Source organism: Microbacterium sp. TPD7012 (assembly GCF_003075395.1).
Taxonomy (GTDB): Bacteria; Actinomycetota; Actinomycetes; order Actinomycetales; family Microbacteriaceae; genus Microbacterium.
In genome coordinates this window covers 228,816-286,486 of sequence record NZ_QDFV01000002.1, presented here as the reverse complement: position 1 = coordinate 286,486, position 57,671 = coordinate 228,816, and the positions used below count along the sequence as shown (strand labels likewise).

At 69.5% G+C, this 57,671-nt stretch carries 46 protein-coding genes and 1 tRNA gene (2 of these 47 cut by a window edge); 17 read left to right on the top strand and 30 right to left on the bottom strand.

The genetic code is table 11. The features are described 5' to 3' along the window. A protein-coding gene (locus tag DC434_RS05375; RefSeq protein WP_116634259.1) for a TIM barrel protein crosses the window boundary here: on the top strand, nt 1-672 show its 3' portion. Its footprint begins 123 nt before the window's first position; the window shows 672 of its 795 coding nt (coding positions 124-795); its start codon lies off the left edge, out of view; it ends in the stop codon at nt 670-672. Further along, complete coding sequence (locus DC434_RS05370) at nt 669-1,541, top strand: phosphogluconate dehydrogenase C-terminal domain-containing protein (RefSeq protein ID WP_116634258.1); 873 nt, start codon at nt 669-671, stop codon at nt 1,539-1,541. The genes DC434_RS05375 and DC434_RS05370 overlap by 4 nt, the downstream gene beginning before the upstream one ends. A gap of 118 nt (nt 1,542-1,659) precedes the next feature. Here DC434_RS05370 and DC434_RS05365 read toward each other — a convergent pair whose 3' ends face one another. The 6 genes from DC434_RS05365 to DC434_RS05340 form a co-directional block, all read right to left on the bottom strand. Further along, nucleotides 1,660-2,739 (bottom strand): Gfo/Idh/MocA family oxidoreductase, encoded by a 1,080-nt coding sequence (locus tag DC434_RS05365; RefSeq protein ID WP_116634257.1) that lies wholly within the window; start codon nt 2,737-2,739, stop codon nt 1,660-1,662. Next, a complete protein-coding gene (locus tag DC434_RS05360) occupies nt 2,736-3,524 on the bottom strand; it encodes a ThuA domain-containing protein (RefSeq protein WP_116634256.1) in 789 nt (262 codons plus the stop codon). The genes DC434_RS05365 and DC434_RS05360 overlap by 4 nt, the downstream gene beginning before the upstream one ends. A gap of 70 nt (nt 3,525-3,594) precedes the next feature. Further along, nucleotides 3,595-4,455, bottom strand: a complete 861-nt coding sequence (locus tag DC434_RS05355) for a carbohydrate ABC transporter permease (protein WP_116634255.1) — start codon at nt 4,453-4,455, stop codon at nt 3,595-3,597. Nucleotides 4,456-4,467: 12 nt separating this feature from the next. Beyond that, entirely contained in the window at nt 4,468-5,421 is a 954-nt protein-coding gene (locus tag DC434_RS05350) for a sugar ABC transporter permease (RefSeq protein ID WP_116634254.1), read from the bottom strand. Between the two features lie 59 nt (nt 5,422-5,480). Then, a complete protein-coding gene (locus DC434_RS05345; protein ID WP_116634253.1) occupies nt 5,481-6,698 on the bottom strand; it encodes an ABC transporter substrate-binding protein in 1,218 nt (405 codons plus the stop codon). Nucleotides 6,699-6,732: 34 nt separating this feature from the next. Then, entirely contained in the window at nt 6,733-7,917 is a 1,185-nt protein-coding gene (locus DC434_RS05340) for a Gfo/Idh/MocA family oxidoreductase (RefSeq protein WP_165808029.1), read from the bottom strand. Nucleotides 7,918-8,084: 167 nt separating this feature from the next. Between DC434_RS05340 and DC434_RS05335 the strand changes: the two genes are divergently transcribed. Then, on the top strand, nt 8,085-9,116 hold the full coding sequence (locus tag DC434_RS05335) for a LacI family DNA-binding transcriptional regulator (RefSeq protein ID WP_165808002.1): 1,032 nt from the start codon (nt 8,085-8,087) through the stop codon (nt 9,114-9,116). Between the two features lie 91 nt (nt 9,117-9,207). Here DC434_RS05335 and DC434_RS05330 read toward each other — a convergent pair whose 3' ends face one another. Continuing rightward, nucleotides 9,208-11,301, bottom strand: a complete 2,094-nt coding sequence (locus DC434_RS05330) for a beta-galactosidase (RefSeq protein ID WP_243408821.1) — start codon at nt 11,299-11,301, stop codon at nt 9,208-9,210. Nucleotides 11,302-11,304: 3 nt separating this feature from the next. Then, complete coding sequence (locus DC434_RS05325; RefSeq protein ID WP_116634250.1) at nt 11,305-12,807, bottom strand: DUF4038 domain-containing protein; 1,503 nt, start codon at nt 12,805-12,807, stop codon at nt 11,305-11,307. A 155-nt stretch (nt 12,808-12,962) separates the two neighbouring features. Here DC434_RS05325 and DC434_RS05320 point away from each other — a divergent pair, with 155 nt between their 5' ends. Next, nucleotides 12,963-13,943: a sugar-binding domain-containing protein gene (locus tag DC434_RS05320; RefSeq protein WP_116634249.1), complete on the top strand. Its 981-nt coding sequence runs from the start codon at nt 12,963-12,965 to the stop codon at nt 13,941-13,943. Between the two features lie 22 nt (nt 13,944-13,965). On the opposite strand, the gene DC434_RS05315 is transcribed toward DC434_RS05320, so the two are convergent. From DC434_RS05315 to DC434_RS05300, 4 genes are all read right to left on the bottom strand, one after another. Then, complete coding sequence (locus DC434_RS05315; RefSeq protein ID WP_116634248.1) at nt 13,966-14,628, bottom strand: aspartate/glutamate racemase family protein; 663 nt, start codon at nt 14,626-14,628, stop codon at nt 13,966-13,968. Nucleotides 14,629-14,632: 4 nt separating this feature from the next. Beyond that, nucleotides 14,633-15,547, bottom strand: coding sequence for a carbohydrate ABC transporter permease (locus DC434_RS05310; RefSeq protein WP_116634247.1), 915 nt, complete (start codon nt 15,545-15,547; stop codon nt 14,633-14,635). Nucleotides 15,548-15,549: 2 nt separating this feature from the next. Beyond that, nucleotides 15,550-16,431: a sugar ABC transporter permease gene (locus DC434_RS05305; RefSeq protein WP_116634246.1), complete on the bottom strand. Its 882-nt coding sequence runs from the start codon at nt 16,429-16,431 to the stop codon at nt 15,550-15,552. 63 nt (nt 16,432-16,494) lie between these two features. Next, entirely contained in the window at nt 16,495-17,832 is a 1,338-nt protein-coding gene (locus DC434_RS05300) for an extracellular solute-binding protein (RefSeq protein ID WP_116634245.1), read from the bottom strand. A 209-nt stretch (nt 17,833-18,041) separates the two neighbouring features. On the opposite strand from DC434_RS05300, the gene DC434_RS05295 reads away from it, so the two are divergent. Genes DC434_RS05295 through DC434_RS05285 form a run of 3 tightly spaced genes read left to right on the top strand, consistent with a single transcriptional unit; the run spans nt 18,042 to nt 22,563 of the window. Further along, a complete protein-coding gene (locus DC434_RS05295) occupies nt 18,042-20,033 on the top strand; it encodes a beta-L-arabinofuranosidase domain-containing protein (protein WP_116634244.1) in 1,992 nt (663 codons plus the stop codon). A gap of 5 nt (nt 20,034-20,038) precedes the next feature. Beyond that, nucleotides 20,039-21,295, top strand: coding sequence for a RuBisCO large subunit C-terminal-like domain-containing protein (locus tag DC434_RS05290; RefSeq protein ID WP_116634755.1), 1,257 nt, complete (start codon nt 20,039-20,041; stop codon nt 21,293-21,295). 8 nt (nt 21,296-21,303) lie between these two features. Continuing rightward, on the top strand, nt 21,304-22,563 hold the full coding sequence (locus DC434_RS05285; protein WP_116634243.1) for a four-carbon acid sugar kinase family protein: 1,260 nt from the start codon (nt 21,304-21,306) through the stop codon (nt 22,561-22,563). Between the two features lie 22 nt (nt 22,564-22,585). Here DC434_RS05285 and DC434_RS05280 read toward each other — a convergent pair whose 3' ends face one another. The 5 genes from DC434_RS05280 to DC434_RS05260 form a co-directional block, all read right to left on the bottom strand. Then, the gene (locus DC434_RS05280) at nt 22,586-22,867 is read right to left on the bottom strand and encodes a helix-turn-helix domain-containing protein (protein WP_116634242.1); all 282 of its coding nucleotides are present in this window, start codon (nt 22,865-22,867) and stop codon (nt 22,586-22,588) included. Then, nucleotides 22,864-23,268 (bottom strand): VOC family protein, encoded by a 405-nt coding sequence (locus tag DC434_RS05275; protein WP_116634241.1) that lies wholly within the window; start codon nt 23,266-23,268, stop codon nt 22,864-22,866. The genes DC434_RS05280 and DC434_RS05275 overlap by 4 nt, the downstream gene beginning before the upstream one ends. 62 nt (nt 23,269-23,330) lie before the next feature. Beyond that, the gene (locus tag DC434_RS05270) at nt 23,331-24,572 is read right to left on the bottom strand and encodes a Fic family protein (protein WP_243408820.1); all 1,242 of its coding nucleotides are present in this window, start codon (nt 24,570-24,572) and stop codon (nt 23,331-23,333) included. A gap of 77 nt (nt 24,573-24,649) precedes the next feature. Beyond that, entirely contained in the window at nt 24,650-27,643 is a 2,994-nt protein-coding gene (locus tag DC434_RS05265) for a glycoside hydrolase family 2 TIM barrel-domain containing protein (protein ID WP_116634239.1), read from the bottom strand. Next, on the bottom strand, nt 27,640-28,563 hold the full coding sequence (locus DC434_RS05260) for an aldo/keto reductase (RefSeq protein ID WP_116634238.1): 924 nt from the start codon (nt 28,561-28,563) through the stop codon (nt 27,640-27,642). The genes DC434_RS05265 and DC434_RS05260 overlap by 4 nt, the downstream gene beginning before the upstream one ends. 77 nt (nt 28,564-28,640) lie before the next feature. On the opposite strand from DC434_RS05260, the gene DC434_RS05255 reads away from it, so the two are divergent. Both DC434_RS05255 and DC434_RS05250 read left to right on the top strand, forming a co-directional pair. Beyond that, nucleotides 28,641-29,525: an SMP-30/gluconolactonase/LRE family protein gene (locus tag DC434_RS05255; RefSeq protein WP_116634237.1), complete on the top strand. Its 885-nt coding sequence runs from the start codon at nt 28,641-28,643 to the stop codon at nt 29,523-29,525. Between the two features lie 3 nt (nt 29,526-29,528). Beyond that, nucleotides 29,529-30,488 (top strand): DUF4862 family protein, encoded by a 960-nt coding sequence (locus tag DC434_RS05250; protein WP_116634236.1) that lies wholly within the window; start codon nt 29,529-29,531, stop codon nt 30,486-30,488. A 38-nt stretch (nt 30,489-30,526) separates the two neighbouring features. Here DC434_RS05250 and DC434_RS05245 read toward each other — a convergent pair whose 3' ends face one another. After that, nucleotides 30,527-31,390, bottom strand: a complete 864-nt coding sequence (locus DC434_RS05245) for an NAD(P)-dependent oxidoreductase (RefSeq protein ID WP_116634235.1) — start codon at nt 31,388-31,390, stop codon at nt 30,527-30,529. A gap of 93 nt (nt 31,391-31,483) precedes the next feature. Here DC434_RS05245 and DC434_RS05240 point away from each other — a divergent pair, with 93 nt between their 5' ends. Further along, a complete protein-coding gene (locus DC434_RS05240) occupies nt 31,484-34,120 on the top strand; it encodes a glycoside hydrolase family 78 protein (RefSeq protein WP_116634234.1) in 2,637 nt (878 codons plus the stop codon). A gap of 33 nt (nt 34,121-34,153) precedes the next feature. On the opposite strand, the gene DC434_RS05235 is transcribed toward DC434_RS05240, so the two are convergent. Then, nucleotides 34,154-35,161 carry a LacI family DNA-binding transcriptional regulator gene (locus DC434_RS05235; protein ID WP_207769909.1) on the bottom strand — a complete coding sequence of 336 codons (1,008 nt, stop codon included), beginning with the start codon at nt 35,159-35,161 and terminating at the stop codon, nt 34,154-34,156. A 57-nt stretch (nt 35,162-35,218) separates the two neighbouring features. Continuing rightward, a complete protein-coding gene (locus DC434_RS05230) occupies nt 35,219-37,756 on the bottom strand; it encodes an alpha-L-rhamnosidase (RefSeq protein WP_116634233.1) in 2,538 nt (845 codons plus the stop codon). 289 nt (nt 37,757-38,045) lie between these two features. Between DC434_RS05230 and DC434_RS05225 the strand changes: the two genes are divergently transcribed. From DC434_RS05225 to DC434_RS05215, 3 genes are all read left to right on the top strand, one after another. Next, on the top strand, nt 38,046-39,362 hold the full coding sequence (locus DC434_RS05225) for an ABC transporter substrate-binding protein (protein ID WP_116634232.1): 1,317 nt from the start codon (nt 38,046-38,048) through the stop codon (nt 39,360-39,362). Nucleotides 39,363-39,434: 72 nt separating this feature from the next. Further along, on the top strand, nt 39,435-40,346 hold the full coding sequence (locus DC434_RS05220) for a sugar ABC transporter permease (protein WP_116634231.1): 912 nt from the start codon (nt 39,435-39,437) through the stop codon (nt 40,344-40,346). Nucleotides 40,347-40,414: 68 nt separating this feature from the next. Continuing rightward, nucleotides 40,415-41,254, top strand: a complete 840-nt coding sequence (locus DC434_RS05215) for a carbohydrate ABC transporter permease (RefSeq protein ID WP_165808027.1) — start codon at nt 40,415-40,417, stop codon at nt 41,252-41,254. A gap of 6 nt (nt 41,255-41,260) precedes the next feature. Here the strand turns inward: DC434_RS05215 and DC434_RS05210 are convergent, their stop codons facing one another. Continuing rightward, complete coding sequence (locus DC434_RS05210; protein ID WP_165808001.1) at nt 41,261-42,043, bottom strand: nucleotidyltransferase domain-containing protein; 783 nt, start codon at nt 42,041-42,043, stop codon at nt 41,261-41,263. 107 nt (nt 42,044-42,150) lie between these two features. Here DC434_RS05210 and rhaI point away from each other — a divergent pair, with 107 nt between their 5' ends. Genes rhaI through DC434_RS05195 form a run of 3 tightly spaced genes read left to right on the top strand, consistent with a single transcriptional unit; the run spans nt 42,151 to nt 46,817 of the window. Continuing rightward, nucleotides 42,151-43,317 (top strand): L-rhamnose isomerase, encoded by a 1,167-nt coding sequence (gene rhaI, locus DC434_RS05205; RefSeq protein ID WP_116634228.1) that lies wholly within the window; start codon nt 42,151-42,153, stop codon nt 43,315-43,317. A 40-nt stretch (nt 43,318-43,357) separates the two neighbouring features. Next, a complete protein-coding gene (locus tag DC434_RS05200; RefSeq protein ID WP_116634227.1) occupies nt 43,358-45,394 on the top strand; it encodes a bifunctional aldolase/short-chain dehydrogenase in 2,037 nt (678 codons plus the stop codon). 22 nt (nt 45,395-45,416) lie between these two features. Continuing rightward, nucleotides 45,417-46,817, top strand: a complete 1,401-nt coding sequence (locus DC434_RS05195; RefSeq protein ID WP_116634226.1) for a rhamnulokinase family protein — start codon at nt 45,417-45,419, stop codon at nt 46,815-46,817. Nucleotides 46,818-46,830: 13 nt separating this feature from the next. Here DC434_RS05195 and DC434_RS05190 read toward each other — a convergent pair whose 3' ends face one another. Beyond that, nucleotides 46,831-49,155, bottom strand: a complete 2,325-nt coding sequence (locus DC434_RS05190) for a glycoside hydrolase family 3 C-terminal domain-containing protein (RefSeq protein ID WP_116634225.1) — start codon at nt 49,153-49,155, stop codon at nt 46,831-46,833. A 93-nt stretch (nt 49,156-49,248) separates the two neighbouring features. Here DC434_RS05190 and DC434_RS05185 point away from each other — a divergent pair, with 93 nt between their 5' ends. Beyond that, nucleotides 49,249-49,830: a TetR/AcrR family transcriptional regulator gene (locus DC434_RS05185; protein WP_116634224.1), complete on the top strand. Its 582-nt coding sequence runs from the start codon at nt 49,249-49,251 to the stop codon at nt 49,828-49,830. Here the strand turns inward: DC434_RS05185 and DC434_RS05180 are convergent. From DC434_RS05180 to DC434_RS05145, 8 genes are all read right to left on the bottom strand, one after another. After that, the gene (locus DC434_RS05180; protein ID WP_116634223.1) at nt 49,827-50,774 is read right to left on the bottom strand and encodes a carbohydrate ABC transporter permease; all 948 of its coding nucleotides are present in this window, start codon (nt 50,772-50,774) and stop codon (nt 49,827-49,829) included. The genes DC434_RS05185 and DC434_RS05180 overlap by 4 nt on opposite strands. Beyond that, nucleotides 50,771-51,736, bottom strand: a complete 966-nt coding sequence (locus DC434_RS05175; protein WP_207769908.1) for a sugar ABC transporter permease — start codon at nt 51,734-51,736, stop codon at nt 50,771-50,773. Before DC434_RS05175 ends, DC434_RS05180 begins: the two co-directional genes overlap by 4 nt. A gap of 3 nt (nt 51,737-51,739) precedes the next feature. Further along, nucleotides 51,740-53,110 (bottom strand): extracellular solute-binding protein, encoded by a 1,371-nt coding sequence (locus tag DC434_RS05170; RefSeq protein ID WP_116634222.1) that lies wholly within the window; start codon nt 53,108-53,110, stop codon nt 51,740-51,742. Between the two features lie 42 nt (nt 53,111-53,152). Then, complete coding sequence (locus tag DC434_RS05165) at nt 53,153-54,817, bottom strand: glycoside hydrolase family 13 protein (protein WP_243408863.1); 1,665 nt, start codon at nt 54,815-54,817, stop codon at nt 53,153-53,155. A 173-nt stretch (nt 54,818-54,990) separates the two neighbouring features. After that, a complete protein-coding gene (locus tag DC434_RS05160; RefSeq protein ID WP_116634220.1) occupies nt 54,991-55,995 on the bottom strand; it encodes a LacI family DNA-binding transcriptional regulator in 1,005 nt (334 codons plus the stop codon). Between the two features lie 60 nt (nt 55,996-56,055). Beyond that, nucleotides 56,056-57,279, bottom strand: coding sequence for an LCP family protein (locus tag DC434_RS05155; protein WP_116634219.1), 1,224 nt, complete (start codon nt 57,277-57,279; stop codon nt 56,056-56,058). A gap of 25 nt (nt 57,280-57,304) precedes the next feature. Then, a tRNA-Ser gene (locus DC434_RS05150) sits at nt 57,305-57,389 on the bottom strand. 42 nt (nt 57,390-57,431) lie between these two features. Beyond that, nucleotides 57,432-57,671 carry the 3' portion of an HAD family hydrolase gene (locus DC434_RS05145; protein WP_116634218.1) on the bottom strand. 582 nt of this gene lie beyond the right edge of the window, so the window shows 240 of its 822 coding nt (coding positions 583-822); its start codon lies off the right edge, out of view — the gene reads right to left on this strand; its stop codon occupies nt 57,432-57,434.

Genomic DNA, 57,671 nt, shown 5'->3' with positions numbered 1-57,671 from the left:
GACTACGCCCCGCTCGAGCAGATGAGCGACGACGAGGTGCGAGACGCCGCCGCGGCCGCCCGTGACCTCGGCCTCACGATCGAGCTCGGCACGAAGGGCATCGTCCCCGCGCACCTCGAGCGCTTCCTCGAGCTCGCCGCGATCTTCGACGCTCGGCTCGTACGCAGCATGCTCTACGGACCGGATTCGCGCCCCTCGGACGACGAGGCGGAGTCCTGGCTTCGCGACAGCATCCGCTCCTACGAGGCCGCCGGAGTGACCCTCGCCCTCGAGACGTACGAACAGGTGCCCACCGCCGACCTCCTCGGGATCATCGAGCGCGTCGGCAGCCCGAACCTCGGCGTCTGCCTCGACCCGGCCAATGTCGTCGCCCAGCTGGAGAGCCCGCGGACCTGCGTCGAGCAGACCGCGGCCCTCACCAGGAACATCCACGTGAAGGACTTCGCCTTCGCCCGCCAGCCGGGCTGGGTCGGCTTCACATACTCCGGCTGCGCGATGGGAACCGGTCTGCACGACTACGCCCATCTGCTCGCCACGGTCCGGCCGCGCGAGCGCGGCATCAACGAGATCGTCGAGCACTGGCTGCCCTGGCAGGACGACGCCGAGACCACCATCCGAACCGAGCGGGAATGGACCCGCCTCACCCTGGAAGAACTGAGGAGCACATCATGACCGACACGTCGACGAGCACCGCCACCTACAAGATCGCCGTCATCGGCGCCGGCGGCAAGATGGGCATGCGCGTGTCCAACAACCTCGTGAAGACCGACCACACCGTCTGGTACGTGGAGAACTCCCCCGCCGGCCAGCAGCGCACGGTCGACGCCGGGCGCGAGCTCACCGATGCCTCCACGGCCGTCGCCGACGCCGACATCGTGGTGCTCGCCGTTCCCGACCTGGCCCTCGGCCCGGTCACCGCGGATCTCGTCCCCCAGTTGCGCTCCGGTGCGATCCTGCTGACGCTCGACCCCGCCGCCGCGTACGCGGGTCTGCTCACCACGCGCGACGACGTGATCCAGGCCGTGGCGCACCCGTGCCACCCGTCGATCTTCCTGCAGCGCGAGACCCCGGAGCAGTGGGCCGACACGTTCGGCGGCATCGCCGCCCCGCAGGACGCGATCGCCGCGATCGAAAGCGACGACGAGGCGAAGAAGGCGATCGTCGAGGCGACCGTCCGCGCGATCTACGCGCCCGTCATCGACGTGCACTGGGTCACGATCAAGCAGCTCGCCCAGCTCGAGCCCACCCTCGTCGAGACCGTCGCCTGCATGATCGGAGACCTGCTCAACGAGGCCCTGCAGGAGACCGTCAACACCATGGGCGTTCCGGAGGCCGCTGCCCGCAGCATCCTCTACGGCCACACGCAGGTGGCTCTCGCCAACGGTCTGCGCGGCGACAACCCGTTCTCCGACGCGTGCCTGATCGCGATGGACTACGGCCGCGAGAGCATCATCAAGGACGACTGGAAGAAGATCTTCCGCGACGACGAGCTCGACAAGAACCTCGCGCGGATGCTCCACCTCGACAAGATCGAGCGCTGACGCCGGAAGGGGGATCGCTGTCCCGGCGGTCCCCCTTCCCCGTCTCGGGCTGGATCGAGAACGCATCTGCGACGGGGCCGCTTGCGGCACTTCTGATCCACGCTGCGCCTCGCCCTCCTCAGGGCGCGACCGGCACCCCCCGGAGCCACTCCCGCACGTCCTCTCGGCGAGTCTGCGCGATCGCGGTCTCCCGCGCCCGCTCCAGGACGTCGTCGATCCGCACCCTGGCGCCGGTCTCCGCCGACGCGACGGCCGCCTCGACCATCGCCAGGCTCCGGAGGTTCTCTCGGATGCCGTTCTCCGGCTCGGCTCCGGTGCGGAGCGCGTGCACGAAAGCCTCGAGCGACCCGGAGATCTCCTCACGGATCGGAGCCGCCGCGACCGCGACCGGCTCGCCCGCATCCGGTCGCTGCACGAGCGGATGCCCCGCACCGTCCCAGGTCGCCGTGCCCTCCGCGGCGCTGACCCGCCACGAGCCGTTCCACGACGTCTCCTGCCCGGGTGAGCACCAGCTGCCGTTGTACACGTACCGCGTGCCGCCCTCGAACTCGAACACCGCGGCGGCGTTCGCCGCACCGGCGTACCAGCTCCACGTCGGGTTGTACTCCTCGCAGTACACCGAGACGGGTTCTGCGCCGATGACGAAGCGCGCGGCGTCGAAGGCGTGGATCGCCATGTCCACCAGCAGCACGTGCGGCATCTCCTCGCGGAAGCCGCCGAAGTGCGGGGCCTTGAAGAACTCCGTGGTGACCGTGCCGATCGCGCCGAGCCCCTCGACCTGCCGGCGCAGCTCCCTGAGGGCTGCGAAGTACCGCCGCGACTGGCTGATCATGAGCAGGCGACCGGAGAGCTCGGCCATCCCCGCCTGGACCATCGCCGCCGCGACGGTCGGTGCCGCCGGCTTCTCGCAGAGCACGGGGTAGCCCGCACCGAGGGCCTCCTCGTTCACGATGAGGTGCGCCTCGGGCACCGTGACGTTCACGACGGCATCTGCCCCGACCGCATCCGCGACCTCCGCCGTGCTCCTGCCCACCTCGACACCGTGCAGTCCGGCATCCGCCAACGCGGCGCGGGCGACGTCGAGGTCGAGGTCGACGAGACCCGCCAACTCGACCTCCGGACTCTCGGCGATCGTGCGCAGCCACGCGCGCCCCATTCCGCCGGCGCCGACCTGCACCAGGCGCAGCGGGCCCGTCATCGCTCCATCGCCCCCTCGTACCCGCGCCCGTTGTAGAAGTCCTCGGTCTCGTAGCGCAGAAGCACGGGGATCTCGCGGTTCGGACGCAGCGTCTTGGCCCACTCCACACCGTTCGCGATCACCTTCCGCACCTCGGCCTGGTGATAGACCGGGTAGTCCTGATCGCCGGGGCTGAAGTAGAAGATCTTCCCGAAGCCGCGCCGATAGGTCATGCCGCTGCGGAACACCTCTCCGCCCGAGAACGTCGAGAGGAAGACGAGCTCATCCGGTGCCGGCACATCGAAGAACTCCCCGTACATCTCCTGCGCCGGGATGAGGAACGGATGCGGGATGCCGCGCGCGATCGGATGCGTCGGGTCGACCGTCCACACGATCTCGCGGTCGTCCTTGGACCGCCAGCGGAGGGTGCAGGTCGTGCCCATGAGTCGCCCGAAGATGCGCGACCAGTGCCCGGAGTGCAGGACGAGGAGCCCCATCCCCTCGAGCACGTGACGCTGCACGCGGTCGACGACCTCATCCGAGACCTCCCCGTGCGCCGCGTGCCCCCACCAGACGAGCACGTCCGTGGCCGCGAGGACCTCTTCGGTCAGACCGTGCTCCGGATCGTCGAGAGTGACCGTCGTGACGACGGCGCGCTCACCGAGGTTCTCCTCGATGCCCTCCTTGATGGTCGTGTGCATGCCGGACGGGTAGATGTCGCGCACCTTCTGTTCGACCTGTTCGTGCCGGTTCTCCCCCCAGACGACGACGCGGATGGGGTACTCGGGCGTGGTGGTGCCGCTCATTTCGTTCCTGCTTTCTGCTCTGGGGATGCGGGGATGCGGGGATCGCCTGGGTTCTCGGACATCGGGGGGGCTACTTCACGGCTCCTCCGGTGGCACCGGCCGCGATGTACCGCTGCGCGATGACGAGCAGCACGATCGCCGGGATCGAGGAGAGCACCGCGGTCGCCATGACCGCGCTCCAGTTCGCGACCTGCGTGCCGAGGTACTGGTAGATGCCGAGCGTGACCGGGGTGATGTCGTCGGTGGTCGTGAGGGTCAGCGCGAAGAGGAAGTCGCTCCACGAGAACAGGAAGGCGAAGAGGCCTGCGGTGATGAGCGAGTTCTTCGCGACGGGGAGGACGATCGACCAGAACGCCCGCAGGTGTCCGGCGCCGTCGACGCGGGCCGCTTCGATGATCGAGGGCGGCACGCTCATCATGAACGCCCGCAGGATCATGATCGAGAACGGGATCGCATGGGTCGCGTCGGCGAGGATGAGGCCCGGGATCGAGTTGAGCATGCCGATGTCGTTGTACGCGGCGTAGAGGGCGTTCGCGATCACCACCCCGGGGATCATCTGGGCGATCAGCACGGCGAGCAGGGCGACGTTGATCCAGCGATAGCGGAACTGCGCGAGCGCGTAGGCGGCGGGCGCCGCGATCGCCAGGCTGAACACGACCGTCCCCACCGAGATGATGAGGCTCGTCACGAGATTCGGCCCCTGGTCGGCGAACGCCTTCTCGTACCCCGCGAAGCTGGGGTTCAGGGGCAGGAGCGAGGCGGTGAGGGTGTTGCCCGAGGGCTGCAGCGAGGCGTTGAACATCCAGTAGACGGGGAACAGCATGATCGCGAGGAACGCGACGCCGAGCGCGGTGAACAGGATGTCGCGCCCGGAGCGCCGGGTCGCCCGCCGGTTCGCAGCACCGTCGGTGACGATGGCCATGGTGGTCATTGCTCTGCCTTCCTACTCGTCCACCTGCTTGCGGTTCCCGCGAAGGTAGAAGATCGCGAACACCAGCGAGATGAGGATGAGGATGTTGCTGAACGCCGCGCCCACGCCGAATTCGAAGTCGACGAACGACGACTGATACGAGCGGATGGCGATGGTCTGCGTCGCGTTGGCGGGCCCGCCGTTCGTCAGCCCGAGGATGATGTCGATCACCTTGAGCGTGTAGACCACGCCGAGCACGAGCACCACGTTGATCACGGGGCGGAGGTTCGGCAGCGTGATGTGCCAGAACGACTTCCAGCCGGTCGCGCCGTCGAGGGATGCCGCCTCGTAGAGCTCCTCCGGGATGTCCTGGAGACCGCCGTAGAGGATCGTCACGTTGAACGGGATGCCGATCCAGATGTTCACGAGGATGACCGCGATCAGCGCCACATCCGGGCTGTTCAGCCACGGCACGGCGCTGAGCCCCACCGAGGTGAGGAACTCGTTGAGGATGCCGCTGTCCTGATCGAGGATGGACCGCCAGGTCGCGCTCGCGACGATGAGCGGGAGCAGCCAGGGCAGCAGGAGCATCGCCCGGAGGAAGCCGCTGAGCGGGAACTTCCGGCGGAAGAACACCGCCAGCGCGAGCCCGATCACGAACTGCCCTGCGATCGAGCCGACCGTGAAGAGCGCCGTGTTGAGCATCGCGGGCCAGAAGAGACCGCTGTTCACGACGGTCAGGTAGTTCGCGAGCCCCACCCAGGGGGCCTCCCCCGTGAAGAACGTCTTGGTCGTGTACTCCTGGAAGCTCATCACCAGGTTCTTCACGACCGGGTAGCCGAAGAAGAGCAGGATGTAGAGCGCGGCCGGGGCGAGGAACATCGCCTTGACCAGGCCCTCCCGCCGGAAGCGGCGGGGGCGCTGCGGAGGCGTCCGCGCGGATGTCTCGGCCGAGACCGGCGCTGCGGATGTCGCTGTCGTCATCATCACGATTCCCTTCGAGGTGCCCCGCGGTCGGCCGCGGGGCACCTGCGGACCTCGATGGGTCAGCCCTGAGCCGCCTGCTCGAAGGCCTCGACCGGGGTGGCCTTGCCGGTGAGGGCGAGCTGGATCGCGTTGTAGATGACCGTGGCCTGCTCGGGCCATTCCTCGCCGAGCTGTCCCGTGCGGGAGCGCGCGTTGACGACCTGCTCGGCGAAGGCCTCCATCGACGGCACCTTCTCGACGTACTCCGGGATCAGGTCGGTCCGGGTCGGGACCGTGAACCGCGACTCCGCCGCCGAGAGCTCGATGTCGTCGCCGGCCATGCACTCGACGAACTCGGCCGCCTTGGCCTGCTTCGCCGTGTCGCCGGTCTGCGGCACGGTCCACACCTCGCCGCCGAGGGGCGCCACGGGGGTCTGGCCGGGCTTGTTCACCGGCACCTGGACCGAGGCCCACTTCACGTCGGTCTCGTTGAGGGCCGGGATGTTCCAGGGACCGTTCACCATCATGGCGGCCTTGCCCGCCACGAACTGGTCCTTCACGTCGCCCTGGCTCCAGTTGATCACGCTCTCGGAGGCGGACCCGCTGCCGACGAGGTCGACCCAGAGCTGCAGCGCCTCGGCGTTCTCCGGGCTCTGCAGATCCGTCTCGTCTCCGCCGTTGGTCCACATGAACGGAAGGAACTGCCAGCTGCCCTCGTAGGTCGCGATCGCCGAGAACGCGATGCCGTACTGGTCGCCGCTCGTCAGGGCCTTCGCCGTCGACTTCAGCTCGTCCCAGGTCGTCGGCGGCTCCAGGCCCGCCTGCTCGAAGAGGTCGACGTTGTAGAAGAGGCCGAGGGTGTTGACCACGGGCGCGAGTCCGTAGACCTCGCCGTCGTAGGTGGCGGCATCGAGGATCCCCTGCGCGAAACCCGAGGTGTCGACGTCGAAGTCGCTCAGCGGCGCGAGCCCGCCGGTCGCGGCGATCTCCTGCACGTCGGGGTTGTCGAGCATGAGCACGTCGGGCAGGGTCTTCGAGGAGGACCGCTGCAGGACCTTCTGGATGAGGTCCTTGCCGGGGACCGACTCGCGCTCGATGGTCACGTCGACGTCGGCGGCGCACTGGTCGAGCAGGTCCTGGACCAGGGTCTTGTCCGGCTCGTTGTTGTAGTAGTCGAGGATGGTGAGGGTGTCGGGGTCGCCGCTCGATGCGGAGCCTCCCCCGCCGCAGCCGGCGAGGGCGAGCGGCAGGACGGCGGCTCCCGCCACCAGCGTGATCAGTGTCTTGCGTGTGCGCATCGTCTACTCCTTCGTGGGTGATGCAGGATGTGATTCAGGGTCGATCCGCGTCGACCGGCGTCCAGCCGGCGTCGGATGCCGCGCTGCGCTCGACGGCGTCGAGCACGCGCTGCACGTAGAGGCCGTCCTCGAAGGAGGGCTCCGGCGTGCGTCTTTCCGCGATCGCACGGACGAAGTCGACGACCTCGTGCACGAACGCGTGGTCGTAGCCGAGTCCGTGACCGGCCGGCCACCAGGCGCCGGCGTACGGATGCGATGGTTCCGTCATGTGGATCCGACGGAACCCCGCCTCCGACGCATCGACGGTGTGGTCGTGGAACCACAGCTCGTCCGCGCTCTCGAAATCGAATGCGACGGAGCCGAGCGAGCCGTTGACCTCGAGGCGCATCGCGTTCTTGCGCCCCGCCGCGAAGCGGGTCGCCTCGAAGGTCGCGAGGGCGCCGCCCTCGGTGCGCCCGATGAACACGGCGGCATCATCGACGGTGACCCGGCCGTATCCGGTGCCGGCCGTCGCGGCGAGCGCACCCGTCGCCGCCGGAAGCGGGCGCTCTCGCACGAACGTCTCGGTGAGTGCGCTCACCCCGGTGAGCCGCTGGCCGGTGACGAAGACGGCCGCGTCGACGATGTGCGCTCCGATGTCGCCGAGCGCACCCGAGCCCGCCCGCTCGCGGTCGAGACGCCAGACCAGCGGGAAGTGCTCGTCGACGATCCAGTCCTGCAGGTACTGGGCCCTGACATGGTGGATCGTCCCGAGCCGCCCGGCTCCGACCAGGGCTCTGGCGTGCGCGAGCGCCGGCACGAAGCGGTAGCTGTAGCCGACCATCGACTGGATCCCGCGCTCGCGCGCCGACCGGGCGGCCGCGACCATGGATTCGGCCTCGGCGAGCGAGTTGGACAGCGGCTTCTCGCACAGCACATGCTTGCCGGCGGCGAGCGCCTCCTCGGCGATGACCGCATGGAGGTCACCGGGCACGCAGATGTCGACGACGTCGACGCGGGGGTCGTCGAGCAGCTGCCGCCAGTCGGTGGACGCCCTGGCGATGTCGTTGCGCGCGGCGAACGCGGTCGTCCGCTCCGGGTCCTGGCCCGCCACGGCGACGACGCGAGGGGTGAGCGCGAGGTCGAAGGCACGCGGTGCGAGGGTCCAGGCCTGTGCATGCACGCGGCCCATGAACGACGTGCCGACGAGGCCGACTCCGAGCTCGTCGCCGTCCGACATCCCTGTCATCACCACTCCTGTTCGTCTTCGCACGAGAGTTCCGGTTAAACGTTTAAACTCACCGTTGTCCGAGTATGCAGACATATGTTGGACTTGTCAACATATTCATCCGCGATGATGGACGCACCCGTATCCCCGCGGGGTCGCCTCGCTCGAGAGGAACGCTCATGGTCACCATGCACGACGTCGCCGCCCGCGCGAACGTCTCGGTGGCGACGGTCTCGTTCGTCGTGAACGGCACCAAGTCGATCTCCTCCGCCACCACCGCGCGCGTCGAGCAGGCCATGCGGGAGCTCGGGTACCGTCGCAACCCGGTCGGAGCCGCGCTCGCCCGGGGACGCACGAAGATCATCGGCATGCTGTACCCCGCGCTGCAGCGTCCGCTCAGCGGCACCGTCGGAGGCTTCTTCACGAGCGCCACCGCCCGCGCGCGCGAGCGCGGCTACCAGCTCGTGCTCTGGCCGATCAGCAACGAGTCCGATGAGGCGATGGCACTGGCCGACACCGGGCTCGTCGACGGCGTGCTGCTGATGGAGGTCCAGCTGAACGACCATCGCGTGCCCGCGCTGATCGCGGGCCGCACGCCGTTCGCCCTCATCGGACGCACCGCCGAGCCGGAGGGGCTCGCCTACGTCGACGTCGACTTCGGCGCCACCGTGTCGACGGCCGTCGAGACCCTCGCGGCTCTGGGACACCGTGACTTCTGCCTGGTGACGGGCGGCTCCCGCGCCGGCCGCTTCGAGGAGCACGGCCCCGCCGAGCGCTCGCGCGCCGCCTTCCTCGCCGACATGGAGAGCGCCGGACTGACGGGCACCGTGCGGTACTGCCTGGAGGACTCGCGCGAGGGCAGGGCCTTCGGACGCGCGTTCCGCGACGAGCTCCCCGATGCGACGGCCCTGCTGCTGTTGAACGAGCACGCGGCACCGGGCATCGTGATCGGCCTGCGGGAGGCCGGGGTGCGCGTGCCCGACGACCTCTCCATCATCTCGCTGGGCTCCTCGGCCCACATGGCGAACATGGTCGATCCCACCCTGACGTTCCTGCGCTCACCGGCCGACGAGCTGGGACGCCTCGGGGTCGACACCATCATCGACCGCATCGAGAATCCCGACGCGGAGCTGCCCGCGGTGCTCATCCCCTGCGAGATGGTGCCGGGCGACTCGGTCGCGGCAGCGCCGCCTCGGACCTCGTCGAGGTGAAGGACCTCTCTGTCTCGGGCTGGATAGAAAACGCATCCGCGACGGGGCCGCTGCCGGCAATTCTGATCCACGCTGCGCCTCGCCGAGCAGATCAGAGCTCGCGCCAGACCCGCACATCCCAGGGGGCGAGCACGACCTCGTGGCCCGCCGCGTGCACGACGCCATCGATCACGGATGACACGGCGCGGGAGAGCCGGATCTCCCGGGGGTCGCCGGACCAGTTGTGCAGCACCCAAACGCGACCTCGCGCGCCGCTGAGGGAGTGCACCGTCACCGGCAGCGGCCGATCGATGACGAGACCGGATGCCGGATCGGCACCCGCTGCTCCCGCGATCACGACTGCGAGAGAGTCTCGATCGGGCAGCGTCCCGACGACCGTGATCTCGCCTTCGCCGACCGGCCTCCGGGTGACGGCCGCCCATCGACCGTAGTGCGGATGCCGGTACCCGAGCAGCACCTCCGCCTCCCCCGGTTCCAGCGCGTCGATCCAGCCGTGCGCCTCGCCGACGACGGTGCCGTCGCGTTCGAGCGGGACCGGCGTCGGGGGCGCCGCGAACTCGCGATACGCGACACCGGCGAGAGGCCCGAGAACCGCCGGTGCCGTGACCGACCGCATCCGCCCCTGGTCGTCGGCGTATCCGGTGCGCGGACCGACGACGAGACGACCGCCGAGCCGTGCATACTCGGCGAGGATCTCGAGTGTGCGATCGGATGCCGCGACGAGCCCGGCCACGATCAGGGTCGGATACCGCGACAACAGCTCTGCGGCATCCGTCACCTGCCGCTCGTTCACGTACCCGACCTGCAGGCCCGCGTCGATCGCGGCACGGCCGAAGGCACCGACGATCCGCGCATAGGACCCGCGGTCGGGAGCCCCGCCGGACGCGGACAGCGGCGGCTCGAAGGTCATCATCCACTCGCTGTCGTGCGCGTACACGATGCCGATGTCGGCATCCGGTACGGCATCCGCCAGCCATTCCGACGCTGCGGCGAACTGCCGCCCGATCGCGGCGATCTCGTCGTACACCCGGCCCGGCCGGAGGTCGTGCCCGAGGATGCCGCCCCAGTGCACCTCCGCGCCCGAATGCAGGGTGTGCCAGTGCCAGGAGGAGACGAGGCGCGCGCCCCGCGCGACGAGCAGCCACGCGGCCTGCGCGAGCTGGCCGTCGTAGGGAGGTCTCGTCAGCGACGCCGCGCCGATCGACGCCGCGCCGGTCTCGGTGACGAGGAAGGACGCCTGCTTCGTCGCGCGCATCCGATCGGCGCTGAGGATCAGCTGCGGCACGTCATCGGCATACCACTGGCCGCCGGCACCCTCACGCTCGTAGTCGAGCGAGTCCTGCGCGAGGTAGTACGCGTTGCCGCTGGCGATGTCGAGGTGCTCGCCGACGGCGACGTCGTCCATGGCCGGCCGCTGGTACGCGATGCAGGTGGTGAGCACGGTGTCTTCCGCGACGTACTCGCGCGCGATCCCGGCCTGCCAGCCGATGAACTCGGCGGTGAGCTCGGCCTGGAAGCGGCGCCAGGCGAGGTCGTACGCCGGGGTCGTGTTGCCCGCCGGAGCCCACAGCTCGTCCCACGCGGAGATCCGATGCGACCAGTAGGCCAGCCCCCATTCGCGATTGAGGGTCTCGACATCGCCGTACCGCTCCGCGACCCAGCGGCGGAAGCGCTCGACCACGTGCGCGTTGTGGATGAGGTGCAGGCCCGCCTCGTTGTCGAGCTGCACCCCGATGACGGCCGGGTGCCGGCCGTAGCGTCCGAGCACCGCACGGATCACACGCTCGGCGTACCCGCGGAAGACCTCGGATGCGAAGTCCACCTCCTGCCGGCCGCCCCACGGCACGGAAGAACCGTCCTTGCGGACGACCGCGAGCTCGGGATGCCGGTGACTGAGCCACGGCGGTACGGCGTAGGTCGGGGTGCCGAGGATCACATCGATCCCGTGCTCCGCCGCGCCGTCGAGGACGGGCGCCAGCCACTCGAGGTCGAACTCCCCGTCGCGCGGCTCCCAGGTCGACCAGACCGACTCCCCGACCCGGATGCAGGTGATCCCCGCCTCGACCATGAGTCGGAGATCCGTCGACAGCCGGGCAGGGTCGGGCAGGTACTCGTTGTAGTACGCCGTGCCGAGCCGCGGGCCCTCCGCCCATGCGGGCCGGCCACGCGACGTGGTCCCGGGCACCGCTCAGGCCTCGACGCGGGTGATGCGGAGTGCGACCCGCTTCCCCGCGGGCAGATCCACCGGCGCGGAGGCACGATCGAAGGCCTCGTTGCGTGTGACCTCCGTGAGCGTGAACCGACGCCCGACCGGGGTGACGGTCATGCTCCAGGTGTCGATGACGTCGACCTCGAAGACATCGCCGACCACCGGGCTCTCGCCGGGCTGCCCGACCGGGATCCGGAACGACCACGACGCCGGGGCGGAGCGCCCGAGATACTGCACGTACTGCTGTCGATGCCAGCCCGCGACATATGCGGGGTCGTCCCATTTGTCGATCGGATCGAGCCCCGGCACGACGAGGTCGTCGAGGATGCCGCGCAGGAACGCGATCCGTGCCGGGGACTCGCCGCGCAGCACGCCGCCCTCGACCATGTGCAGACTGCCGCTCTCGGTGCGGAAGCTCTCGCCGTGCGAGGCATAGCAGCCCGCCACGGTCGTGATCCAGAAGCGGTGGACGAGCTCGGGGCCGTCGAGGTGCCCCCAGCGGTCGGGGATATCGCCCTCGTACTTGATCTCGTCGAGGACGACCGGCTTCTTCCAGACCTCTCGATAGAGGTTGGCTCGACCGAAGTCCTCCGTCGCCGATCCGTTCTGGATCGAGGCGTGGGTCACCCAGGGCTGGTTGTTGTCGTAGATCTCGATCCAGTTGTGGATCGAGCGCAGGTGATGGTGGGGGTCGACCGAGGCGAGGAGCGCCCCGACCCGGTCCCACCGATCGTCCGACCGCTCGAGTTGGTCGAACTCGTTGCACAGCGACCACCACACGTGCGCGTACCCCGACAGCCGCGCGACGAGGTACCGCAGGTAGACGGCATCCTCCTCCTCGCTCAGCGCGTCGAGTCCGAACTGGCCGCGGTCGTATGCGTCGAAGATGAGCACGTCGGCCTGGATGCCGCGCGCGCCGAGCATCTCGACGGCACGGTCGAGGCGCTGGAAGAACTCCGGCATCGGGCGGCTGACGTCCCAGCGACCCTCGATCTTCTCGAACGGCATCAGCGCGGGAACGTGCTCGATGTAGCCGCCGCCCTGCGGGAAGACCATGAACCGCAGCTTGTTGAAGCCGATCTCGGCGATGTCGTCGACCGTCTGCGTGAACAGCGGCTCCTCCTGGTGCAGCCAGTTGTAGGCGGTCGTCCCCACCGGGCGGTAGGGCGTGCCGTCGGCGTGCGCGAAGTGGAAGCGGTGCGCGACCCGCACCGGGCCGTGCGCGGTGCGCGGCCCGACGTCGAAGCTGCCGCTCGTTCGGTCGAGCGCGGTCCGCGCCCCCTCGACCTCCCACGTCCAGGTGCCCTCGGTCTCGGGGCCGATGCGCACTCGATACGTCGTCCCGCCGTCCCAGAACGCCGGGACGACGAGCTCATCCCCGCCGTTGCGCAGGCGCACCGAGAAGGGCGGCTCTGCACCGATCGGCAGACGATCCGCGCCCTCGAAGGCGAGCTCGACGGTGTCGTACCTGGGGAACATCATCATCCTCCTGCGTCGGCGGCCACCCGTCGTCGGGCGTCGATGATCTCCAGTCTTGCATAATCCTTGCTCTATGAATCTCTATTCAAAGCGAATCTGCGAGAATATACTTTCATCAGCGAATCTCCATCCGTTCCCGCTGAAGCAGGAGGACCACCGTGTCGTCGACCCCCTTCGCCGCCCCCGTCGACGGCCAGCTGCGCCTGCTCACCAAGGTGGCGCGAATGTACCACGAACGCGGCATCCGCCAGTCGGAGATCGCCGCAGCCCTCAGCATCTCCCAGGCCAAGGTCTCCCGTCTGCTCAAGCGCGCGGAGACCGCGGGGATCGTCCGCACCATCGTCACGGTCGCTCCCGGCGTGCACGCCGAGCTCGAGGAGCGCCTCGAGCTCGGGTACGGGATCTCCGAGGCGGTCATCGTCGACGTGGAGCCGGATGCCGACGAGGCCGAGCTGCTCGCCGCCATCGGCGCCGGAGCCGCCGGCTACCTCGAGGCGTCACTGTCGGGCGCCGACCGGATCGGCGTCTCCTCGTGGAGTCGTTCCGTGCTCGCGATGACCGACCGCATGCGCCCCCTTCCGACGCGCGGGGCGACGGAGGTCGTGCAGCTGCTGGGCGGCACCGGTGCCCCCGAGGTGCAGAGCCACTCGCACCGACTGCTCAGCTCGCTCGCGCGGATGCTCGGCGCCGACCCCGTCTACGTGCAGGCCCCGGGCATCGTGGCGGACCCCGCCGTGCGCGACAGCCTGCTCAAGGACCCGTCGATGCAGGAGACCATGCGCCACTGGGAGTCGCTGACGATGACCATCATGGGCATCGGCAGCATCGACCCGTCCGATGTGCTGTCCACGAGCGGGAACGCGTTCGCCGATGACGAGCGTGCTCAGCTGCTCGCCGAGGGCGCCGTGGGCGACATCTGCCACCATGTCTTCCGTGTCGACGGATCACCGGTGACCGGCGAGATCGACGACCGCGTGATCGCCATCCCGGTCGACAAGCTCCTGCGCATCCCGCGGCGCGTGGGGATCGCCGGCGGCGAGCGCAAGCTCGACGCCATCCGGGGCGCGATCGCCGGCGGCTGGGTGACGGCCCTGGTGACCGACCTGCATACGGCCGAGCGCCTCGCCGAGACGATCTGACGGTCGTCGCCGGGCGCCGAGACTACAGCGCCGCGACCGCCTCGCTCAGACGTCGGATGCCGGGGTCGAGGCTCGTGAGCACGCGGGCCGTCACGTGGACGCCCTGCGCCGCGCTGGCCATCGACGCCTGCGCGAGCACGACGACGTCGGCATCCGCCGCCAGACGCTCGATCGCGGCGCCGACCAGCCGGTCGTGCGTGGTCCTGTCGCCGCCGGCGACGGCCTCGAAGGCCCCGGCGACGACCTCGCTGACGAACTCCGGTGCGCGTCCTGCGAGTTCCGCGCGCTCGCGCAGCAGGGCGAGCGTCGGGGTGAGGGTCGTGGGGAGTGTCGCCAGGACGGCGATCCGCTCCCCCGCGGCGACCGCGTCGTCGGCCATGGCCTCGTCGATCCGCAGCACGGGGATGCCCACGGCATCCGCCGTCGGACCTGCCAGGTGGGAGATCGACGAGCACGTGAACATGACGACGTCGGCCCCGCCGGCGCGCGCCGCCTGTGCCAGGTCGATCAGGCGCTCCGGCACGGATGCCGCCCGCTCGGGGTCTCCGAGGTCGGCGACGATCTTGTCGTCGAGGTAGTTCACGGTCGTGGCCCCGGCGAGGTGCTCGCGCGCGAGGTCGGCGACGGGCGGGATCACGACGGCTCCGGTGTGGATGAAGGCGACGCGCGGGGCGGAGGAGGTCATCGGATCATCCTTTCAGGGCACCGCCGGCCATGCCGGCCATGATCTTCTTGTTGAGCGCCAGGAACACGATCATCAGGACGACGATGTTGAGGCTCACGGCCGCGAACAGCGGACCGTACTGCGTGGAGCCGTACTCGTCGCTCAGACTGAGCAGGCCGACCTGGATCGTCGCAAGCTCCGGCTTTGTGGTGAACGTCAGCGCGATCAGGAGGTCGTTCCAGACGCTGAAGAACTGCACGAGACCGACCGTGAGGATGGCGTTCTTCATCATCGGCATGCCGATCAGGAAGAACGACCGCAGCGGACCCGATCCGTCGACGGTCGCGGCCTCGAAGATCTCCCGCGGGACGGCACGGAAGTACGTCGCCATGAGGAACGTCGTCAGCGGCAGCCCCATCACGGTGTAGGTGATGATCATCGGCAGCATGGTGTTCGTGAGGCCGAGTCGGAAGTACACGATGAACAGCGGGACGAGGATCATCTGCCCCGGCACCATGATGCCCGCGAGCACGTAGAGCAGGACCGCGTTGCGGCCCTTCCAGATCATGACCTCGAGCGCGTACCCGGCGGCGACGCCGATGAAGACGATCAGCAGGACCGACGGGATCGTCACGATGATGCTGTTGAGGTAGTTGCGGGCGACATCGCCGTTCGTGAGGGCGGCGACGTAGTTGTCGAACTGCCAGGTCTTCGGCAGTGAGAGCGCGGGGTCGGAGAGGAACTCCGACTGCGTCTTGAAGGAGCCGAGAAGCATCCAGACCTGCGGATAGAGCACGACCACCATGAGGAGCGCGACCAGGATCCAGACCGGGATGCGGCGGACGGCGCGCATCGCGGCACGGCGGCCCTGACCCGGGCGGGGCCGCTGCACCGTGGGGGTGGCGACGGTGGGCTGTGTCTGCGTCTGCAGCGTCGTCATGATCAGACCTCCGCCTTGCGTCGCTGCGATCGGAAGATCGCGAGGGTGAAGACCAGGCACAGGATCGTGAGCACGAGGGCGATGGTCGAGCCGTATCCGTACTCGGCGTACTCGAACGCCGTGCGGTACATGTACAGGGTCAGCGGGGCCGTCGATGTGCCGGGCTGGCCGTTGTTCAGCGCCAGGAGGCTGTCGAAGACCTTGAGCGTCGAGTTCAGGCTGAAGATGATCGACGACAGCAGAATCGGGAGGGACAGCGGCAGGATGATGTTCTTCACCAGTCGCAGGCCGTTCGCGCCGTCGAGCCGCGCCGACTCGATGATCTCCTCGGGGATGTCGAGCAGGCCGGCGTAGAGCAGCACCGCGTAGAAGCCCATCGAGCTCCAGAGCGTCATGACGATCGCCGTCGACATCGTGCCCGCCGTCGACGCGAGCACCTCGACGCTCTCACCGCCGAAGAAGTTGATGATGTCGTTGACCGGCCCCTGGTTGTCTCCCACCGCCACGAAGCTCTTGAAGAGCAGCGCCACCGCGACCGTGGGGAGGATAGCCGGGAAGAAGACGATCGTGCGCACGAGGGACGAGCCCTTGCGCAGCACGAAGACATAGAGGAGCGCGAGCCCGTATCCGAGGGCGACCTGGCCGATCGTCGCGACGATGGCGAAGAACACGCTGACGCCGAGGGACTGCAGCGCGGCCTTGTCGGTGAAGAACGTCGTGAAGTTCTCGATGCCGACCCAGTCGAAGCCGCGCAGGGTGTTCCCCTCGAAGAACGACAGGCCGAACGACCACAGCACCGGCACGATCTTCAGCAGCGTGTACAGCAGAAGGGCGGGGCCGAGGAGGATGAAGATCGTCTTGCGATCTCCGAAGATCGAGTTCATTCGCTCGGTCCTTTCTCGGAAGAAGCCGACTCCTCACCTGTGCGGCGAGGAGTCGGCTTCAGGTCAGCGGTTGGCGTCGATGCTGTCCTGCAGCGCCGCCATGTAGTCCTCCGGAGACATCTGACCGGTGGTGAGGAGGGTGCCGTTGGTGGACGCGAGCGAGTTGCTCTTCGGGTCCATCAGGGCCTCGAACCACAGTACGGTCTCGTCGATGCCGGCGATGCGCTCCTGGATGTCGAGCGTGTTCGGGCTGATGTCGCTGACCTCGCCGTTCACCGCGAAGCCCGAGATCGAGCCGGTGTCCTGGAGGGCCTGCTGGCCGTAGTTCTCGGAGATGCAGGCGACCCAGTCCTTGACCTTCGGGCCGAACTGCCCGGCGTCGATGATCATCGGCGCTCCGGCGTTCGCCGGGTACTGGTCGATCGAGCCCTTGCCGCCGTCGACCGCGGGGAACGGCATGAAGCCGACGTTCTCGCCGCCGATCTGGTTGCGCTCCGGGTCGTTGATGGCGCTCAGCAGCCAGGTGCCGTCGTAGGCCATGCCGGCCTTGCCGGTCAGGAACAGGTTCGACGTGGCATCGGGGTCGCGGGTCGAGAAGCCCTCGCCGAAGTAGCCCTTCTCCGCGTACGCGGCGAGCGCCTCGGCGCCGGCGACGTACTCCGGGTCGGTCAGCTTCGCGTCTCCGTCGGCGACGGCCTGCATCGCCTCGGGACCGACGTTGCGGAAGATGTACATGCCCAGCAGACGCGTGAGCGGGAAGCCCGCGGCACCGGCCTGGGCCATCGCCGTGTAGCCCGCGTCCTGCAGCTCCTGCGAGACCTCGGCGAGCTCGTCCCAGGTCTTCGGCTCCTCGAGGCCGAGCTCTTCGAAGATCTGCTTGTTGTAGAAGATGCCCTCGATGTTGTACTGGTACGGCAGCGAGACGAAGCCGCCGTAGACCTGCTCGACGGTGGATGCCGCGGCGGGGAGCACGTTGTCCCACGCGTCCTTCTCCTCCAGCGCCGCCTTCAGGTCGCCGACCAGACCGGCGGCGCCGAGGTCGCCGTCGGGGCGGATGAGCGCCGTACCGGCGATCGTGTGGGTCGGGAGGGCGTTCTGACTGGCCAGCAGCGTGATGCGCTGCACGGTGTCGGCCTGCGCGATCTTCTGGTGCTCGATGGGGAGCGCCTCGTTCTCGGCCTTGCACTGGTCGGCGGCGAGGGCGTCGAGCGTCGGGCCGATGACCGTGTTCTCGTTCGCCGTCATGACCGTGAAGGCCTCGGGGTCGGTGCCGCCGTCGGACGAGCCACCACCACCGCCGCCGTTGTCACCGGAGCCGCCGCATGCCGCGAGGGGCAGCGCCGCGGCGACGACGATTCCGAGCGCGAGCCACTTGCGGCCGCGGGTGCTGTGGATGTTCATGACGTCCTCCTTGACGAAGTGCAGGGCGATGCGGGTACGACACGAGAATAGAATCGTTTCAACGGTGTGTCAACAATCAGTATTGAAAATATATTCACATCGACCCCGATTCCGCGCTAGCATGCATGATCATGCAGTCCTGTGATCTCTTGCACGGCGTGGGACCTGACTGCGGGAACTGATGGCAGCAGCCTCGGAAGGAACACGTCATGTCGACGACGAAGACTCTGCGCGAAACGGGCCCTCTGCGGCCGCTCGGCGCGGAGAGCGCCCGCTGGACCCATGGCTTCTGGGGCGGCATCCACGCTCGCACCCGTGACGTCACGGTCCCGCAGATCTGGTCGTCGCTCAGCGACCCGGCGGTGAGCCCGGGACTGGCGAACTTCCGCATCGCGGCGGGTCTCGAAGAGGGCGAGCACCTCGGCCCCTCCTTCATGGACGGCGACTTCTACAAGTGGCTGGAGGCGGCCATCGCCAGCCTCGAGACCGACCCGGACGACGAGCTCGCCCGGCGCATCGAGGACATCGCCGCGCTGATCGCCTCGGTGCAGCGCCCCGACGGCTACCTCCACACTCCGACCATCATCGCGGACCGCAACGACGTCGATGTCGCCGCCCTCGCCGACCGTTTCCACTTCGAGACCTACAACCTCGGCCACCTGATCACCGCGGGTGTGCGGCACCACGAGGTCACCGGATCCGACACGCTGCTCGACGCGGCACGCAAGGCCGCCGGCTTCCTCGAGGACCTCGCCACGAACAAGCCCCTGGAGCTCGCCCGCAGCGCCATCTGCCCCTCGCACTACATGGCCGTCATCGAGCTCTACCGGGTGACCCACGAGGAGCGCTACCTGCGTCTCGCCGAGGCGTTCGTCCGCGTGCGCGACGACTTCGAGGGCGGCGACGACAACCAGGACCGCGTGCCGATCCGCGAGCAGACGGTCGTCGCCGGGCACGCCGTCCGCGCCAACTACCTCTACGCGGGCCTCGCCGACCTGGTGCTCGAGACCGGAGACGCGGAGCTGGAGGGCGTGCTGGAGCGGCTCTGGCAGGACGTGGTCGACACCAAGCTCTACATCACCGGCGGATGCGGCGCCCTCTACGACGGCGCCTCGCCGGACGCCTCCCCGTGGCAGCGCGACATCAGCCGCGTGCACCAGGCGTACGGCCGCGCCTACCAGCTCCCCCACACCACCGCCCACAACGAATCGTGCGCCAACATCGGCATGATCTTCTGGAGCGAGCGGATGCTCGCCCTCACCGGCGATGCGAAGTACGCGGATGTGATCGAGCAGGTCGCGTACAACAGCCTGCTCGCGAGCATCAGCCTGGGCGGCTCCGAGTACTTCTACACGAACGCCCTGCGCCAGGTCCGCGACCTCCCCTATCCGCTGCGCCGTCCGGGCGACACCGCGATCCACCCGACTCCGCCGCCACCGCCCTCCGACGAGCGGCTGCGCGAGGACTATCTCGCCTGCTTCTGCTGCCCGCCGAACATCGCCCGCACGCTCGCGCGGTTCCATGAGCGCGCCGCCGCCCTCGGTGACGACGGCCTGTACGTGCACCAGTACGGCGGCAGCGAGCTGACCGTGTCGACGGAGGACGGCCGGTCGCTCGCCCTCCGCGAGGACAGCGACTACCCCTGGAGCGAGACGCTCACGTTCACCGTGACCGCGGCATCCGGCGGCGGCCTCCCCCTGCACCTGCGCATCCCCGGCTGGAGCGAGGGCGCGACGGCGACCGTCAACGGTGTCGAGGTCGAGGTGTCGGCACCGGGCACCTACACCCGGATCGACCGCGCCTGGACAGCGGGTGACGTGGTCGTGCTGACGCTGCCGATGCCCGTGCGGATCCTGCGGGGTCACCGGCTCGCCGAGGAGACGGCCAACCAGGTCGCGGTGCGACGCGGGCCGGTGGTCTACGCCCTGGAGAGCGCCGATCTGCCCGACGGCGTCGTGCTCGAGCAGGCCGCGCTCCGGCGCGGGATCGAACTGACGCCGGTGCCGACCGAGATCGACGGCCATCGCATCGTCGCCCTCGACACCGAGATCGCCGTGCTGCCGACCACGGCGGAGGACTCGCTCTACGACCTGATCGGCGACGCCGAGGTCACCACGGCCCCCGCCCGCCTCGTCCCTTACTACACGTGGGGCAACCGGGGAGCGGGCGAGATGTCCGTGTGGCTCCCCCTGGTGTGGTGATCGGGATGAGCACCCACCACGTCGTCGCGACGTATGTCATCGAGACCTCCCTTCCGCTGCAGCACGCGGCCGAGGTGCTGGCGGGCGAGCAGTCCACCGGCACCTTCGTGCGCGTGCAGCGGGAGTCCGACGACGTGCGGGCGCGGTTCGCGGCCCAGGTCGAGTCGCTCCAGGAGATCCCGCTCACCGGCGCCTCCCCGCTGCCCGGCGCGGTCGGCGATCCCGCGGGGCGGCGCAGGGCCGTGCTGCGGCTGCGCTTCCCGCTCGACAACTTCGGGCCGTCGCTCCCGAACCTGCTCGCGGCCGTCGCCGGAAACCTCTTCGAGATCAAGGAGCTCTCCGCGGTGCGCCTGATCGACCTCGATCTGCCTGCCGCGTTCGCGGAGCGCTACCACGGCCCCCGCTTCGGCGTGGAGGGCACGCGTCGGCTGATGGGCGCATCCGACGGCGCGATGATCGGCACGATCATCAAGCCCAGCATCGGACTCGCCCCGACCGAGCTCGCCGAAGTCGTCGGAGAGCTCGCCGAGGCGGGCATCGACTTCATCAAGGACGACGAGCTGCAGGGAAACGGTCCGTCCTCGCCGCTGTCCGCACGCGTGGCCGCGGTCATGCCGGTGCTGCACCGATACGCCGACCGCACCGGCCGCATGCCGATGTACGCGTTCAACATCACCGAAGACATCTCACGCCTCGAGGCGAACCACGATCTGGTGGTCGCCGCCGGCGGCACCTGCGTGATGGCGTGCGTCAACCTCGTCGGCCTCGCGGGTCTCGAGTTCCTCAGCGCGCACACGGCGGTCCCCATCCACGGGCACCGCACGATGTTCGGGGCGATCGGCCGGTCGGAGCAGGTCGGGATAGGCTTTCGCGCGTGGCAGAAGATCGCCCGCCTCTCGGGTGCGGATCATCTGCACACCAACGGCATCAGCAACAAGTTCTATGAGACGGACGACGAGGTGCTCGACTCCATCGCCGCGGTCCGCGAACCGCTTCTGGGCATCGCCCCGACCGTTCCCGTGCTCTCCAGCGGCCAGTGGGGCGGGCTCGCGCACGCCACCTACCGCGCTGTCGGCACGACGGATCTGCTGGTGCTCGCCGGTGGCGGCATCCACGGCCACCCGGACGGCGCGGCGGCGGGCGTGAGCAGCATGCGCGACGCCTGGGCATCCGCCGCCAGGGGCGAGTCGGCTCAGGATGCGGTCGACCGATCGGAAGCTCTGCGCCGGGCGACCGAGGTGTTCGGCCCGGTCCGAGTCTGAGATCCGACATGTCTGAGATCCGCGCGGCGTTCTACGGCGACGACTTCACCGGGAGCGTCGACGCGCTGCTGCAGTTCGCGCGGCGCGGATGGTCGGGCCGGCTCTTCACCACGCTCCCGACGCCCGCAGCGCTGCACGCGGCTGCGCGCGAGGTCGACGTGGTCGGGATCGCGGGCATCGCGCGTTCGCTCCCGCCGGAGCGGATGGATGCCGAGGTCATCCCCGCGCTGCAGGCGCTGGTCGCGACCGGCGCTCCGATAGTGCAGTACAAGGCCTGCTCCACCGCGGACTCCGCGCCGGAGGTGGGCAGCCTCGGACGCGTGATCGAGATCGGGCGCGAGATCGTCGCACCGCGTCCGGTGCCGATGCTGTTCGCCCAGCCGGACTTCGGGCGCTTCACCCTGTTCGGCACGCACTTCGCGTCGGAGAACGGCGTCGTCCATCGTCTCGACCGCCAGCCGACCATGTCGACCCACCCGTCGACTCCGATGACCGAGGCCGATCTGGCGATCCACATCGGCCGGCAGACCGCCCTGTCCGTGGGAGCCCTGCCGCTGACCGCGTACGCGGACCTCGCCCAGCGCCTGCGCGACGCAGACGTGGCCGGAGTCGTGCTGGATGCCGTGACCGACGCCGACCTCGTCACCGTCGGCACCGCCCTGCGCGACCTCTCCGCACCCGTGTTCGCGATCGGCTCCGGCGGTCTCTCGCAGGGCATCGCCGCAGCCGCCCCCGGCATGAGCGCGGCGGTTCCCGTCGCGACGCCCTCCGCGGGAGCGGTGCTGGTCGTCTCGGGCAGCCGCTCGCCGCAGACGCGCCGTCAGGCCGAGGCCGCCGCGGCGGCCGGGTGGCTGGTGCGGCCGCTGCCCCTCGACCTCGCCGGCGCCGCCGAGGCCGCACAGGAGGCCGTGGCTGCGCTCACCTCCGGCCGCGGGGTGGTCTTCACATCCGCCGACGCCGAGGTGTCGGCGGTCGGCGACCGTCCGATCCTCGAGGCGATCGCGGAGGCATCGGCGATCATCGTCGATGCCGCTGCACAGGCGCGGGCCTCCCGCCGCGTGATCGTGTGCGGCGGCGACACGTCCAGTCGCATCACTCGATTGCTCGGCATCGAGGCGCTCTCGATCGCCGCGAATCCCTGGGGCAATGTCGTGCTGCTGCGGCCGCACGCCGCGGACCCCGCGATCGACCGGCTGGAACTGCTGCTCAAGGGCGGCCAGGTCGGTGCCGACACGCTGTTCCTCGACGTGGCCGCGCTCGACGGCTGAGCCCGAAGGGGCACTCGATTCGCTAGTCGTCCCCCGCGCCCCAGCGTCCCAGAGCGGTGATCGCCTCGCTCAGAGCCAGGCCGCGCTCGGTCAGCGCGTAGGCGCGGGTGTTGTGCCGGAGAGGCAGCCGCGTCAGCACGCCGGCCGCTTCGAGTTCGCGCAGACGCGTCGCGAGCATGTTCGTCGGCGCACCGAGGTCGCGCTGCAGGTCGCCGTAGCGCTGCGGGCCGTCGAGCAGCCGCTCCACGATGAGCAGCGCCCACCGCGCGCCGACGATGTCGAGGGCCGCGGCGAGATCGCTCACGCCGCGGGTTCGTCCGCCGGCTTCATCCAGAACGGGGAGTAGTGGTAGCCGTCGGGATCGTCGAACTGTCGCTGGTACATGAAGGGGTAGTCGTCGGTGTCGCCGATGCGTCCGCCGGCGGCACCGGCGCGCTCGACGAACTCGTCGACCGCCTCGCGGCTGCCGAGGTCGAACGAGACCGTGACCTTGGAGGGCGTTTCGGGGCCGCCGATGAGCTCCTCGACTCCTCCGACGCTCGCGTACATCTCGCGGCTGCCGAGCATGACGTACTGCTCGGGCGCGATCGCGAAGCACGACACGTTGTGATCCGACATCTCGGCATCGAGGGTCCAGCCGAGGGCGGTGTAGAAGGCGGTCGCGCGTTCGACGCTCTCGACCGGGCAGGTGATGAAGAGGCTCATGCGCTCATACTTGCAAAATACAAGTACGGCGTCAAGAGGGTGTCAGCGTCGAGCGAGCGGATCTACCTGACGGGCGTCATCCGGCGGATCTTCGTGGCGTATCCGTCGAGGACACGGAGTATCCCGCGGTGCTGCCAGACACGATTGCGCCCCCTGCCGGTCGTCTCGACGAGCACTCCTCGGTCGGCGAGCGCGCCCAGCGCGCGCAGAGCTGCCATCTCGCCGAAGCCGAGTGTGTCCACGAGGTACTGCGTGTTCACAGCAGGCTGGCCGACCAGTGCGGGCAGCAGCCTCCACGCTGCGGCGTCGGCGCGGAGGCCCTGCATCCGGCTGCGCGATCCGTCCAGCTCGGCGACGAGATCATCGACGAGCTGCGTTCCCGTCGTCGCAGCGACACGGCTCGCGGCGGCGAACGCCCGGATGATCGGCCCCGCATCCCCCTCACGAAAAGAGGTGAGGGCTGCGAAGTAGCTTCCCGTGTCCAGGAGGAGGCCTGCGGAGATCGGCACCGCTGTCGAGCCGACCAGCCCCTTGTTCCGCAGGATCGACTGCGCCAGTGCACGGCCGGTTCGGCCGTTGCCGTCGACGAACGGATGAATGGTCTCGAATTGTGCGTGCGCGACGGCGACCTGGACCAGGATGGAGAGGTCCTGCCGCTGGACGAATCGGATGAGGTCGGCCATCGCGGCGGGAATCCGCTGCTGGTGAGGCGCGACGAACTCGGCCAGGCGCGGACCTGCATTCCCCACCCCGATCCAGACCTGCTCCTGGCGGTACTGGCCGGCGTCCTGCTCGGATCCGACCTGATGCCGAAGGAGCGCTGCGTGCATCTGGAGGATGGCGTCTTCCGTGATGTCTGCAGAGAGCGCCAGAGCCGCTTCCATTGCACGGACATTGCCGATGACAGTGAGCGCGTTGCTCTTCCCCCCTTCGTCGATCTCGGCGAGGGCGAGTTGCTTTGCGGATGTCGTCAGCTGCTCGATCTGCGAGCTCGACGCGGATTCGGTGCGCAGCAGGATCGCCGCCATCGGCCCGAGGACAGGACTGCCCATGCCGAGCCTGCGCTGGGCGTGGTCGTCGAAGGCGACCAGGCGACGGGTCGCATCCTCGATGTCCGCCGCGTCTTCGGCGGATATCCGAGGGCGCCACTCCGCGAGCCGTGCAGTGATCGTCGCTTCATACGACCCCGTCTGCCGTTCGACCTCGGCTCGCGAGTACATCTCGGGCGCGCGCGGCGTCCAGTGAAGACTCTCGTGCGCGACAGCGTCGACGGAGATTCGCATGGTCGGGGAAGCCGTGGGCATACCAGCGATATTACCAACACTTAGAGCCGTAAGTGTTGGTATGCGCCGTCCGCGCCAACACTTGGCCTCTCGGGGTGTCACACGACGGACAGCCGCACGCTCCACGCGGTGCGCTCTCGCGGAACGCGGTACCGTTCGGGGAGAGCCGGGCCGACGGATGCCGAGCCGATCCCCTGCTGACCATGGTCGAGGTTCAGCCACACCCGGTCGCCCGCGACGAGGTCGCTCGGGCGACGCGCAGCCTCGAGCTGCTCCGAGGTCCATCGCCGCGCTGCGAAGTCGAAGGGCTCGCCGTCGACGCGCAGGGCGGGCATGCCGTCCCCTGAGACTTCCAGCCACCTCGTCTGCGTGTGGTTGCCGTTCTCCTGAGGGATCGGATACGGCGTCTGCAGGGCGTCGATCGTGCGCTCGAAGCGGCCGACGCGGGCGCCCTCGACCGAGTCGGCATAGGTCTCCTCCGGCCCGCGGCCGAACCACGCGACCCGGTCGGCGGCGGCGGGCAGGGCGAAGCGCAGTCCGAGCCGCGGCACCCAGATGTCCCGGTGCTTGAACGGCGTGTCGGCCCAGGGGCCCACGAAATCGACGGCGGCGTCCAGGCGCACGCCGTCGCCGTCCGGCATCCACGTCATCGTCCAGGCGACGCCGTGCGGGTGCGTGCGCGGCGCAGTACGTCCGCGCACGACGAGACGCTCGCCATCGACGGCGACGTCATCGACCCGGTGCAGCAGGCGGTGCAGACCGGTGGCGCGCCACACGGCCGCCAGGTTGTTGTGGTCGCCCTGTCCGTGGTCGTTCTCGGTGGGCGCCCGGTACAGGTCGATCCAGGGGCCGTCGAGCGGCAGGTCGCCGAGCCCGATCAGGCGGCCGGTGGCGGCATCGAACGACGCCTCCCCGACGCGGATGACGTCACCGTCGCGGGAGGCCACCGCCGCGATGCCCCGCCCGGGCCGCGCGGCCTCCTCGACCGGCTCCGCGACCTTCTGCCCCCAGGCGATCACATGCCCTTCCGGTGCCCATGCGGTCGCGGCCGCGAGCGCCGCCTCGACCGTCAGCACGGCATCCGTCGCACGAAGAGCGGATGCCGCGGCATCCGGGATCGCGGTCTCGACGCGCTCTCCTCGCGCGATCGGCGGCACATCGAGCACTCCGCTCGCGACGACGCGCCCGTCGGCCTCGACGGACCAGCGGAACCCGAGGTCGGAGGTGTCGGCCGCGTGCCGCTCGTTCGCGATGCGCACCCGCTCGCCGACCTCGATGTCGATCACCTCGTGCGCCTTCGCGAGCTCGGCGAGGGCCGGCTTCGGAGTGCGGTCGCTCAGCACCAGCCCGTCGAGGCTGAAGCGGCCGCCGCGCGGCTCGTAGTCGATGTCCTCGCTCTGCAGGACGAACGCGTGCCCGTCGGCGTCGACCGCATTGATGCCGTGGTCGATCCACTCCCACACGAAGCCGCCGCAGAGCCGGTCGTACGCGCGGAGCACCCGCCAGTAGTCCTGCAGGCCGCCGGGCCCGTTGCCCATCGCGTGGGCGTACTCGACCAGCAGGAACGGCAGCCCGCGGCGGCGCTCCTCCTCGGCCTCGGTCACGCCGGCGGGAAGCGGCTCGTCAGGGTCGTCGAACACCATGCCGTGCATGCTGAGCTTGCCGCCGCGCGGCTCCTCGCGCCGTCCGATGCTCTCGAGCAGCTCCAGCGACGGGTACATCAGCGCGTAGAAGTCCGAGTCGCGATAGCTCGGGTCGCGCTCGTACAGCACGACCCGCGACGGATCGCGCTCGTCGAGCCAGCGGCGCATCTCGGTGAAGCCGTCTCCCGACATGCTCTCGTTCGCGAGCGACCAGACCACGATGCTCGGGTGGTTCTTGTCGCGCTCGACCGTGCGGCGGAGACGATCCATGATCGCCTCGCGCCACTCCGGCAGCGCCGGTGGATTGTGCTCCCAGCCCTCGTAGATGAAGCCGTGGGTCTCCAGGTCGACCTCGAGGACCACCCACAGCCCGTACACGTCGCACAGGCGCAGGAACTCGGGGTGCGGCGGGTAGTGGCTCGTGCGGACCGAGTCGATGTTCGCGCGCTTCATCATCACGATGTCCTGGATCATCGTCTCGCGATCGAGCGTGCGCCCGGTGTCCGGGTGGTGCTCGTGGCGGTTCACTCCCCGGAACGTGAGCGGAGAGCCGTTGACGACGAACACGCCGTCGACGATCTCGACGCGACGGAATCCGACAGCGAGCTCGACCGTCTCTCCCGCCGCCCGCAGGGTGCCACGGTAGAGACGGGGGATGTCGGCGCTCCAGGGCTCCACGGAGACGGTCGCGGTCTCCCCCGCCGGCATCTCGATCCCCAGCTCGGGGATCACGACGACCGCATCGATCGAGGCGTCGACGCGCAGGGTGCCGAGGCCGGTGACGTGGTCGTAGTCGGCGTGCACGAAGTGGTCATCGATCGCGCCCGTCGGCCGCGAGATCAGCTCGACGTCGCGGAAGATGCCGGGCAGCCACCACATGTCCTGGTCCTCGAGGTAGGTGCCGGCCGACCAGCGGTGCACCCGCACCGCGAGCACGTTCCGGCCGGCGCGCACGGGAGCGTCGAACTCGAACGGCAGCCGGCTGCCCGTCGACCAGCCCAGCTCCTCGCCGTTCAGCCAGACCTTCGCGCACGAGTCCACGCCCTGGAACCGCAGCACCGCAGGGCCGAAGTCGGCGGGGACGTCGAAGACCAGGCGGTAGTCGCCCGTCGGGTTCTCGGTCGACACGTACGGCGGATCGAGCGGGATCGGGTAGGCCGTGTTCGTGTAGAGCGGCCCCTCCTCCGTGCCGAGCATGCGGCGCGCGGGGCCGCCGACGAGCGGGGTGAAGGCCTCGAGGACCCAGTGCGAGGGGACGCGCATCTCGTCCCAGTCGGTGTCGTCGAAGTCCGTCGCGACGAAGCCGTGACCCGTCCCGGCGGCGGTCGGGGACAGCCGGAAGCGCCAGGTGCCGTTGAGGCTGAGGACCGCGGCGTCGCTCACGGCATCCGCGCGCGGCGCACGCCGACCGGCACCGGGCAGAGTGCTCTCCCAGTAGCGACCGGTCATTCGTCGGCTCCGTACCCGCTGTCATCGATGGGCGACGGCGCGGGTCCGAGAGCGGCGAGCTCATCCCACACCGCGTCGGGGATGGACGTGGCCGCGAGCCGCAGGAGGGCGTCGAGTCGCTCGGGCGAGGAGACGCCGACAACCGTGCCGTCGATCATCTCCTCGCGCAGGGAGAGGGCGAGGGCGACGGCCGGCAGGGAGACCGCATGACGGGCGCACACGAGGTCCGCCTGCGCGGTCCAGTCGCGAAGAGCATCGGATGCCGGCCGGTAGTGGTACCGCGCACCCTCTCTCGGCCCTCGTGCCAGCAGATCGCCGCCGAACGGCGCCGCGTTGAAGACGCGCCGGCCGCGCTCGTGCGCGTCGCGGAACATCGATGCGGCGCTGCGATCGACGAGCGTGTAGCGGTTGTGGCAGAGCACCGCGTCGAACAGCTCGCTGTCGAGATAGCGCTGCAGCAGGGGAACGGGGCCGGCGGCGATGCCGATCGCGGCCGCCACGCCCTCGTCGCGCAGTCGCACGAGCGCGGAGACCGCTCCGCCGGGCGCGAGAGCATCACGGACCGTGACGACGTACGGATCGTGCAGGTGCAGCAGTGGCACCGCGTCGACGCCGAGTCGCCCTAGACTCTCCTCCACCGAGCGCAGCACGCGGTCGGCGTCGAAGCGACCGGTCTCCGGATCGCGATCGACCTTCGTGAGGATCCGGCGGGCTGCCGAGGTGCGCTCCTCGGGAGTCATGGCCGCGAGCGCCCGTCCGAGGATGCGCTCGGATGATCCGCCGGAGTAGTTGTTGGAGGTGTCGATGAGGTGTCCGCTGCGCAGCAGCGCCAGGGCGGTCTCGACCGCGGCCTCCTCGTCGCCGGAGCCGAGCCCCGAGGTGCCGAGCACCAGAACAGTCGGCCGCTGCCGGGACGTCATCGTGGGATCTCCTCGCCGCGAGTGCTACGGTCGGTTCTGAACCGTTTCAGCGCAAGTTTATTCATAGGAGAATTCACATGTCAACGGCATCCGCACCGAGTCTGATCGCGTCAGGAGCCGAACTCGAGCGCCTCGCCGACGGCGCCGAGTGGAGCGAAGGCCCGATCTGGCTGCCCGCGATCCGACGACTGCGCTGGAGCGACATCCCGAACAATCGCATCCTCGAGTGGGATGCGGCCACCGGCGAGGTCTCGACCTTCCGCCAGCCCGCCGAGTACACGAACGGGCGCGCACTGGACCACGAGGGCCGGGTCGTGCAGTGCAGCCACGGCCGACGCGCGATCGAGCGCGAGGGAGCGGCAGGACCCGAGGTGATCGTCGACCGCTGGAGCGGCGGCCGGTTCAACTCCCCGAACGATCTCGCCGTGGCAGCCGACGGGGCGATCTGGTTCACGGATCCGCCGTACGGCATCCACCCCAGCGGTCGCGAAGGACACCCGGGCAACTCCGAGTACGACGCCTGCTTCGTGTTCCGCTGGGATCCCATCACCGGCGAGGCGGAACCGGTCGTCACGACCATGGTGCATCCCAACGGCATCGCGTTCTCCCCCGACGGCTCCCGGCTCTACGTCGCCGACACGGGGTTCTACGCCGACCACCCGGAGGCCCAGCAGGTCCTCGTGTTCGAGGTCGACGGGGCGACGGTCGTCGGCGACGGACGGGAGTTCGCGAAGCCGCCGATCGGTGCCTCCGACGGGTTCGCGGTCGACCGCGAGGGCCGGCTCTGGAGCTCGGCCGGCGACGGGATCTACGTCTACGCACCGGACGGCGAGCTGCTCCACCACGTCGCCGTACCCGAGACCGTCTCGAACTGCACGTTCGGCGGCGACGACGGCCAGGACCTCTTCATCACGGCCTCGACGAGCCTCTACCGGATCCGCACCACGACGACCGCGGTCTGAGCGATGTTCACCTACGCCGCCTACAACGCCGCTCCGGCCGAGCTCGCCGCTTCCGCGCAGGAGGAAGGCGAGTGGTACCGCCTCCTCCGCGCGGAACCGCTCATCGGCGGGCTCGAACTCGGATTCCTGCACGGCCTGCATCCGCGCGGCGTCGAGCGACTCCGCTCCCTGCTCGATCCCGGATGGCGGAACATCGTCACCGCGATGCCGCACACGCTCGCGATCGTCGCCGAGGACCGCTCCTATGGACTCGCCTCCGCCGACGCGGGCGGTCGCCGTCGCGCCGTCGACGACGTGGCACGGCTGCACGACGAGGTCTTCGCGCTGCGTGCGGCGCTCGGTCCGCTCGCCGTGACCGCGGTCGAGCTGCAGTCCGCTCCCCTGGCCGCCACCGGAGCAGCGGGCGGCACGCACCTCGCCGCGTCGCTCACCGAGATCGCCGGCTGGGACTGGGCCGACGTGCGGCTTCTGGTCGAGCACTCGGATGCGTCGACGTCGACCCACCCTCCGGCCAAGGGGTGGCTGTCGCTGGACGACGAGATCGACGCCGTGCGCACGGCCACCGAGCGCAGCGGCGCCGCCATCGGCCAGGCCGTCAACTGGGGCCGCTCGGTCATCGAGACGCGCATGCCGCGCGGTGCCGTCGAGCACCTCGAGCGGCTGCGTGCGGCGGGGACGCTCTGGGGCTTCACCGTGTCCGGCGTGTCGGACCAGGCCACTTCGCGCAGCCTTCCGTGGGAGGACGTTCATCTGGCCGTCGCCGACGTCGACCCGGAGTCGCTCCTCACCGCGGCGGCTCTCGCCGATGCCGTGGCCGTCGCGAAGCCGGCGAGCCTCCGACAGGTGGGGGTGAAGGTCGGGGCGCCGGCGGCACCGACGAACCTCGCCGAGAGACTGGCACCCGGCCTCGGCACGCTGCGGACTCTGGCCGGAGCCTGGTCGCACGTCGCCCCGAGCCCATGACGGGCCTCGATAGGCGAAGGCGCGGCTCCGGGAGCCGCCTAGGGGGCCGAGTGCTGTGCCGCCGCATACTCCTCGCGCCACAGGTGGGCGGGCTCGAATCCGAGCCGGTCGCGCGCCTTGTCGATCGACATCAGGGTCTCGAACTCGCCGAGCCCTTCCCGCAGCGGGACCCCCGGGTAGTTGCGCGCCGCGTACTCGGCGGTCGGCATCGACACCCCGGAGTCGGACGCCGCGACGTTGTAGACCTCGAAGCCGGGGGACGCGTGCTCGAGCGCGAGGGCGACGGCGGTGGCCGCATCGCGCGCGTCGACGTAGGTGCCGAGCAGGTCGCGGCGGTAGTCGGCGGCACCGGCCCGCTCGAAGGTCGCGTACTCCCCTTCCGCGACGACGTTGGTGAACCGCAGCGCGGTGATGCTCGTCCCCTCGGCCCAGTGCACGAGCTGTGCGGCGATCGCCTCCTCGGCGACCTTGCCCAGCGCGTACGTGTTGTTCGCCTCGACGTACCCCTCGTCCACCGGAAGCGTCGTCAGATTCGCGAAGTCGGGGAAGCCCATCGCCGTGATGCTCGACGCCTGCACGATGGTGCGGATGCCGGCGCGGAGGGCGCCGTGGAGCACATGGAACGTGGCGTTCATGTTGTTCGTGAACGTGGCGGCATCAGGGACGAGTCCGTTCACGGGCAGCGCGGCGAGATGCACGAGGGCCTCGAGGCCGTCGTGGCGGGCCGTGACGCCGAGCAGCGCGTCGAGCACCTGCCCGTAGTCCTGCAGATCCACCCGGACGAAGCCGAATCCCGGCTCCCCGACGATGTCGAATCCCACGACCTCGTGGCCGTCGGCGCGCAGCCGCTCCACGGTGGCACGCCCGAGCTTTCCCGAACTGCCGGTGACGACGACGCGCATGGGGATCCTTTCGTTCCCCCCTATCCTCCCGCCCGCACTTGAAACGTGTCAATCCATCCGCGATGATCGAGACACACCCCGATCTGGAGACTCATGAGCATCGTCGTCGCTGCGCCCACGTTCGAGCACCACCGCCACGCCCTCGGCATCGGCGAATCCGCTCCCCGCATCTCCTGGAAGACGCAGGCGTCGGCGGGATGGAGGCAGGCGTCATACGAACTCGAGGTGACACGCGGCGACGAGGTGTCCACCGCCTCCGCCACCGACGAAGACTCGGTCCTGCGCGCGTGGCCGTGGCATCCGCTCGCCTCGCGGGAACGCGCGGTGGTGCGCGTCCGCGTCTCGGGCGACGACGGCTCGGTCTCGGACTGGAGCGAACCCGCGGCGGTCGAGGCTGGGCTGCTCGAGCCCGGGGACTGGTCGGCGCTGGCCGTCGGCGCGAACTGGAACGAGAACCCGCTCAGCGACGAGCGCCGCCCGTCCGTGCTGCGGCGGGACTTCGCCGCGCGAGGAGGACTCGTGTCGGCCCGCCTGTACGTCACCGCGCACGGCGTCTACGAGGTCGAGATCAACGGCAACCGTGTCGGCGACGATGCGATGTCCCCCGGCTGGACGCCGTACCGGCAGAAGCTCCGCTACTACACCTACGACGTGACCGACGCGATCGACGAGGGTCCCAACGCCATCGGGGCCTGGCTCGGCGACGGCTGGTACCGCGGACGCATGGGCTGGCGCGGAGGCTTCCGCAACGTCTTCGGCACCGACCTCTCGCTGCTGGCGCAGCTGGAGCTGCGCTACGCCGACGGCTCGACCGAGACGATCGTGACAGACGGCGACTGGCGTGCGGCGCCGAGCCCGATCCTGCACACCGGGAACTACGACGGCGAGACCTACGACGCGCGCGTCGCCGCCGAGATCGCGGGCTGGTCGCGGCCGGGCTTCGACGCCGCCGGCTGGTCCCGGGTCGTCGCGGCACATCGCGACCCCGCGACCCTCACCGCCCCGGAAGGCCCGCCCGTCCGCTGCACGCAGGAGGTGGCCCCGGTCGAGCTGCTCACGACGCCCAGCGGCCGGCGCGTGCTCGACTTCGGTCAGAACCTCGTCGGGCGTCCGCGCTTCCGCGTCACCGGGCAGGCGGGCGACGTCGTGCGCTTCCGCACCGCCGAGGTGCTGCAGCAGGGCGAGATCTACACGCGCCCGCTCCGCGACGCGAAGTCGACGGACGAGTACGTCCTCGCCGGAGACGGCGTCGAGGAGTGGGAGCCGCGATTCACATTCCACGGCTTCCGGTACGCGGAGATCGAGTGGCCCGGAGACGCGGACGCACTCGATGCTGCGGTCGCGGCAGGAGACATCGTCGCCCGGGTCTACCACACCGACATGGAGCGCACGGGGTGGTTCGAGTCGTCGAACGCCCAGGTCGACCGGCTGCACGAGAACGTCGTCTGGAGCATGCGGGGCAACTTCCTCGACATCCCCACGGACTGCCCGCAGCGCGACGAGCGGATCGGCTGGACCGGCGACCTGCAGGTGTTCGCTCCGACGGCATCCTTCCTGTACGACGTCTCGGGGATGCTCTCGAGCTGGCTGAAGGATGTCGCGATCGAGCAGCTGCCCGACGGCACGGTTCCCTGGTACGTCCCGGTGATCCCCGCCGACAAGCAGTGGACGCCGATCCGCCCCGGCGCGGCGTGGGGCGACGTCGCGACCTTCACGCCGTGGACCCTCTACGAGCGATTCGGGGACACCCGCATCCTCCGCGACCAGTACGAGAGTGCGAAGAAGTGGGTCGATCTGCTCGAACGGCTCGCCGGCGAGGATCGGCTCTGGGACGAGGGCTTCCAGCTGGGCGACTGGCTCGACCCCGCGGCCCCGCCCGAGGACCCGGCGGATGCGACGACCGACCGCTACCTGGTCGCGACGGCGTACTTCGCCCGCTCCGCGGACCGCGTCGCCCGCATGGCCGAGGTGCTGGGTCACGACGACGACCGGGCGCGATACGCGGAGCTCGCAGCCGAGGTGCGCGCGGCGTTCACGGCGACCTACGTGCGCGAGGACGGCCGGATGACCAGCGATGCGCAGACCGCCTACTCGCTCGCGATCGCCTTCGAGCTGGTGTCGGATGAGCATCTCGCGACGGCGGGGGCCCGTCTGGCCGAGCTCGTGGAGGAGGCGGGGCACCGCATCGCCACCGGCTTCGTCGGCACACCCCTCGTCTCCGACGCCCTCACCGTCACCGGCCACGCGGATGCCGCATACGACCTGCTCCTGGAGACCGAGGCGCCGTCGTGGCTCTATGCGGTTCTGCAGGGCGGGACGACGATCTGGGAGCGCTGGGACAGCCTCCGCCCCGACGGCACCGTGAACCCCGGCACGATGACGTCGTTCAACCACTACGCCCTGGGCGCGGTGGCCGACTGGCTGCATCGGACCGTCGCCGGGCTCGCGCCCGCAGCCCCGGGCTACCGGTCGATCCGCTTCGCCCCGACGCCGGGCGGCGGGTTCACGCACGCGCGCGCCGCGCACGAGACGCCCTACGGACGGGCCGAGATCGCCTGGCGCGTCGACGGCGGATCACTGCGGGTCGATGTCACCGTGCCGACGGGCACGACCGCGACCGTGGAGCTCCCCGGTGGCGAGCGCCACGAGGTGGGCAGCGGCAGCCACCGCATCGAAGGCGCCTGGAGCGCTCGCACCCTGTCGGCATCCGGCGACGACTCGCGGAGCTGATGACGGCGAGACCGTCGTCCATCGGACGGCGGGTCAGCCGGCGGTCGAGGCGCGCACGACGAGCTCGGGGCGGAATCGCACGTTCCGCTCGTACTCGCCATCGGGATCGTCGATCGACCGCAGCAGGAGATCGACCGCCGTCTGTCCGATGAGCCGCGCCGGCTGCCGGATCGAGGTCAGCGGCACGACCGTGGCCGACGCGAAGTCGATGTCGTCGTAGCCGATCAGCGCGATCTCCTCGGGCACGCGCACGCTCCCGAGGATCGTGAGCGCCTGCAGCAGTCCCACCGCGAGGAGGTCGTTCGCCGCGAACACCGCGTCGGGACAGTGGGCCCCGGCCCTCGCGACGATCGACTCGCCGGCCTCCCGTCCGTGCAGGACGGTCAGCGCCGGAACCTCGATCACCTCGAGCTCGGCCTCGGGCACCTCGGCGACCGCGCGTCGCGCGCCCGCGAGACGGTTGGCGACCTGGGTGAGCGAACCGGGGCCGGCGAGGAAGGCGATGCGTCGGCGGCCGATCTCGAGCAGATGCCTCGTGGCCAGGTACCCGCCCTCGACGTCGTCGACGGAGACGGAGCAGAACCCGCTCCCGGGGATCTCGTGGTCGACCAGGACCACCGGGGTGCCGGCATCGGCGAGCCTCCGGATCCCGGCGACATCGTCGGAGGACGGCGTGATCAGCACCCCGTTCACCCGCTGCTCGCGGAAGAGATCGAGGTAGCCGTTCTCCCGCGCGGCATCCTCGTCGCTGTTGCCGAGCAGGACCGAGAGGTGGTCCTCGTCCGCGCGAGCCTCGGCGCCGCGGGCGACGTCGGCGAAGAACGGGTTGCCCGCGTCGAGCACGATGAGCCCGATGCTCCGGCTGCGACCGGCGCGCAGCTGACGCGCAGCGTCGTTGCGCACGAAGCCGAGCTTCTCGATCGCGTCGCGCACGCGCTGTACGGTGCCCTCGGCGACCTTGTCCGGCCGGTTCAGGACGTTGGAGACGGTGCCGACGGAGACGCCGGCGGTCGCGGCCACCTCGCGCACGCTCACTGCCAACGGGTGCCCCTTCCTGTCGTGCACTGTCCGCGAGTGTACGGCACGCCGCAGCCCCGCCTACTCCTTGTCCTCGGCTCGCCGCGCGCTCACCGCGGTCGAGACCCAACGGTGACTCCCGGAGCCGACGACGTGCCGTCGGCCATCCGGCAGCACGACATCCGCCTCGGTGTTCGCCGGAACCTGCGCGTCGATCACGACGCCGCCGTCGGAACGCTCCCATCGCACGCGCGCCTCTCCGTACGGGGTCAGGTGCACGGCCTCGGCGAAGTCGAACCCGTCCAGCGGATGGGGCTCGATAGCGAGACGCGCGTATCCCGGCGCCGCGGGCGCGAGTCCCGCGAGGGTGCGGTGCAGCCAGTCCGCGATCGCCCCGAGCGCGTAGTGGTTGAACGAGGTCATCTCGCCGGGGTTGATCGTGCCGTCCGGCAGCATCGAGTCCCAGCGCTCCCAGATCGTCGTCGCCCCCATCGTCACCGGGTACAGCCAGGACGGGTTCTCGGTCTGCGTGAGCAGCCGCTGCGCGACATCGATGTGCCCCGTGCGGGTGAGGGCGTCCGCGATGATGGGCGTCCCGACGAACCCGGTGCCGATCCGGTGGTCACCCTGCGCGGTGAGCTCCGCAAGCCGGTCGCCCAGAGCCTGCCGCCGCCCGGGATCCACGATGTCGAACACGATGGCGAGGGAGTAGGCGGTCTGCGCATCGGATGTCATCCGCCCCTCTGCCGAGACGTACGCCCCGAGGAAGGCGAGCCGCACCTCTTCCGCGATCCGCGCGTACTCCGCCGCGTCGTCGTCTCTGCCGAGCAGCGCGGCCGTCCGCGCGGTGAGGTCGGCGGAGCGGAACACGTAGGCGGTCGCGACGATGTCGGCGGACGTCTTCGCGTCTGCCGGTCGCTCCGGCGGAGCATCCGGGTCCAGCCAGTCCCCGAACTGGAACATCCCCTCCCACAGCCGCCGCTCGCCGGACAGCCCGACGACGGCATCGGTCCAGCCCTTCATGCTGTCGTACTGCCGTTCGAGCGTCTCGAGGTCGTCGAACCGCTCATGCAGGACCCAGGGCACGACGGTCGCGGCGTCGCCCCAGGCCGCAGCCGGCTGCGCCGGCCCGAGCACGTTCGGGACGACGAACGGCACGACGCCGTCGACCTGGTCGATCGCGAGATCACGCAGCCAGGAGTCGAGGAATCCGCGTACGTCGTAGAGGAAGCTCGCGGTGGGCGTGAACACCTGGATGTCGCCGGTCCACCCGAGTCGCTCGTCACGCTGCGGGCAGTCGGTCGGCACCGACAGGAAGTTGCCGCGAAGACCCCACACGACGTTCTCGTGCAGCCGTCGGACGAGCGGATGCGAGGTGTCGAACCACCCGGTGCGCTCCATGTCGCTGTGGATCACGACGGCCGTGACGTCGGACGGATCGAAGGCACCCGGCCAGCCGTCGATCTCGGCGTAGCGGAATCCGTGGAAGGTGAACTCGGGCTCCCACACCTCGACGCCCCCTCCGGCCAGCGTGTACCGGTCGGTGGCGGCGGCGGCGCGCAGCGGACGCGTGCCGAGCTCACCGTGCTCCAGCACCTCCGCATGCCGCAGGGTGACCACCTGTCCCGCCTCGCCGTCGACCCGGATGCGCAGCCGCCCGACGAGGTTCTGCCCGAAATCCACCACCGTCCTCCCGGAGGGGGTCGTGATGACCTCGACGACCGGGAGCTCCTCGATCCGCCGGACGAACGGCGAGACGCGGGCGCCCGGCACCGGCACGTCCTCGACCACCGCGACCGGCGCCCACGCCGACGCGGCGAGGCGGGCGTCGTGCTCCTCCCCGGCATACAGGCCGCTGGCCGTGATCGGGCCGGGGGCGCTCTGCCAGTCGGCATCCGTCACGATCGTCTCGGTGCGCCCGTCGGCGTATTCGATGACGAGCTGCGCGGCGAAACGGGGCTGATCGCCGTAGACCGTGGCCGCCTCGTCGCGGAAGCCGTAGCGTTCCGTCGCCCACGCTCCCGCGAGTCGCACCGCGATGGTGTTCTCGCCCGCAGAGAGCAGTCCGGTGACGTCGGTCGTCTCGTGCACCGTGCGGGCCTGGAACGGCGTCCATCCCGGCTTCAGCAGCTGGTCGTCGACATCGACGCCGTTGATCGACACCTGATAGACGCCGACCGCCGTCGCATACAGCGTGGCGCGACGCACGTCACCGTCGAGCGCGACCACGCGTCGCAGCTCGGCCGGCTCCGCCGAGGATGCGGGGGCCGCGACGCCGATGCTCTTCGCCTGCCACTCCCCGTCGGCGAGGAAGCCCGCGACGATGCGCCGCGGGGTGCTCCACTCCGACACCGCACCGTCGGCACCGGTCACGCGCACGCGCAGGTGCACCTCCTCGCGCGGACGCAGCGGGCGGAACGGCCAGCGGATGCGGACCGACTCCCGTCCGCTGACGACGTGCGTCTGCACGCCGTCGCCGGTGAGTTCGAGCTCCGCGGCATCCTGCGTCCATCCCGGCGCGGAGGCCTCGGTCGCCCAGCTGATCGCCGGAGCGGCCACGGCGACCGCATCGCTGCGGTACGGCGCGTCCACGTCGACGCGCGCCACTGTCAGAGTCATTCTTCCCGCCTTCATGTCAGGTCACGGTCATCATTCCCCGCGTGCGCTTCATCGCGGCACACGAGTCGATCCTGAAACGATTCATGATCGGATGTCAAGGTCCGGATGCCGAGCGACGCCGCAGCGCCCGTACGGAGCCGGACGCAGGTTCTGACGATTCGGTGACAATCGTTGACTCTCACTCCGGATCGTCGTACGGTACCGACGTTGAATGGTTTCAACCCTTCGACGCCGAACGCTCTCAGTGCAGAGATCGTCACAAGAGTCAGCTTTTACATGGAGGTAAAGGATGGACAACACCCGTAGTCGAAGGGTTCTCCTCGCCGCAGCAGGCGTCGCAGCCCTCGCCGTCCCGCTCGCCGCCTGCAGCACGGGCGGAGGAGGCGAGAGCGCCGACGGCAGCGTCGAGATCACCTTCCTCGTCCCGAACGCGGGGACGAACGTCGAATCCGCCGAGGCCATGATCGCGGCCTTCGAGGAGGAGAACGCCGACATCACCGTCAAGGTGGAGTCCCAGCCGGCCGGCACCGAGGGCGACAACCTCATGAAGACCAAGCTCGCCACGGGCGAGATGGCCGACGTGTTCTGGTACAACTCCGGTTCGCTGTTCCAGGCGCTGAACCCGGACCAGAACCTCGCCCCGCTCACCGACGAGCCCTGGGTCGGCGACATGCAGGACACCATGAAGGCCGTGGTCGAGACCGAGAACGGCGTCTACGGCGCACCGTTCGGCGCGACCCAGGCCGGTGCCGTCGTCTACAACAAGAAGATCTACGCCGATCTCGGCCTCGAGGTCCCGACGTCGTGGGACGAGTTCGCGTCCAACAACGCCGCGATCAAGGCGGCAGGCATCACCCCGGTCATCCAGACGTACGGCGACACGTGGACCAGCCAGCTGTTCGTGCTCGGCGACTTCGGCAACGTGCTCGCGCAGGATGCCGATTGGGGCAGCGAGTACACGGCCGGCGAGCGCAAGTACGTCGACGAGCCCGCGCTGGCCGGCTTCGCCAACCAGCAGGAGGGATTCGAAGAGGGCTGGTGGAACGAGGACTTCGCGTCCGCCCTGTACGACGACGGAGCGCGGATGGTGGCGACCGGCGAGGGCGCGCATTACCCGATCCTCACCGGGATCGTCTCGACGTTCCAGCAGAACTTCCCCGACCAGATCGAGGATGTCGGCGTCTTCCCGCTGCCGGCGCAGAAGGCCGAGGACACCAAGCTGACCGTCTGGCTCCCGAACGCGGTGTACGTGCCGAAGACCACCGAGGGCGCACAGCTCGAGGCGGCGAAGAAGTTCGTCGCGTTCATCAACTCGCCGGCCGGCTGCGACGTGCAGAACACCGCGATGGTCCCCTCCGGACCCTACGCGATCAGCACCTGCGAGCTCGGCGACGACGTGCCCGGCCTGCTGAAGGACATGCAGGTGTACTTCGACGAGGACAACACGAACCCCGCCCTCGAGTTCCTCTCCCCCATCAAGGGACCGAACCTCGAGAACATCACGGTCGAGGTCGGCAGCGGCATCCGCTCCGCCGAGGACGGCGCCGCACTCTACGACGAGGACGTGAAGAAGCAGGCCCAGCAGCTGGGCCTCGACGGCTGGTGATCGACGACTGATCCCGGGGTGCGGGCCCTGCACGGGGCCCGCACCCGCCGACCTCACTCGACGGAGAGACCCATGACCGCCATCGCGACGCCACCCGCCGCCAAGACCTCGCCCCGGGGGCGAAAGGGAATCAGGAGCTCCTACCCGACGTGGTTCTACATCCCGTCGGCGGTGCTCTACATCGTCCTGTTCGCCATCCCGACCTTCGCCTCGTTCTACTTCAGCCTCACCCGCTGGTCGCTGTTCGACATCCAGTTCATCGGCTTCGACAACTACGTCCAGTTCTTCACCGAGCCCATGCTCGTGCAGGGCTTCGTCAACACGTTCGTCTACGGGTTCGTGACCTCCGCCCTGAAGGTGGTCCTCGGGCTCGGACTCGCGCTGCTGCTGACGGGCTCCATCCTCGGCCGCGGCTACCTGCGGTCGACGATCTTCTTCCCGGTCCTGGTCTCCACCGTGGGGATCGGCATCACGTTCAAGGTGCTGATGGATCCGTTCGACGGTCTCATCAACCAGAGCCTGTCGCTCATCGGCGTCGAGGGGCCCGGCTGGCTCACCGATCCGGCCTGGGCGCTCATGTCCGTCGCGCTCGTCGACGTCTGGAAGGGCGTGGGCATCGCGACGCTCATCTTCATCGCCGGCCTCGTCGCGATCCCGCAGGAGTACTTCGAGGCGGCCAAGGTCGACGGCGCCGGAGCCTGGCAGCGATTCAAGAACATCACGCTCCCGCTCGTGCAGCCCGCGACCGCGACCGTCATCCTGCTGTCGCTGATCGGCGGACTGCGGTCCTTCGAGCTCATCTGGGCCATGACCAAGGGCGGCCCCGGCTTCACCAGCGACGTGATCGCCTCGGTCATCTACAAGCAGTACCAGGCGGGCTTCTACGGTCTGTCCACCGCGGGCAACGTGGTGCTCTTCCTGGTGGTCACCGCGATCATCGTGCCGATCCAGTACATCCTCAACAAGAGGCAGGTGGAGCAATGACCCTCACCCGCACCATCACGACGGCCGGTGCGTCGAAGGCGAGGATCCGTCGCCAGGACCGCCGTCCGATGACCCCACGGCGGTTCCTCAGCCGCTACGTGGTGGGGATCATCGCGATCATCGCGTCGATCATCGTCTTCATCGTCCCGTTCGCGTTCATCGTGCTCACGGCGGCGAAGAACCCGGCAGAGGCCTCGCTGTTCGAGTTCTCGCTGCCGGCGCAGGGCTGGTACCTGTGGGAGAACGTCGTCACGGTCCTCGAGACCCGCGACTGGATGCTCGTGCGCGCGTTCATCAACTCGACGGTGCTCACCGTGGCGAGCGTCGCGATCATGGTGGTCTTCGCCGCCATGGTCGGGTACATCCTGCAGCGCCGCAAGTCGCGCTGGAACCACGTGATCAACGTCTTCGTGCTGGCCGGCCTCATCGTCCCGCCCGCCGTGGTGCCGACGATCTGGGTCCTGCAGGGCATCGGGCTCTTCAAGACCATGCCGGGCATGATCCTCATCGAGGCGACGTTCGGCCTGAGCTTCTGCATCCTGCTGTTCCGCGCGTTCATCTCGACGATCCCGCGCGAGCTCGACGAGGCGGCGGTGATCGACGGCGCAGGCCCCCTGCGGCTCTTCTTCACGGTCGTGATGCCGCTGCTCAAGCCCGTCGCGATCACGGTGATCGTGGTGCAGTCCGTCGCGGTGTTCAACGACTTCACCGGACCGCTCTACTTCCTGCCCGGCGACGCGAACGCGACTGTGCAGCTGACGCTCTACAACTTCCAGAGCCAGAGTCTGAGCCAGTGGAACCTGCTGTTCATGAACATCCTGCTCATCACCATCCCGCCGCTGGTCATGTACATCTTCTTCAACCGGCAGATCGTGGCGGGCATGACGAGCGGCGCCGTCAAGGGCTGACCGGTGTCAGAAGTACTCCGCCGGCGTCGTGCCGCGCAGCCACGCGAGCTCGTTGTCGCGGATGAAGATCGAGAGGGATTCATCGCGCGTCTGGCCGCCGCCCAGCCAGTCGTCCAGGATCGTCGTCAGCGCCTCCGCGGATGCCGTGGACGGCTCGGCGACCAGGCGGTCCCAGGCCGCGACGAATCCGTCGGCGCTGGGCACCTCCCGGACCAGTCGGTGGATGTACTTCGGCCCCGGCATCAGCCGGTGGTCGGCCGCGATCGCGGCGCGCGCCGCCGCGAACGCCAGGTGCACGGCCGCGTGCTGGAGCAGGAAGGGGTCGTCGCGCTCCTCGGCCTGCCGGAGGAAGTATCCGCCGTGCAGGTGCGCCTGGGCGATGTGCGAGCTGACACGGCCCGCCCAGACCTCGTCGTCGAGGGCGCTGACCGCCTGGACGAGGGGCTCCAGCTCATCGGTGCGGGTGAACGCGACGCGCGCTCCGGCGAACGACGCCCTGGTGGGGTCGTCGGCACGATCGACCGCCGTGCGCAGATAGGCGAGGTCGGCGAGCTTCACGTCGATGTACGAACCCGGGTAGTCCACGCCATGTCGATCGATCCACGCCCATCGGTCTTCGGCGCCGGCACGGGCGAACGCCTCCTCGGTGACGACGAGGTAGACGTCGACATCCGAGTCGTCCCGCTCCGTCCCCCGCGCCAGCGAGCCGATGAGGACCACGCCGAGGACCTGCGGGTCGGCGGCCACCTGCGCGACGTACGCGGACAGCGCGCGTTCCTGATGTTCCATAGCGACACCGTAGCGCCGCAGTTGCGGAGTCCCTTCATCCGTCCTATTGTTGAAACGATTCATTACGCGGTCGACGTCGACCGCGCCGACACCGAAGGCAGCGCCTCATGAGCATCCTCTCGACCGACAATCTCGCCGCTCTCGAGCAGCAGGGCATCGAGCTCCCCAGCTGGGCGTTCGGCAACTCCGGCACCCGCTTCAAGGTGTTCGGCACGCCGGGCACGCCGCGCGATCCGTGGGAGAAGATCGCGGATGCCGCGCAGGTGAACGCCTACACCGCCCTCGCTCCCTCGGTCGCGCTGCACATCCCGTGGGACCTCGTCGACTCCTTCGACGACCTGCGCAAGCACGCGGAGGACCACGGCGTCGCACTCGGCACCATCAACTCCAACACGTTCCAGGACGACGACTACAAGTTCGGCGCCCTCACGCACGAGGATGCGGCGATCCGGCAGAAGGCGATCGACCACCACCTCGCCTGCATCGACGTCATGGACGCCACCGGCAGCCGCGACCTCAAGATCTGGCTCGCCGAGGGGTCGAACTACCCGGGTCAGGCCGACCTCCGCGGACGCCAGGACCGCCTGCAGGAGTCGCTGCAGAAGATCTACGACCGCCTCGGCGACGACCAGCGCCTCGTGCTGGAGTACAAGTTCTTCGAGCCGGCTTTCTACCACACCGACGTCCCCGACTGGGGCACGTCCTACGCCCAGGTGAGCGCGCTCGGCGACAAGGCCATGGTCTGCCTCGACACCGGGCACCACGCGCCCGGCACCAACATCGAGTTCATCGTGATGCAGCTGCTGCGCCTCGGCAAGCTCGGGTCGTTCGACTTCAACTCCCGCTTCTACGCCGACGACGACCTCATCGTCGGCGCGGCCGATCCGTTCCAGCTGTTCCGCATCCTCTTCGAGGTCATCCGCGGCGGCGGGCTGAACAACCCGGATGTCGCGTTCATGCTCGACCAGTGCCACAACGTCGAGGACAAGATCCCCGGCCAGATCCGCTCGGTGCTGAACGTGCAGGAGATGACGGCCCGCGCGCTGCTCGTCGACCGCGACGCTCTGACCGCGGCGCAGAAGTCCGGCGACGTCCTCGCCGCGAACGCCGTCTTCATGGACGCGTTCTACACCGACGTCCGCCCGGCCCTGGCCGAGTGGCGCGAATCGCGCGGCCTCGCCGGCGACCCGATGGCCGCGTACGCGGCATCCGGCTACCAGCAGAAGATCGCCGCCGAGCGCGTGGGCGGCGTGCAGGCCGGCTGGGGCGCCTGAGCACCCCGCCCATCGACCCTTCGAACCGAGGAAAAGACTGATGACGAACCCGACCTCTGCCGCTCTCATCGCGCGGTCGAACCGCCTGGGCGCCGACCCGAAGAACACGAACTACGCCGGCGGCAACACCTCCGCGAAGGGCGCGGCGACCGATCCGGTCACCGGCCGGCCGGTCGAGCTGCTCTGGGTCAAGGGATCCGGCGGAGACCTCGGCACGCTGAAGGAATCCGGACTCGCCGTGCTGCGGCTCGACCGTCTGCTCGCGCTCACGGACGTCTACCCCGGGCTCGAGCGCGAGGACGAGATGGTCGCGGCCTTCGACTACTGCCTGCACGGCAAGGGCGGCGCGGCTCCCTCGATCGACACGGCGATGCACGGCCTCGTGGATGCCGCGCACGTCGACCACCTGCACCCCGACTCCGGCATCGCGATCGCGACCGCCGCCGACGGCGAAGCGCTGACGTCCACCATCTTCGGCGACAAGGTCGTCTGGGTGCCGTGGCGGCGCCCCGGTTTCCAGCTCGGACTCGACATCGCGGCGATCAAGGCCGAGAACCCGCAGGCGATCGGCTGCATCCTGGGCGGTCATGGGATCACCGCGTGGGCCGACACCTCCGAAGAGGTCGAGGCGAACTCCCTCTGGATCATCGACACGGCCGCCGCGTACATCGGCGCGCACGGCAAGGCGGAGCCCTTCGGCGGCGTCCGCGCCGGTTACGAGGCCCTGCCTGAGAGCGAGCGCCGCGAGCGCGCCGCCGCCCTCGCCCCGACCGTCCGCGGCATCGCCTCGCACGACCGCCCCCAGATCGGCCACTTCACCGACGCCGACGTCGTGCTCGACTTCCTGGCGTCCGAGAAGGCGCCGGCTCTCGCCGCCCTCGGCACCAGCTGCCCCGATCACTTCCTGCGCACCAAGGTCAAGCCGCTGATCCTCGACCTGCCCCCGACGGCATCCATCGAGGAGCAGACTGCGCGTCTGCACGAGCTCCACGAGGAGTACCGCGCCGACTACCAGGCCTACTACGACGCGCACGCGTCGACGGACTCCCCCGCGATCCGGGGCGCCGACCCGCTCATCGTCCTGATCCCCGGCGTGGGCATGTTCTCCTACGGCGCCAACAAGCAGACCGCCCGCGTGGCCGGCGAGTTCTACGTCAACGCCATCAACGTGATGCGCGGCGCAGAGGCGCTGTCCACCTACTCCCCCATCTCCGACGCCGAGAAGTTCCGCATCGAGTACTGGGCGCTGGAGGAGGCGAAGCTGCAGCGGATGCCGAAGCCCCAGAGCCACCAGGGCCGTATCGCGTTCGTCACGGGTGCGGCATCCGGGATCGGGAAGGCCATCGCCACCCGTCTCGCGGCGGAGGGCGCCTGCGTCGTCATCGCCGACCTCGACCTCGAGAAGGCGCAGGCCGCCGCGGCGGAGCTCGGGAATGCCGACGTCGCGATCGGCGTCGCGGCGAACGTGGCGGATGCCGACGCGATCCAGGCCGCGCTGAACCAGGCGCTGCTCGCGTTCGGCGGCGTCGACCTCGTCGTGAACAACGCGGGGCTCTCCCTCTCGAAGCCGCTGCTGGAGACCACCGAGAAGGACTGGGACCTGCAGCATGACGTGATGGCGAAGGGCTCGTTCCTCGTCTCGAAGGCTGCGGCCCGGGCGCTCATCGACCAGAAGCTCGGCGGTGACATCATCTACATCTCGTCGAAGAACTCGGTCTTCGCGGGCCCGAACAACATCGCCTACTCGGCGACCAAGGCCGATCAGGCGCACCAGGTGCGGCTGCTGGCCGTGGAGCTCGGGGAGTACGGCATCCGTGTGAACGGCATCAACCCCGACGGCGTCGTGCGCGGCTCCGGCATCTTCGCCTCGGGCTGGGGCGCCAACCGCGCCGCGACCTACGGCGTGGCCGAAGAGGACCTGGGCCAGTACTACGCGAACCGCACGATCCTCAAGCGAGAGGTCGTGCCCGAGAACGTGGCGGATGCCGTCTTCGTGCTCACAGGACCCGAGCTCAGCCGCACGACCGGACTCCACATCCCCGTCGACTCCGGCGTCGCCGCGGCCTTCCTGCGATGACCTCCTCGGTCGGGAGGACGTCATGACCCTGCGCGCCGTCGCGGCCGTCGACCTCGGGGCGACCAGCGGTCGGGTCATGATCGGGCGCGTCGACGAGGGCACGCTCGAGCTCGAGCTCGTCTCCCGCTTCCCCAACGGCCCCGTCGAACGCGAGGACGGCCTGCACTGGGACTTCGCGGCGCTGTACGAGCACGTGGTCGAGGGGCTGGCGCAGGCGGTCCGACGGGAGCCGGCGATCGAGAGCATCGGCATCGACTCGTGGGCCGTCGACTACGGACTCCTCGCGCACGGCGAGCTGCTCGCCGAGCCCTTCCACTACCGGGACGAGCGGACGGCGCGCGGCGTCGAGGAGGTGCACGCGATCGCCCCCTTCACCGAGCTCTACGGTCGCAACGGCCTGCAGTTCCTGCCGTTCAACACCCTGTACCAGTACCGCGTCGACACGCGCCTCGACGACGCCGACACGGCGCTGCTCATCCCGGATCTCCTCGCCTTCCTCCTCACCGGAGCGCGCGTCGCCGAGCGCACCAACGCCTCGACGACAGGGCTGCTGCGCGTGGGGAGCGGGGAGTGGGACACCGAGCTCGCAGATCGGCTGGGCATCCCCGCCGCCCTGCTGCCGGATCTCGTCGACCCCGGCACGGTGGTCGGCGAACTCCGCCCCGAGCTGGTCGAGCGCATCGGCGCCCGACTGCCGGTCATCGCCGTCGGCTCGCACGACACCGCCTCCGCGGTCGCAGCGGTGCCGATGGCCACGCCCTCGGCGGCGTACATCTCGTGCGGCACCTGGGGCCTCGTGGGTCTGGAGCTGACCGACCCGGTGCTGACGGATGCCGCGCGCGACGCGAACTTCACGCACGAGCTCGGCGTCGATGGCCGCTACCGGTTCCTGCACAACGTCACCGGGCTCTGGCTGCTCAGCGAGACGGTGCGCGCCTGGGAGGCCGAGGACGGCACACCCGTCGACCTGCCGGAGCTGCTGGCCGCGGCATCCGCCGTCGACGAGGACGTGCCGCTGTTCGATGCGAACGACCCGTCGCTCAGCGCGCCGGGCGACATGCCGACCCGTATCGCGGCCCTTCTGGGCGCGGACGCTCCGTCGTCGAGAGCGGGCTTCGCGCGGAGCATCGTCGAGTCGATCGCGGCGGCGTTCGCGGAGGCCGTGCAGACGGCATCCGCTCTCGCCGGACGCGAGATCGACAGCATCCACCTCGTCGGCGGCGGGTCGCTCAACCGCCTGCTCTGCCAGGCGACGGCCGACCGCACGGGCCTCTCCGTGCTGGCCGGCCCCGTCGAGGCGACCGCTCTCGGCAACGTGCTGGTGCAGGCGCGCGCGCTCGACGCCGCACCTTCGACGCTGGAGGATCTGCGCGCGCTGGTCGCGGCGACCCACGCCCCCACGCGCTTCGAACCGCGCGGGTAGCGGGAGCCATCGGTCACGCCGGGACGGAACCACCCGCGTTCGCGGCCGCGAGCAGCTGCTCGACCTGCTCGTGCGAGACGTCGACGCCGGGGAAGCCGATGAGTCGGCCGATCGGGAACGAGGCCATCATCTTCTCCATCGCCTCGTCGTTCGGCATCATCGACGCCGCCGAGGAGTCGGCACCGGACAGCTCGCCGAGGAAGCCGCCGAGGGCGCCCATGACGATCGGCCCGGCGATCGGGTGCGCCAGGACGTCTCCGACCGAGGAGTTCAGCGTGAGCGGGAGGAGGATCTCGTCCCCCTCGACCTGCGCCGAGACCGTCGCGCGGATGTCGCGGCTGGATGCGGCGACATCGACGGTGTACTCGCCGCCCTCGACGATCCACCGATCCACGCGCACGTCCCAGTACGCGAGGTCCTGGCGGCGCACCACGAGCTCGACGGTCCTGGTCTCTCCGGCGGCGAGCTCCACAGAGGCGAAGGCCTTGAGCTCGCGCGGCGCGCGCTGCACGATCGACCGGACCGGCGCGACGTACACCTGCACGACCTCGCGTCCGTCGCGGTCACCCGTGTTCGTCACCTCGAGGTGCACGACGATGTCGCCGTCGGGGTCGACCTCGGCGGTCGTGCTGCCGTAGGCGAAGGTCGTGTAGGACAGCCCGTGACCGAAGGGGAACGTCACGTCGAGCCCCTTCGCGTCATACCAGCGGTAGCCGACGAGCAGGCCCTCACCGTAGCGGACGTGCCCGAACTCACCGGGGAAGTTGCCGAAGGAGGGGTTGTCCGCCAGGCGCACCGGAATCGTCTCGGTGAGCTTCCCCGAGGGGTTGACGGCACCGTAGAGCACGTCGGCGACGGCGCTGCCTCCCGCCTGGCCGAGCAGCCAGCTCTCCACGATCGCGGGCACGCGGTCGGCGAAGGGCAGGGCGACCACGCCGCCGTTGGACAGGACGACCACCGTGTGCGGATTCGCGTCGACCACGGCATCGAGCAGGACGAGCTGGTCGGCAGGAAGGTCGATGTGCTCGCGATCGAAGCCCTCGGATTCCTCCGCTGCGGGCAGGCCGAGGAAGACCACGGCCACCTCGGCGGCGGCAGCCACCGCGACGGCCTCGGCCCGCAGCTCGTCCGCCGGACGACCGGATGCCGCGATCGCACCGCCCTCGACGGCGAAGCCCGGAGCGTAGGACACGAGGTCGCCGCCGACGGCTCGCAGCGCGTCGAGCGCCGTGTCCACGCGGGTGGGGTTGATCAGCGAGGAACCGGCGCCCTGGAAGCGGGGCTCCGTCGCGAAGGCGCCGATGACCGCGATCCGCTGCGTCGGCGCGAACGGCAGGACGGGCCCCTGCCCTTCGACAGGCTCGGGAACCGCGCGAAGGGCCTCGTTCTTGAGGAGCACGATCGACCGACCGGCCGCCTCGCGGGCGAGAGCATGATGGGCGTCGACGTCGAGCGGACCATCGACGACGGGGCGCTCACCCGCCTTGCGCACGAGGTCGACGATGCGGGCGGCGGCGGTGTCGAGCACGCTCTCATCGAGCGTCCCGGCGCGCACGGCCGCGACGAGCTGCGCGTCGGTGCGTCCGCCGGATGCCGGCATCTCGAGGTCGAGCCCCGCGGCGACGCCGGCGACGCGGTCGTTCACGGCACCCCAGTCCGAGACGACGAGCCCGTCGAAGCCCCAGTCCTCGCGCAGCACGCTCGTGAGCAGCCACGGGTCCTCCGAGGTCCAGACGCCGTTGAGCTTGTTGTACGAGCACATGACCGTCCACGGCACGGCATCCTTCACGACCCGCTCGAAGCCGCGCAGGTAGATCTCGCGCAGCGGACGAGGATCGACGTCGGAGCTCGCACGCATCCGGTCGAACTCCTGGTTGTTCGCGGCGAAGTGCTTGAGCGACGTGCCGACGCCCTGCGACTGCACGCCGCGCACGGAGGCGGCGCCGAGCACGCCCGAGACGATCGGATCCTCGGAGAAGTACTCGAAGTTGCGCCCGCACAGCGGCGACCGCTTGATGTTGATCCCGGGTCCGAGCACGACCGCGACGTCTTCGATCGCGGCCTCGACGCCGATCGCCGCGCCGACCCGCTCGATGAGCTCCGGATCCCACGACGAACCGATGCCGACGGCGGGCGGGAAGCAGGTCGCCGGAACGCTGCTGGCGAGACCCAGGTGATCCGTGCCGCCCATCTGCTTGCGGAGGCCGTGCGGGCCGTCGGTCATCATCACCGAGCGGATGTCGGCCCGATCGACCGCTTTCGTGGTCCAGAAGTCCGCGCCGCTGGTCAGCGACGCCTTCTCCTCGAGGGTCAGGTCGGAGGCCGAGATCTCGGTCATGGTCTTCCTTTCGCAGCGACGGCGGTGTCCTTGCGAAAACTATATGCGCTTCAGTATTAGATTCCAAACGTCATTCAGGATTAGTCTCGACTCATGGCTGTCCGAGGTTCTTACGCGAAGGGCGTCGCGCGACGCGAGGAGATCCTCGAGAGCGCGCTCGACGTCATCGGCCGGAAGGGATACCAGAACGCGTCTCTCAAGGAGATCGCCGAAGTCGTCGGTGTGACTCCCGCCGCCCTCCTGCACTACTTCGGCTCGAAGGAGGAGCTCTTCACCGCGGTGCTGCGCAAGCGCGACGAGCACGACGGCCTCGATCCCGCCTTCCTCGACGCGGAGGGGGCGAGGGACGGCTTCCTCGAGGTCATCCGCCACAACACGCAGGTGCCCGGCCTGGTCGCCCTGTTCTCACGACTCGCGGTGGATGCCGCCGACCCCGCTCATCCCGCGCACGACTACTTCCTCGAGCGCAGCGAGCGGCTGCGCTCGAGCATCGCCGAGAGCTTCACGAACGACGACCAGCGTCCGGCCCTCGACCCCGACACCCTGGCGCGGATCATCCAGGCGGCATCGGACGGCCTGCAGCTGCAGTGGATGATCGACCCGACGGTCGACATGCCCGGCATCATGGCCGCGCTGATCGACGCGCTGGCCCCGTCGCCCGCGCGCGGCGACTAGCCCTTCACCGCTCCCCCGAGTCCTGCCGAGCGCAGGAACACGGACTGGAAGATCAGGAACATCGCGATCGGGATGAGCGTGGCGATCGCGAGCGCGGCGAGGAAGACGTCGAGCTCGGTCTGCGACTGCACGGCGGGAAGCCGCACCGACAGCGGCTGCACGGCGGGGTCGGGCAGCACCAGCATCGGCCAGAGGTAGTCCTTCCACGCGGCGATGATCGCGAACACCGACACGACGCCGAGGATCGGCTTCGACATCGGCAGCACGATCGACCAGAACAGGCGGAACGGGCCCGCGCCGTCCGTGCGGGCGGCCTCGAAGACCTCACGAGGCAGCGAGTCGAAGAACCGCTTCACGAGCAGGATGTTGAAGGCGTTCGCCCCCATCGGCAGCCACACCGCGAGGTAGTTGTTGAGCAGGCTCACGTCGCCCAGCAGCGGCGGATGCACGATCGTCAGGTACAGCGGCACCAGCAGCACGATGCCGGGGATGAACAGCGTGGCGAGCACGAGCGCGTTCAGCAGCGGCGCGTACCGCGGCTGCAGCACGGACAGCGCGTAGCCCGCGGTCGTCGCGATGAACAGCTGCACGAACCAGGCGCCGAGCGCGATGACGACCGTGTTCAGGAAGTACTGGTCGATGTGGATGTCGTTCCACGCCGTCTGAAGGTTCGCCCAGTCGATGCCGTTCGGCCAGAGCGCGAAGGGCTGCTGCAGGGTGTCCTGCGTGGGCGTCACCGCCGACTTCGCGAGCCACAGGATCGGCCCGAGTCCGGCGACCACCAGCCCGACTGCGAGGAACACGTGCGTGATCGACATCCCGACGCGGATGCCGGCTCGCCGGCGCTCCGAGTCGGAGATCACGGTGCGATCCCCCACGCGGTCGGCGGCGCGTTCTGCGGCTCGCTCCGCCGCGCGCGTCGAGAGGCGGGTCGCGAGGCTCATGTCGTGCTCCATCGGTCGGTCAGTTTGAAGTACAGCCAGGAGAGGACGGCCAGCACGATCGCGAGCAGCACCGAGACCGCGGTCGCCTCGCCGTAGTCGCCGCCCAGGCTGTTCCGGAAGGCCTTGTCGTAGATGTACAGCAGCACGGTCTTCGTCGCGCCGGCAGGACCGCCGCCGGTGAACAGGAACGGCTCGAGGAACACCTGCGCGGTCGCGATGACCTGCAGGATCAGCATGATGAAGAGGATGCCGCGCAGCTGCGGCAGCGTGACGTGCCAGACCTTCTTCCAGATGCCGGCGCCGTCGACCTCCGCCGCGTCGTAGAGCTCGGGTGGGACGCCCAGCAGAGCGGCGAGGTAGATGATGATCGAGCCGCCGGCCCCGGCCCAAGTCGCTTCGAGCACGAGGGACGGCATCGCCTGCACGGCATCCTGGATCCACGGCTGCGGCGCGATGCCCACCCAGCCGAGCACGGTGTTGAAGACGCCCGACGGATCGGCGCTGTAGAAGAACTTCCACAGCAGCACGGCGACGACCGGGGGGATGACGACCGGGAGATAAGCAAGGGCGGAGTAGAGACCCTTGCCGCGGCGGACCTCGCTCATCAGCACCGCCATCAGCAGCGGCAGCGGGAACCCGAAGAGCAGCGCGAGCACCGCGAACCAGAGCGTGTTGATCACGGCCCGACCGAGCTCGGGGTCGCCGATCACCGCGAGGTAGTTGTCGAAGCCGACCCATTCCGCGACGATCAGGTTCGTCTTCTGCAGGCTCATGATCACGGACTGCACGATCGGCGACCAGGAGAAGAACACGAACACGAACAGCATCGGCAGGACGAACACGAGGTTCGCCAGCCCGCCGCCGCGATACCAGGTGAGCGGTGAGCGGCGGCGGGGTCGGCGCGCAGCGGGCGGCGGAGAATCCTCCACCGCCGCCCGCTGTTCGGAGAGCGTCATCGTCATCGACTACTCGTCGAGCTTCGCCTGCGCCTCGGTCTGCACCTGAGCGAGGAGAGCGTCGATGTCGGCGTTCTGGTCCGTGAGCACGGTCTGCACGACCGAGTCGAGAAGCGAGTAGACCTCCTGGGTCTTCACCTTCGGCTCGCCGACCGGCGTCTGATCCCAGATGCGCTCGCTGAACGGCTTCATCTGGTCGACGGGGACGTTGATGTAGTCCGCGATCCATTCCTGCGACTCGTCATAGAGCTCACGACTGAGCACCGGCAGCAGCGGCGTGCCGACCGCCTGACCCGACTCGTCGAGCGTCTTGGCGTCGAGCACCGCGGCGTCCTTGTCCATGAGCTTCTGCATGTAGTACCAGTCGATCCACTCGACGCCGGCCGCCTTGGTCGTCTCGTCGATGGTCGGGCTCATCACGGCGATGTCGCCGCCGCCGAGCGTGCCGGGGTCGTCGCCCTCGAGCGGGACCACGGTCATGCCGTAGATCGCGGAGTCCATGCCGAAGTCGCGCACCAGCGCCGTGTAGATGTCGGAGCCCGACGTGTACATGCCGATGTTGCCGGCGGCGAACTCCTGGTTGATCGTGCCCCAGTCGAGGTCGACCTTCGATCCGAAGGAGCCGTCCGTCCACTTCACGTCATGCAGGAACTGGAGCGCTGCCTTCGTCGCATCGTTGTCGATGGTCGACTCCGCCGTGCCGTCGCCGTTGTCGGTCTGCGTGCGTCCGCCGCGGGCGACGGTCTGCGAGGTGAGCTGCCAGCCGCCGGTGTTGTTGATCGCCATCTGCGCGTAGCCGGCCTTGCCGGTGGCGTCCGTGATCGCCTTCGCGGCCTCGCGGATCTCGTCCCACGTCTGCGGCGGGTTGTCGGGGTCGAGACCCGCCTGCTCGAACAGATCGCGGTTGTAGTGGAGTGCCGCGGCGTAGGCCTGGCGCGGGAACCCGTAGAGCTTGCCGTCGTCGCCCGTGACGCCGTCGAGGATGATCGGGTTGAACCGATCGGTGTACCCGAGCTCGTCGATGGCATCGGTGACGTCCATGAGCTGCCCGTTCTCGAGGAGCGTCTTGGAGTCGGTGAACGGCACGGTGAAGACGTCGGGCAGGCTGCCGCCGGCGAGCTGGACGGCGAAGGTCGGACCCTCCCACTCGTACTCGACCCCGATGATGTCGATGTCGGGGTGCTCCTTCTCGAACTGCTTCTCCTGCGCCGCGAACGCGTCGTAGGCCGCGGCATCGGCGCCGGGCGGGAACGTCGCGACGCGCAGCTCGGTCTTGCCGCTCGCGCTGCCCTCGTTTCCGCCTGCGGAGCAGCCGGCGAGAGCGGTGACCGTGGCCAGCACGGCGACGCCGGCGACCAGGGTCCTCTTCGGTGACTTCATCGTCTTTCCTTCCATGTGATTGCTGATCGGGTCGTGCAGGGTTCAGTGGTGCGCTCCGCCGGCGCGCTCCGGCAGCGGGCGCAGGGCGAGCCAGGCCGTGGAGTCGGGGGGCAGCACGCCGTCGAGCGGCGTGCTGGTGAGGAGGACCTCGTGGTGCGCGGGCAGCGGCACCGGGGCGGGGCCGAGGTTCGTGATGCTCAGCACGCCGTCGCCGCGCCGGAAGGCCAGCACGTCGGCGCCGAGCTCCAGCCACGAGAAGCCGCCTTCGGCGAGGTCCTCGACGTCGCGGCGCAGCGCGATCGCGTCGCGGTACAGATTCAGCGTGGATGCCGGGTCGTGCTCCTGCGCGTCGACGCTGAGGGGCGCCCAGTCCCCCGGTTGCGGGAGCCAGGGCGTCCCGCCGAACCCGTAGGGGGTCGCGGTGCCGGACCAGGGCAGCGGCACGCGGCATCCGTCCCGACCCGGGTCGACCCCGCCGGAGCGGAAGTGCATGGGGTCCTCGATCGCGTCGAGCGGCAGCTCCACCTCCGGAAGCCCCAGCTCGTCGCCCTGATAGATGTAGAGGCTGCCGGGGAGGGCTGCCACGAGCAGCGCGGCGGCGCGCGCCCGCTCCCGCCCGCGCCCGGCATCGGTCGGGGTCCCGAAGCGCTTGCGATCGAAGGCGAACGAGGAGTCGGCCCGGCCGTAGCGCGTCGCCGGGCGGGTGACGTCGTGGTTGGACAGCACCCAGGTGGCCGGGGCGCCCACGGGCGCATGCTCGGCGAGCGTGCGGGTGATCGAGTCGCGCATGGCCTGCGCGCTCCACGGCTGCGTCATGAAGCCGAAGTTGAAAGCGGTGTGCATCTCGCCGGGGCGCAGGTAGCGGGCGAAGCGCTCGGCGTCTTCGAGCCACACCTCCCCCACGAGCACCCGCTCGCCGTCGTACTCGTCGGCGACGGCGCGCCAGTCCCGGTAGATGTCGTGCAGCTCGTCGCGATCGATGTGCGGATGCCCGATCGCCGGCGCGCTCCCGGGAGGCAGATCCGGGAGGGCCGCGTCCTTGACCGGCAGCGCGGCGGAGTCGATGCGCACGCCGGCGACCCCGCGGTCGAACCAGAAGCGCAGGATGTCCTCGTGCTCGCGCCTCACGTCGGGGTGGTTCCAGTTGAGGTCCGGCTGCTCGGGCGTGAACAGGTGCAGGTACCACTCACCGGGCGTGCCGTCGGGGTTCCGCGTGCGCGTCCAGGTCTCGCCCTGGAAGCTGGAGACCCAGTTGGTGGGGATGCCGTCGCCGTTCTCCCCACGCCCGGGATGGAACCAGAAGCGCTCGCGCTCGGGACTCCCCGGGCCCGCGGCCAGTGCACGCTGGAACCACTCGTGCTGATCGGAGATGTGATTGGGAACGATGTCGATGATCGTGCGGATGCCGAGCGCGAGGGCCTCGGCGATGAGCTGCTCCGCCTCCTCCAGCGTGCCGAACCGCGGGTCGATGTCGCGGTAGTCCTGCACGTCGTATCCGCCGTCGGCCAGCGGGCTCCGGTACCAGGGGTTGAACCAGAGAGCATCGACGCCGAGGCTCTTGAGGTACCCGAGGCGCGCGCGGACTCCGGCGAGGTCGCCGACACCGTCGCCGTTCCCGTCCGCGAAGCTGCGCACGTAGACCTGGTAGATCACGGCCGTGCGCCACCATCCCTCATCCGCCGGCAGGGTGGCGGTGCGTGCAGGCACGGGGGCGGTGCTGCGCAGAACATCGGTGTCCACGGAACTCCTCGTCGTCGGTGGCGATGTCCCGAATGTAGCTTTACCTCACGTTTAACGCAAGAACTAAACAATCTGTCGCAATTTTGCGATTCTTGCGGACCGCATGAAAGTCGGCGGCGGGGCGACCGGATCCCGAAGGGTCAGGCCAGAGGTCCCGTCGACGCCCGGAGGACGAGCTCGGGCTCGAAGAGGAGCTCGTCGATCGGCTGAGCCGTGCCGGCGATCTGCGCGAGGAGGAGGGCGATCACCGCCCGCCCCATGGACTCGATCGGCTGACGCACCGTCGTCAGGGGCGGTTCGGTGCAGCTCATCAGGGCGGAGTCGTCGAAGCCGACCACGCTCACGTCTCCGGGGACCGAGAAGCCCGCGCGGCGGGCCGCGCGCACGGCGCCGAGCGCCATCGGATCACTCGCGCAGACGATCGCGGTCGCCCCGGCCTCGAGGAGGCGTGCAGCCCCGGCCTGCCCCGATTCGAGGGAGTACATGCCGCGGACGACGAGGTCGTCGGAGAGCGGGGTGCCGAGTCGCTCGAGCAGTCGGCGCGCGGCGTCGAGCTTCCGCTGCGACGGCACATGATCGCCCGGGCCGAGCAGGAGGCCGATCCGCCGGTGCCCCAGCTGGTGCACGTGGAGGACGGCCTGCTCGGCGGCGGCGGCATCGTCGGTGGAGACCGTGGCGAACTGCAGCTCGGGGACGCGGGCGTTGACCAGCACGGTCGGCAGGTTGACCTGGCGGAGCCTCTCGTAGTGCTGATGCGCGGCATCCGCCTGCGTGTAGTTGCCGCCGAGGAAGATCACTCCGGACACCTGCTGGGCGAGGAGCAGGTCGATGTAGTCCGACTCGGTGACGCCGCCCGCGTTCTGCGTGCACAGCAGGGGCGTGTACCCGTTCTGCGTCAGGGCGCCGCCGACGATCTCGGCGAAAGCCGGGAAGATCGGATTCTGCAGCTCGGGCAGCACGAGGCCGACCAGTCGCGCACGCTCGCCCCGCAGCTTCGTCGGCCGCTCGTAGCCGAGCACGTCGAGAGCGGTCAGCACCGCCTGGCGCGTCGCACTCGAGACGCCCGGCTTGTCGTTCAGCACGCGGCTGACCGTGGCCTCGCTCACACCGACCTTGCGCGCCACCTCGGCGAGTCGCTTCGACATGAGGTCAGTGTACGCAAGTTCTTGCAGGATCGCGCAAACGCGCTGCAAGCGCGGAGGATGCTATTCGCGGACGTTGCCGTTCGAGCAGGTCTGCTGCGCGGCGGAGTTGCCCTTGATCGTGTCGGGGAGCTGGACCACCGTCGGGTCCGGTGTCGCGCCTTCGACCGGGACCGCCGGGTCCTGCACGACCACACCGTCGTTGCTGGTGTTCTGGTGCGTGATCTGCAGCTGCGCGTTCGCCGCGATGGCGTCCCACATGACGCTCGCCGCCTGCTCGTTCGGCACGACCTTGTTCGGATCGTCGCTGTCGCCGACGGTCGGGTACTGCAGGAAGACGATGTCCTCGAACGGCACCGACTTCACGGCCAGGGCGATCTGCACGATCTTCATCGGGTCGGCGAGCGAGGTGCTGGTCTCGAGGTTGTTGAGACCGATGTTCGCGAGCTTCAGCATGACCGGCACGTTGCCGAGCGTCTCACCGCTGATCAGCGCGCGAGCCAGGCTCGACATGTACTGCTGCTGGTTGCCGATGCGTCCGAGGTCGCTGCCGTCGCCGACGCCGTGGCGGGTGCGGAGGAACTGCAGCGCCTGCAGGCCCTGCAGGTAGTGCGTTCCCGCCTCCATGTCGAGGCCGGTGTAGACGTCGTCGATCGGGCTGGCGAGGCAGACCTCGACGCCGCCGATCGCGTTCGTGATCTCGATCACGCCGCCGAAGGTGACCGAGGCAGCGAACTGGATCTCCTGCCCGGTGAGCGCGGAGATCGTCTTGGCGACGCAGTTCAGCCCGGCGTCGGTGTAGGCGACGTTGAGCGGCTGCTTGCTCATGCCCGAGTGCACTTCACCCTCGGGGTCGGTGCACTCCGGGATCGGGACCATCAGGTCGCGGGGGAAGCTGACGACGGTGATGCGACGAGGCTCCTGCGAGACGTGGACCAGGAGGTTCACGTCGTTGAGCGTGCCTTCGGAGTCCGCGCCGGTGCAGCGATCGCCGAAGAGGTCCTTGTACTTCTCCTCGCACGTGTCGACACCGGTGAGGACGAGGTTGAAGCCCTCTTTGTACTCTCCGATGTCCGGCGGGAGCTGCTCCTGCCCCTCGAGGTCGACCGCGTTGGCGGAGACCGTGCTGGAGAAGTCGTAGAGGATGTACGCGCCGACGCCGAAACCGCTGACGAGCACCACGGCGAGGCCGATGGCGAGGAACTTCAACAGCTGCCCGATTGCCCCCGGGGTGCGCTGCTGACCGTGTCGCGCGATGGTGCGACGCCGTCGGGAGTTCTCGCTCACTCGTGGCCTTTCGGGTTTCAGTATGCGGAGGGTGTGGGATTCGAACCCACGAGACATCTCTGCCCACTGGTTTTCAAGACCAGCTCCATCGGCCGCTCGGACAACCCTCCCGACAGACGAATCTGCCGACAACGCGTGAGTCTAGCCGAGTTCTATTCTGACGCGTCGACCTGGGCGGGTGCTGGAAGCGTGTCGAGAGCCGTCGCCAGGCCGCCATCGGCCACGTCGTCCGTGACCTCGCTCGCGGCATCCTTCACCTCGTCCGGAGCCTGCCCCATCGCCACCGCACGGCCTCCGTGGGACCGCGCCCAGCCGAACATGCCGATGTCGTTGCGGCCGTCGCCGGCCACGAGCACGCGACTGCCGTCGACGCCGAGCGCGGTGCGCACCTG

Excerpts from the sequence above, each read along its gene's own strand:
- DC434_RS05255 (WP_116634237.1), top strand. The coding sequence starts at position 28,641 with ATGTCAACGGCATCCGCACCGAGTCTGATCGCGTCAGGAGCCGAACTC.
- DC434_RS05195 (WP_116634226.1), top strand. The coding sequence starts at position 45,417 with ATGACCCTGCGCGCCGTCGCGGCCGTCGACCTCGGGGCGACCAGCGGT.
- DC434_RS05230 (WP_116634233.1), bottom strand. The coding sequence starts at position 37,756 with ATGACTCTGACAGTGGCGCGCGTCGACGTGGACGCGCCGTACCGCAGC.
- rhaI (WP_116634228.1), top strand. The coding sequence starts at position 42,151 with ATGAGCATCCTCTCGACCGACAATCTCGCCGCTCTCGAGCAGCAGGGC.
- DC434_RS05190 (WP_116634225.1), bottom strand. The coding sequence starts at position 49,155 with ATGACCGAGATCTCGGCCTCCGACCTGACCCTCGAGGAGAAGGCGTCG.
- DC434_RS05325 (WP_116634250.1), bottom strand. The coding sequence starts at position 12,807 with ATGATGTTCCCCAGGTACGACACCGTCGAGCTCGCCTTCGAGGGCGCG.
- DC434_RS05350 (WP_116634254.1), bottom strand. The coding sequence starts at position 5,421 with ATGATGACGACAGCGACATCCGCAGCGCCGGTCTCGGCCGAGACATCC.
- DC434_RS05185 (WP_116634224.1), top strand. The coding sequence starts at position 49,249 with ATGGCTGTCCGAGGTTCTTACGCGAAGGGCGTCGCGCGACGCGAGGAG.
- DC434_RS05300 (WP_116634245.1), bottom strand. The coding sequence starts at position 17,832 with ATGAACATCCACAGCACCCGCGGCCGCAAGTGGCTCGCGCTCGGAATC.
- DC434_RS05175 (WP_207769908.1), bottom strand. The coding sequence starts at position 51,736 with ATGACGATGACGCTCTCCGAACAGCGGGCGGCGGTGGAGGATTCTCCG.
- DC434_RS05345 (WP_116634253.1), bottom strand. The coding sequence starts at position 6,698 with ATGCGCACACGCAAGACACTGATCACGCTGGTGGCGGGAGCCGCCGTC.
- DC434_RS05180 (WP_116634223.1), bottom strand. The coding sequence starts at position 50,774 with ATGAGCCTCGCGACCCGCCTCTCGACGCGCGCGGCGGAGCGAGCCGCA.
- DC434_RS05225 (WP_116634232.1), top strand. The coding sequence starts at position 38,046 with ATGGACAACACCCGTAGTCGAAGGGTTCTCCTCGCCGCAGCAGGCGTC.
- DC434_RS05240 (WP_116634234.1), top strand. The coding sequence starts at position 31,484 with ATGAGCATCGTCGTCGCTGCGCCCACGTTCGAGCACCACCGCCACGCC.
- DC434_RS05360 (WP_116634256.1), bottom strand. The coding sequence starts at position 3,524 with ATGAGCGGCACCACCACGCCCGAGTACCCCATCCGCGTCGTCGTCTGG.
- DC434_RS05275 (WP_116634241.1), bottom strand. The coding sequence starts at position 23,268 with ATGAGCCTCTTCATCACCTGCCCGGTCGAGAGCGTCGAACGCGCGACC.
- DC434_RS05340 (WP_165808029.1), bottom strand. The coding sequence starts at position 7,917 with ATGTCGGACGGCGACGAGCTCGGAGTCGGCCTCGTCGGCACGTCGTTC.
- DC434_RS05245 (WP_116634235.1), bottom strand. The coding sequence starts at position 31,390 with ATGCGCGTCGTCGTCACCGGCAGTTCGGGAAAGCTCGGGCGTGCCACC.
- DC434_RS05260 (WP_116634238.1), bottom strand. The coding sequence starts at position 28,563 with ATGACGTCCCGGCAGCGGCCGACTGTTCTGGTGCTCGGCACCTCGGGG.
- DC434_RS05210 (WP_165808001.1), bottom strand. The coding sequence starts at position 42,043 with ATGGAACATCAGGAACGCGCGCTGTCCGCGTACGTCGCGCAGGTGGCC.
- DC434_RS05305 (WP_116634246.1), bottom strand. The coding sequence starts at position 16,431 with ATGAACTCGATCTTCGGAGATCGCAAGACGATCTTCATCCTCCTCGGC.
- DC434_RS05270 (WP_243408820.1), bottom strand. The coding sequence starts at position 24,572 with ATGCCCACGGCTTCCCCGACCATGCGAATCTCCGTCGACGCTGTCGCG.
- DC434_RS05220 (WP_116634231.1), top strand. The coding sequence starts at position 39,435 with ATGACCGCCATCGCGACGCCACCCGCCGCCAAGACCTCGCCCCGGGGG.
- DC434_RS05265 (WP_116634239.1), bottom strand. The coding sequence starts at position 27,643 with ATGACCGGTCGCTACTGGGAGAGCACTCTGCCCGGTGCCGGTCGGCGT.
- DC434_RS05370 (WP_116634258.1), top strand. The coding sequence starts at position 669 with ATGACCGACACGTCGACGAGCACCGCCACCTACAAGATCGCCGTCATC.
- DC434_RS05170 (WP_116634222.1), bottom strand. The coding sequence starts at position 53,110 with ATGAAGTCACCGAAGAGGACCCTGGTCGCCGGCGTCGCCGTGCTGGCC.
- DC434_RS05250 (WP_116634236.1), top strand. The coding sequence starts at position 29,529 with ATGTTCACCTACGCCGCCTACAACGCCGCTCCGGCCGAGCTCGCCGCT.
- DC434_RS05365 (WP_116634257.1), bottom strand. The coding sequence starts at position 2,739 with ATGACGGGCCCGCTGCGCCTGGTGCAGGTCGGCGCCGGCGGAATGGGG.
- DC434_RS05310 (WP_116634247.1), bottom strand. The coding sequence starts at position 15,547 with ATGACGACGCTGCAGACGCAGACACAGCCCACCGTCGCCACCCCCACG.
- DC434_RS05315 (WP_116634248.1), bottom strand. The coding sequence starts at position 14,628 with ATGACCTCCTCCGCCCCGCGCGTCGCCTTCATCCACACCGGAGCCGTC.
- DC434_RS05285 (WP_116634243.1), top strand. The coding sequence starts at position 21,304 with ATGTCTGAGATCCGCGCGGCGTTCTACGGCGACGACTTCACCGGGAGC.
- DC434_RS05200 (WP_116634227.1), top strand. The coding sequence starts at position 43,358 with ATGACGAACCCGACCTCTGCCGCTCTCATCGCGCGGTCGAACCGCCTG.
- DC434_RS05290 (WP_116634755.1), top strand. The coding sequence starts at position 20,039 with ATGAGCACCCACCACGTCGTCGCGACGTATGTCATCGAGACCTCCCTT.
- DC434_RS05215 (WP_165808027.1), top strand. The coding sequence starts at position 40,415 with ATGACCCCACGGCGGTTCCTCAGCCGCTACGTGGTGGGGATCATCGCG.
- DC434_RS05355 (WP_116634255.1), bottom strand. The coding sequence starts at position 4,455 with ATGACCACCATGGCCATCGTCACCGACGGTGCTGCGAACCGGCGGGCG.
- DC434_RS05335 (WP_165808002.1), top strand. The coding sequence starts at position 8,085 with ATGGTCACCATGCACGACGTCGCCGCCCGCGCGAACGTCTCGGTGGCG.
- DC434_RS05295 (WP_116634244.1), top strand. The coding sequence starts at position 18,042 with ATGTCGACGACGAAGACTCTGCGCGAAACGGGCCCTCTGCGGCCGCTC.
- DC434_RS05160 (WP_116634220.1), bottom strand. The coding sequence starts at position 55,995 with ATGTCGAAGCGACTCGCCGAGGTGGCGCGCAAGGTCGGTGTGAGCGAG.